The organism is Halanaerocella petrolearia, from assembly GCF_054657875.1.
In genome coordinates this window covers 461,373-519,043 of sequence record NZ_BAAHXW010000002.1, presented here as the reverse complement: position 1 = coordinate 519,043, position 57,671 = coordinate 461,373, and the positions used below count along the sequence as shown (strand labels likewise).

At 33.9% G+C, this 57,671-nt stretch carries 57 protein-coding genes, 2 pseudogenes and 2 riboswitches (2 of these 61 cut by a window edge); of the genes and pseudogenes, 6 read left to right on the top strand and 53 right to left on the bottom strand.

Annotated elements, in window-relative coordinates; translation table 11 throughout:
• From gatA to ligA, 4 genes are all read right to left on the bottom strand, one after another.
• Positions 1 to 676, bottom strand: partial view of an Asp-tRNA(Asn)/Glu-tRNA(Gln) amidotransferase subunit GatA gene (gatA, locus tag ACYQ39_RS09810; protein ID WP_459842566.1) — the beginning only. 779 nt of this gene lie to the left of the window's left edge; 676 of the gene's 1,455 nt are visible here — the first part of the coding sequence; it begins with the start codon at positions 674 to 676; the stop codon falls past the left edge of the window.
• Between the two features lie 177 nt (positions 677 to 853).
• Positions 854 to 1,144, bottom strand: coding sequence for an Asp-tRNA(Asn)/Glu-tRNA(Gln) amidotransferase subunit GatC (gene gatC, locus ACYQ39_RS09805; RefSeq protein WP_459842564.1), 291 nt, complete (start codon positions 1,142 to 1,144; stop codon positions 854 to 856).
• Between the two features lie 172 nt (positions 1,145 to 1,316).
• Entirely contained in the window at positions 1,317 to 1,757 is a 441-nt protein-coding gene (locus ACYQ39_RS09800) for a peptidylprolyl isomerase (protein ID WP_459842562.1), read from the bottom strand.
• 77 nt (positions 1,758 to 1,834) lie between these two features.
• Positions 1,835 to 3,817 (bottom strand): NAD-dependent DNA ligase LigA, encoded by a 1,983-nt coding sequence (ligA, locus tag ACYQ39_RS09795; protein WP_459842560.1) that lies wholly within the window; start codon positions 3,815 to 3,817, stop codon positions 1,835 to 1,837.
• Positions 3,818 to 4,116: 299 nt separating this feature from the next.
• Here ligA and ACYQ39_RS09790 point away from each other — a divergent pair, with 299 nt between their 5' ends.
• The gene (locus ACYQ39_RS09790; RefSeq protein ID WP_459842558.1) at positions 4,117 to 4,794 is read left to right on the top strand and encodes a potassium channel family protein; all 678 of its coding nucleotides are present in this window, start codon (positions 4,117 to 4,119) and stop codon (positions 4,792 to 4,794) included.
• A 41-nt stretch (positions 4,795 to 4,835) separates the two neighbouring features.
• Here the strand turns inward: ACYQ39_RS09790 and ACYQ39_RS09785 are convergent, their stop codons facing one another.
• From ACYQ39_RS09785 to pcrA, 6 genes are all read right to left on the bottom strand, one after another.
• Positions 4,836 to 5,255 carry a ferritin-like domain-containing protein gene (locus ACYQ39_RS09785; protein ID WP_459842556.1) on the bottom strand — a complete coding sequence of 140 codons (420 nt, stop codon included), beginning with the start codon at positions 5,253 to 5,255 and terminating at the stop codon, positions 4,836 to 4,838.
• Positions 5,256 to 5,346: 91 nt separating this feature from the next.
• A complete protein-coding gene (locus ACYQ39_RS09780) occupies positions 5,347 to 5,766 on the bottom strand; it encodes a ferritin-like domain-containing protein (RefSeq protein WP_459842554.1) in 420 nt (139 codons plus the stop codon).
• Positions 5,767 to 5,856: 90 nt separating this feature from the next.
• Complete coding sequence (locus ACYQ39_RS09775) at positions 5,857 to 6,276, bottom strand: ferritin-like domain-containing protein (RefSeq protein ID WP_459842552.1); 420 nt, start codon at positions 6,274 to 6,276, stop codon at positions 5,857 to 5,859.
• A 21-nt stretch (positions 6,277 to 6,297) separates the two neighbouring features.
• Entirely contained in the window at positions 6,298 to 6,672 is a 375-nt protein-coding gene (locus ACYQ39_RS09770; RefSeq protein ID WP_459842551.1) for a hypothetical protein, read from the bottom strand.
• Positions 6,673 to 6,993: 321 nt separating this feature from the next.
• Complete coding sequence (locus ACYQ39_RS09765) at positions 6,994 to 7,917, bottom strand: manganese-dependent inorganic pyrophosphatase (protein WP_459842549.1); 924 nt, start codon at positions 7,915 to 7,917, stop codon at positions 6,994 to 6,996.
• A gap of 345 nt (positions 7,918 to 8,262) precedes the next feature.
• The gene (pcrA, locus tag ACYQ39_RS09760; RefSeq protein WP_459842548.1) at positions 8,263 to 10,371 is read right to left on the bottom strand and encodes a DNA helicase PcrA; all 2,109 of its coding nucleotides are present in this window, start codon (positions 10,369 to 10,371) and stop codon (positions 8,263 to 8,265) included.
• 90 nt (positions 10,372 to 10,461) lie between these two features.
• Between pcrA and ACYQ39_RS09755 the strand changes: the two genes are divergently transcribed.
• Positions 10,462 to 10,998 carry a peroxiredoxin family protein gene (locus tag ACYQ39_RS09755; RefSeq protein ID WP_459842546.1) on the top strand — a complete coding sequence of 179 codons (537 nt, stop codon included), beginning with the start codon at positions 10,462 to 10,464 and terminating at the stop codon, positions 10,996 to 10,998.
• 52 nt (positions 10,999 to 11,050) lie between these two features.
• Here the strand turns inward: ACYQ39_RS09755 and ACYQ39_RS09750 are convergent, their stop codons facing one another.
• From ACYQ39_RS09750 to ACYQ39_RS09700, 11 genes are all read right to left on the bottom strand, one after another.
• Positions 11,051 to 11,311: an AbrB/MazE/SpoVT family DNA-binding domain-containing protein gene (locus ACYQ39_RS09750; protein WP_459844332.1), complete on the bottom strand. Its 261-nt coding sequence runs from the start codon at positions 11,309 to 11,311 to the stop codon at positions 11,051 to 11,053.
• A gap of 153 nt (positions 11,312 to 11,464) precedes the next feature.
• On the bottom strand, positions 11,465 to 12,844 hold the full coding sequence (locus tag ACYQ39_RS09745) for an NAD(P)/FAD-dependent oxidoreductase (protein WP_459842544.1): 1,380 nt from the start codon (positions 12,842 to 12,844) through the stop codon (positions 11,465 to 11,467).
• 134 nt (positions 12,845 to 12,978) lie between these two features.
• On the bottom strand, positions 12,979 to 13,641 hold the full coding sequence (locus ACYQ39_RS09740) for a PrsW family glutamic-type intramembrane protease (protein ID WP_459842542.1): 663 nt from the start codon (positions 13,639 to 13,641) through the stop codon (positions 12,979 to 12,981).
• Between the two features lie 150 nt (positions 13,642 to 13,791).
• Positions 13,792 to 14,760 (bottom strand): hypothetical protein, encoded by a 969-nt coding sequence (locus ACYQ39_RS09735; protein WP_459842540.1) that lies wholly within the window; start codon positions 14,758 to 14,760, stop codon positions 13,792 to 13,794.
• A gap of 307 nt (positions 14,761 to 15,067) precedes the next feature.
• The gene (locus tag ACYQ39_RS09730) at positions 15,068 to 15,880 is read right to left on the bottom strand and encodes a MetQ/NlpA family ABC transporter substrate-binding protein (RefSeq protein ID WP_459842538.1); all 813 of its coding nucleotides are present in this window, start codon (positions 15,878 to 15,880) and stop codon (positions 15,068 to 15,070) included.
• Between the two features lie 206 nt (positions 15,881 to 16,086).
• On the bottom strand, positions 16,087 to 16,758 hold the full coding sequence (locus tag ACYQ39_RS09725; RefSeq protein WP_459842536.1) for a methionine ABC transporter permease: 672 nt from the start codon (positions 16,756 to 16,758) through the stop codon (positions 16,087 to 16,089).
• On the bottom strand, positions 16,730 to 17,782 hold the full coding sequence (locus tag ACYQ39_RS09720) for a methionine ABC transporter ATP-binding protein (RefSeq protein WP_459842534.1): 1,053 nt from the start codon (positions 17,780 to 17,782) through the stop codon (positions 16,730 to 16,732). The genes ACYQ39_RS09725 and ACYQ39_RS09720 overlap by 29 nt, the downstream gene beginning before the upstream one ends.
• A 213-nt stretch (positions 17,783 to 17,995) precedes the next feature.
• Positions 17,996 to 18,105, bottom strand: a riboswitch (SAM riboswitch).
• Positions 18,106 to 18,172: 67 nt separating this feature from the next.
• Complete coding sequence (locus ACYQ39_RS09715; RefSeq protein WP_459842532.1) at positions 18,173 to 18,412, bottom strand: TIGR03905 family TSCPD domain-containing protein; 240 nt, start codon at positions 18,410 to 18,412, stop codon at positions 18,173 to 18,175.
• A gap of 220 nt (positions 18,413 to 18,632) precedes the next feature.
• Complete coding sequence (locus ACYQ39_RS09710) at positions 18,633 to 19,424, bottom strand: ABC transporter ATP-binding protein (RefSeq protein WP_459842531.1); 792 nt, start codon at positions 19,422 to 19,424, stop codon at positions 18,633 to 18,635.
• 247 nt (positions 19,425 to 19,671) lie between these two features.
• Entirely contained in the window at positions 19,672 to 20,724 is a 1,053-nt protein-coding gene (locus ACYQ39_RS09705; RefSeq protein ID WP_459842529.1) for a FecCD family ABC transporter permease, read from the bottom strand.
• Positions 20,724 to 21,686 carry a FecCD family ABC transporter permease gene (locus ACYQ39_RS09700; RefSeq protein WP_459844329.1) on the bottom strand — a complete coding sequence of 321 codons (963 nt, stop codon included), beginning with the start codon at positions 21,684 to 21,686 and terminating at the stop codon, positions 20,724 to 20,726. Before ACYQ39_RS09700 ends, ACYQ39_RS09705 begins: the two co-directional genes overlap by 1 nt.
• Before the next feature lie 220 nt (positions 21,687 to 21,906).
• Between ACYQ39_RS09700 and ACYQ39_RS09695 the strand changes: the two genes are divergently transcribed.
• Both ACYQ39_RS09695 and ACYQ39_RS09690 read left to right on the top strand, forming a co-directional pair.
• Entirely contained in the window at positions 21,907 to 22,875 is a 969-nt protein-coding gene (locus tag ACYQ39_RS09695; RefSeq protein ID WP_459842527.1) for an ABC transporter substrate-binding protein, read from the top strand.
• A gap of 76 nt (positions 22,876 to 22,951) precedes the next feature.
• Complete coding sequence (locus ACYQ39_RS09690) at positions 22,952 to 23,632, top strand: SDR family oxidoreductase (RefSeq protein ID WP_459842525.1); 681 nt, start codon at positions 22,952 to 22,954, stop codon at positions 23,630 to 23,632.
• Positions 23,633 to 23,668: 36 nt separating this feature from the next.
• Here ACYQ39_RS09690 and ACYQ39_RS09685 read toward each other — a convergent pair whose 3' ends face one another.
• The 21 genes and pseudogenes from ACYQ39_RS09685 to groES form a co-directional block, all read right to left on the bottom strand.
• Positions 23,669 to 24,004, bottom strand: coding sequence for a 4Fe-4S dicluster domain-containing protein (locus tag ACYQ39_RS09685; protein ID WP_459842523.1), 336 nt, complete (start codon positions 24,002 to 24,004; stop codon positions 23,669 to 23,671).
• Positions 23,994 to 25,682: an adenylyl-sulfate reductase subunit alpha gene (locus tag ACYQ39_RS09680; protein WP_459842521.1), complete on the bottom strand. Its 1,689-nt coding sequence runs from the start codon at positions 25,680 to 25,682 to the stop codon at positions 23,994 to 23,996. The genes ACYQ39_RS09685 and ACYQ39_RS09680 overlap by 11 nt, the downstream gene beginning before the upstream one ends.
• A gap of 110 nt (positions 25,683 to 25,792) precedes the next feature.
• Positions 25,793 to 27,007, bottom strand: coding sequence for an O-acetylhomoserine aminocarboxypropyltransferase/cysteine synthase family protein (locus tag ACYQ39_RS09675; protein ID WP_459842520.1), 1,215 nt, complete (start codon positions 27,005 to 27,007; stop codon positions 25,793 to 25,795).
• Between the two features lie 223 nt (positions 27,008 to 27,230).
• Entirely contained in the window at positions 27,231 to 29,564 is a 2,334-nt protein-coding gene (locus ACYQ39_RS09670; RefSeq protein WP_459842518.1) for a sulfurtransferase TusA family protein, read from the bottom strand.
• An 18-nt stretch (positions 29,565 to 29,582) separates the two neighbouring features.
• Positions 29,583 to 29,993 (bottom strand): M67 family metallopeptidase, encoded by a 411-nt coding sequence (locus ACYQ39_RS09665; RefSeq protein WP_459844327.1) that lies wholly within the window; start codon positions 29,991 to 29,993, stop codon positions 29,583 to 29,585.
• A complete protein-coding gene (locus ACYQ39_RS09660) occupies positions 29,993 to 30,793 on the bottom strand; it encodes a HesA/MoeB/ThiF family protein (RefSeq protein ID WP_459842516.1) in 801 nt (266 codons plus the stop codon). The genes ACYQ39_RS09665 and ACYQ39_RS09660 overlap by 1 nt, the downstream gene beginning before the upstream one ends.
• On the bottom strand, positions 30,786 to 30,998 hold the full coding sequence (thiS, locus tag ACYQ39_RS09655) for a sulfur carrier protein ThiS (RefSeq protein WP_459842514.1): 213 nt from the start codon (positions 30,996 to 30,998) through the stop codon (positions 30,786 to 30,788). The genes ACYQ39_RS09660 and thiS overlap by 8 nt, the downstream gene beginning before the upstream one ends.
• 210 nt (positions 30,999 to 31,208) lie before the next feature.
• Positions 31,209 to 32,132: a cysteine synthase A gene (cysK, locus tag ACYQ39_RS09650; protein WP_459842512.1), complete on the bottom strand. Its 924-nt coding sequence runs from the start codon at positions 32,130 to 32,132 to the stop codon at positions 31,209 to 31,211.
• Positions 32,133 to 32,227: 95 nt separating this feature from the next.
• Entirely contained in the window at positions 32,228 to 33,454 is a 1,227-nt protein-coding gene (locus ACYQ39_RS09645) for a TIGR00341 family protein (RefSeq protein ID WP_459842510.1), read from the bottom strand.
• Between the two features lie 117 nt (positions 33,455 to 33,571).
• Entirely contained in the window at positions 33,572 to 34,513 is a 942-nt protein-coding gene (locus ACYQ39_RS09640; RefSeq protein WP_459842508.1) for a DUF4380 domain-containing protein, read from the bottom strand.
• Positions 34,506 to 34,811, bottom strand: coding sequence for a YerC/YecD family TrpR-related protein (locus ACYQ39_RS09635; RefSeq protein WP_459842506.1), 306 nt, complete (start codon positions 34,809 to 34,811; stop codon positions 34,506 to 34,508). The genes ACYQ39_RS09640 and ACYQ39_RS09635 overlap by 8 nt, the downstream gene beginning before the upstream one ends.
• Before the next feature lie 211 nt (positions 34,812 to 35,022).
• Positions 35,023 to 36,330: an NCS2 family permease gene (locus tag ACYQ39_RS09630; protein WP_459842504.1), complete on the bottom strand. Its 1,308-nt coding sequence runs from the start codon at positions 36,328 to 36,330 to the stop codon at positions 35,023 to 35,025.
• A gap of 414 nt (positions 36,331 to 36,744) precedes the next feature.
• The gene (locus ACYQ39_RS09625; protein ID WP_459842502.1) at positions 36,745 to 37,425 is read right to left on the bottom strand and encodes a nitrite/sulfite reductase domain-containing protein; all 681 of its coding nucleotides are present in this window, start codon (positions 37,423 to 37,425) and stop codon (positions 36,745 to 36,747) included.
• A gap of 121 nt (positions 37,426 to 37,546) precedes the next feature.
• The gene (locus ACYQ39_RS09620) at positions 37,547 to 38,854 is read right to left on the bottom strand and encodes an NCS2 family permease (RefSeq protein WP_459842500.1); all 1,308 of its coding nucleotides are present in this window, start codon (positions 38,852 to 38,854) and stop codon (positions 37,547 to 37,549) included.
• A gap of 58 nt (positions 38,855 to 38,912) precedes the next feature.
• On the bottom strand, positions 38,913 to 40,463 hold the full coding sequence (gene guaA, locus ACYQ39_RS09615) for a glutamine-hydrolyzing GMP synthase (RefSeq protein WP_459842498.1): 1,551 nt from the start codon (positions 40,461 to 40,463) through the stop codon (positions 38,913 to 38,915).
• A 109-nt stretch (positions 40,464 to 40,572) separates the two neighbouring features.
• A riboswitch (purine riboswitch) is annotated at positions 40,573 to 40,674 on the bottom strand.
• Between the two features lie 84 nt (positions 40,675 to 40,758).
• A pseudogene (gene larC / locus ACYQ39_RS09610) lies at positions 40,759 to 41,960 on the bottom strand (nickel pincer cofactor biosynthesis protein LarC).
• 256 nt (positions 41,961 to 42,216) lie between these two features.
• Positions 42,217 to 42,984 carry a nickel pincer cofactor biosynthesis protein LarB gene (gene larB, locus ACYQ39_RS09605; protein ID WP_459842496.1) on the bottom strand — a complete coding sequence of 256 codons (768 nt, stop codon included), beginning with the start codon at positions 42,982 to 42,984 and terminating at the stop codon, positions 42,217 to 42,219.
• A 352-nt stretch (positions 42,985 to 43,336) separates the two neighbouring features.
• Positions 43,337 to 44,146 carry an ATP-dependent sacrificial sulfur transferase LarE gene (gene larE / locus ACYQ39_RS09600; RefSeq protein WP_459842494.1) on the bottom strand — a complete coding sequence of 270 codons (810 nt, stop codon included), beginning with the start codon at positions 44,144 to 44,146 and terminating at the stop codon, positions 43,337 to 43,339.
• 133 nt (positions 44,147 to 44,279) lie between these two features.
• Entirely contained in the window at positions 44,280 to 44,690 is a 411-nt protein-coding gene (gene nikR, locus ACYQ39_RS09595) for a nickel-responsive transcriptional regulator NikR (RefSeq protein WP_459842493.1), read from the bottom strand.
• A 415-nt stretch (positions 44,691 to 45,105) separates the two neighbouring features.
• A complete protein-coding gene (gene groL, locus ACYQ39_RS09590; protein WP_459842491.1) occupies positions 45,106 to 46,764 on the bottom strand; it encodes a chaperonin GroEL in 1,659 nt (552 codons plus the stop codon).
• 171 nt (positions 46,765 to 46,935) lie between these two features.
• Complete coding sequence (gene groES, locus ACYQ39_RS09585) at positions 46,936 to 47,226, bottom strand: co-chaperone GroES (RefSeq protein WP_459842489.1); 291 nt, start codon at positions 47,224 to 47,226, stop codon at positions 46,936 to 46,938.
• Between the two features lie 402 nt (positions 47,227 to 47,628).
• Here groES and ACYQ39_RS09580 point away from each other — a divergent pair, with 402 nt between their 5' ends.
• Both ACYQ39_RS09580 and ACYQ39_RS09575 read left to right on the top strand, forming a co-directional pair.
• Positions 47,629 to 47,919 carry an ACT domain-containing protein gene (locus ACYQ39_RS09580; protein ID WP_459842487.1) on the top strand — a complete coding sequence of 97 codons (291 nt, stop codon included), beginning with the start codon at positions 47,629 to 47,631 and terminating at the stop codon, positions 47,917 to 47,919.
• A gap of 12 nt (positions 47,920 to 47,931) precedes the next feature.
• Positions 47,932 to 49,293, top strand: a complete 1,362-nt coding sequence (locus tag ACYQ39_RS09575) for a PFL family protein (protein WP_459842485.1) — start codon at positions 47,932 to 47,934, stop codon at positions 49,291 to 49,293.
• Positions 49,294 to 49,345: 52 nt separating this feature from the next.
• Here ACYQ39_RS09575 and ACYQ39_RS09570 read toward each other — a convergent pair whose 3' ends face one another.
• From ACYQ39_RS09570 to ACYQ39_RS09520, 11 genes and pseudogenes are all read right to left on the bottom strand, one after another.
• Positions 49,346 to 50,275 (bottom strand): L-lactate dehydrogenase, encoded by a 930-nt coding sequence (locus ACYQ39_RS09570; protein ID WP_459842483.1) that lies wholly within the window; start codon positions 50,273 to 50,275, stop codon positions 49,346 to 49,348.
• A 54-nt stretch (positions 50,276 to 50,329) separates the two neighbouring features.
• A complete protein-coding gene (locus ACYQ39_RS09565) occupies positions 50,330 to 51,685 on the bottom strand; it encodes a radical SAM protein (RefSeq protein WP_459842481.1) in 1,356 nt (451 codons plus the stop codon).
• Positions 51,686 to 51,789: 104 nt separating this feature from the next.
• A complete protein-coding gene (locus tag ACYQ39_RS09560; RefSeq protein WP_459842479.1) occupies positions 51,790 to 52,416 on the bottom strand; it encodes a cyclase family protein in 627 nt (208 codons plus the stop codon).
• 124 nt (positions 52,417 to 52,540) lie between these two features.
• Positions 52,541 to 53,434, bottom strand: coding sequence for an ROK family protein (locus tag ACYQ39_RS09555; RefSeq protein WP_459842477.1), 894 nt, complete (start codon positions 53,432 to 53,434; stop codon positions 52,541 to 52,543).
• 155 nt (positions 53,435 to 53,589) lie between these two features.
• On the bottom strand, positions 53,590 to 53,739 hold the full coding sequence (locus ACYQ39_RS09550) for a hypothetical protein (RefSeq protein WP_459842475.1): 150 nt from the start codon (positions 53,737 to 53,739) through the stop codon (positions 53,590 to 53,592).
• A 40-nt stretch (positions 53,740 to 53,779) separates the two neighbouring features.
• Positions 53,780 to 54,028: pseudogene (locus tag ACYQ39_RS09545) on the bottom strand (family 4 glycosyl hydrolase); the annotation flags it as partial.
• 17 nt (positions 54,029 to 54,045) lie between these two features.
• Complete coding sequence (locus tag ACYQ39_RS09540; RefSeq protein WP_459842474.1) at positions 54,046 to 55,449, bottom strand: glycoside hydrolase family 1 protein; 1,404 nt, start codon at positions 55,447 to 55,449, stop codon at positions 54,046 to 54,048.
• A 100-nt stretch (positions 55,450 to 55,549) separates the two neighbouring features.
• Positions 55,550 to 55,687: a hypothetical protein gene (locus ACYQ39_RS09535; RefSeq protein ID WP_459842472.1), complete on the bottom strand. Its 138-nt coding sequence runs from the start codon at positions 55,685 to 55,687 to the stop codon at positions 55,550 to 55,552.
• Positions 55,688 to 55,718: 31 nt separating this feature from the next.
• Positions 55,719 to 57,011, bottom strand: a complete 1,293-nt coding sequence (locus ACYQ39_RS09530; protein ID WP_459842470.1) for a PTS sugar transporter subunit IIC — start codon at positions 57,009 to 57,011, stop codon at positions 55,719 to 55,721.
• Between the two features lie 207 nt (positions 57,012 to 57,218).
• Complete coding sequence (locus ACYQ39_RS09525; RefSeq protein ID WP_459842469.1) at positions 57,219 to 57,521, bottom strand: PTS sugar transporter subunit IIB; 303 nt, start codon at positions 57,519 to 57,521, stop codon at positions 57,219 to 57,221.
• A gap of 12 nt (positions 57,522 to 57,533) precedes the next feature.
• Positions 57,534 to 57,671 carry the end of a GntR family transcriptional regulator gene (locus ACYQ39_RS09520; protein WP_459842467.1) on the bottom strand. Its footprint extends 600 nt past the window's final position, so the window shows 138 of its 738 coding nt (coding positions 601-738); its start codon lies beyond the right edge, outside the window; it ends in the stop codon at positions 57,534 to 57,536.

Genomic DNA, 57,671 nt, shown 5'->3' with positions numbered 1-57,671 from the left:
CTAAAGCACAGTCAGTTACATCTTTAGAAATTGGGCCAATCTGATCTAAAGATGAAGCAAAAGCAACCAATCCAAATCTAGATACTAGACCATAAGTCGGTTTCATACCTACTACTCCACAGAAAGAAGCCGGCTGTCTAATAGAACCACCTGTATCAGAACCAAGTGCTATTGTAGCTTCTCCTGCAGCAACAGCAGCAGCAGATCCACCACTAGAACCACCAGGTACTCGCTCTAAATCCCATGGGTTTTTAGTAACTTGCACACCTGAATTTTCTGTTGAAGATCCCATAGCAAACTCATCCATATTGACTTTACCTGTCATTACCGCATCTTCAGCAAATAACTTCTCTACTACTGTAGCATCATATGGCGGTTCATAATTATGTAAAATTTCAGAAGCGCAAGTTGTCTTTACTTCAGCAGTAGAAATATTATCCTTAATTGCAACAGGAATTCCAGCTAAAGGACTGATCTCTTCACCATTAGATAACTTTTCGTCAACTTCTTTAGCTCTTTTTAGAGCATCTTCTTTAGTTAAAGTTACATAAGCTTGTACATCTGATTCAACCTCATCAATTCGATTATAAGATGATTCGACAATCTCCTGGGCACTAACTTCCCCAGCTTTTAACTTCTCATGTAATTCATGAGCTGTTAACTGATAAAGTTTCATTATTTTCCCTCCTTTTTTATTTAGTGTCAGTCATCAGTGCCAGTGTAAGACAACAGATTGATTATTTAATTAATTCTGCTCACACTCATTACTCACACCTATTACTGACATTATACTTAATTGCGATCTCCCTCCAGGTTTTGAAAACTCCTTCATAAAGACTAAAAAATATATACTTTAGTCTTCTACAATCTGTGGCACCTTAAACATACCTTGTTCTTTTTCTGGAGCATTAGCTAAAGCTTCTTCTCTATCAAGTGACTCTCTAACTTCATCATCACGTAAAACATTATTAACTGGTAGTACATGAGCCATTGGCTCTACATCTTCTGTATCAAGTTCATTCAACTTTTCAGCATGACCTAAAATATCACTTAGCTGCTCAGTAAACTCTTCAACCTCTTCCTCAGTCAGTTCCAATCTAGCTAAATGTGCTACTCGCTCGACTGTCTCCTTATCTAACTTCATACTTTCACCACCCCTTCTTAATAGTTGATAATTTATAATTTGTTATAGTCGTGTGCGTTGATAACTGTGACACAAAAGTGACACTTCACATAATTATACAGACTAATATCGACTAACTAATTAATCATTATAACACAAGGTTAACAACTCCGCAATTTTTAGATCTGATGGATTATTCTTCTTCCTGAATAATTACTTCTTCAATTACATCTCCAGCTTTGATATCATCAATTACTTCTAGTCCTTCTACGACTTTTCCAAAGCAAGTATGCTTTCTATCCAAGTGAGAAGTTCTCTCTCTATTATGACAGATGAAGAATTGAGAACCCCCTGTATCTTTTCCGCTATGAGCCATAGATAATACTCCTCGTTCATGATACTGCTTATCACCATCTAGCTCACAATCAATAGTATATCCTGGTCCGCCAGTTCCATCTCCTTTAGGACAGCCACCTTGAATTACAAAGTCAGGAATTACTCGATGGAAAGTTAGACCGTCATAAAAACCTTCTTCAGCTAAACTACAGAAGTTATCTACTGTATTTGGCGCATCCTCCTCATAAAATTCAATCTTCATTGTGCCTTTTTCAGTCTTCATCTCTGCTATTCTCATAAAAATCCTCCCTTAGTAAATATTATATCTTTAATTGTAATTGCCCTTTTAGTAATTGTCAATTGATTCTTTATTTTTTAATTCTCAATTTTTTCTTTAAACTCTTCTTCAGTCAAGATAGTCGTTCCTAGCTTTTGAGCTTGGTCATATTTAGAACCAGGATTCTCTCCTACGATTAGATAGTCAGTAGCTCCACTTACTGAGCTAGTTACTCGACCACCTAAATCAGTAATAGTTTCTTTAGCTTCTTGTCTTGTAAAGTCTTTTAACCTACCAGTTAAAACAAATTTCTTTCCTTCTAATTTCTGCTCCACCTCTTCTACTTGCGAGTTGAAGTTGACTCCAGTTTCTTTAAGCTTAGCAATGATCCCTAAATTCTGTTCTTGGCTAAAGTATGTTACAATACTCTGAGCTATCTTAGGGCCAACCTCAGGAATCTTTTCTAAATCTTCCTTATTAGCCTCTATGATCTCATCTATATTAGAAAAATTCTGGGCCAACACTTGAGCTACTCTACTACCTACATATTTAATCCCTAAACCATAAAGTACCTGCTGTAGAGTATTATCTTTGCTATTTTCTAGAGCAGTAAGTACATTTTGGCTTGATTTGTCGCCCATTCTATCTAATTCAACTAATTCTTCCTTTTCTAAATAGTATAGATCAGCTATATCTGTAACTAAATTATTATCTAATAACTGCTCTACTAAAGCTGGGCCAACTCCTTCAATATTCATTGCATCTCGCTGGACAAAGTGTAAAATCTCTTCTCGTAATTTAGCTGGACAGGCACCACCAATACACTGAGTTGCTGCTTCTCCTTCTAAACGTACTGCCTGGGCACCACAGACAGGACAAGTATCAGGTAGACTATACTTTTCTTCTTCTCCAGTTCGCTTGTCCTTTAAAACTTCTACTACTTGAGGGATAATATCTCCAGCTTTCTCTACAATAACATGATCGCCAATTCTAATATCCTTCCGTTCTAATTCATCTTGGTTATGTAAGTTGGCCCTACTAACTACTGAACCATCTAAAAAGATAGGTTCCAAAACAGCAGTCGGTGTCAAAGCTCCAGTTCTACCTACTGTTACTTCAATATCCTTGATGCTAGTCTCCTTCTGCTGAGCTGGAAACTTATAAGCTATAGCCCACCGTGGATGTTTAGCTGTAGTCCCTAGTTCTTCTTGTAACTGAAGTTGATTGACTTTGATTACTATTCCATCAATTCCATAGTTTAATTCCTCTCTCTCTTCAGTCCACTTTGTGCAGTATTCAATAACCTGCTCAATATTATTACATACCTGTCGCTGATCATTAACTTTAAAGCCTAATTCCTCTAGATAATCTAACTTTTCTTGATGAGTATTAAACTCTACTTCATCAATATAAGCACTATCATAGATGAAGATATCCAAAGGACGATTAGCTGCAACTTGAGGATCTAATTGACGTAAAGAACCAGCTGCAGCATTTCGTGGATTAGCAAAAGAATCTTCTCCTGCCTCTTCTTGTTCTTTATTCAATCTTAAAAATTGATCCTGAGGCATAAAGACTTCGCCACGAACTTCTAAGTTAATCTCCTGCTCTAACTTAAGAGGAATACTTCTAATTGTCTTAAGGTTATGAGTTACATCTTCACCAACTTGTCCATTACCTCTAGTGGCCCCTTGCCTAAAGACTCCATCTTCATAATGTAAAGAAGCAGATAATCCATCAATCTTTAACTCTACTATATAATCTATATCTTTATCTACTTCTTTCTGAACTCGATTATCAAACTCTCGTAACTCATCTGCCGAAAATGATTTATCCAAACTTAATAAAGGTACTTCATGCTCTATCTTATTAAACTCATTAATTGGTTCTCCACCGACTCGTTGAGTAGGAGAGTCTAGTGTTACTAATTCTGGCTCTTCACTTTCTAATTCAACCAACTCTTGCATTAACTGGTCATACTTTTGATCACTAATCTGTGGATCATCTAATACAAAATAATAATAGTTATGTTCCCTTATCTTTCTTCTTAGCTCTTCTATTCTATCTTTTATATCTGACATCTCTTTCACCCCACAATAACACAATTTTATTATACCTAAATTATCCAACAATCATGTAATCACATCTATTAATTTTCAATTTATTAAAGCAAACTCCTTCTTTATAAACCAAATGTTAAAACTTGGATAATTCTTTGCAATTACATTTTTTGTTTAGTATAATAGATAAGTGTGGGTTGATAATCTCAATTAAACTGCTTGAAATTCAAAAATTTTGAATTGGCTCAAGACTCATAACGATTAGATCACTAAAAATGTCATTTAATAAGGCATGTTAGTTAATAAAAGGGGGATTCTAGATGAAGATTATCATCGTTGGTGGCGGTAAAAAAGGGTTTCAGCTGGCTAAATACTGCCACAAATTCGGACACGAAGTAACTGTTATTGAATCTAATAAAGAAAAAATAAATAAATTACAAAATAATCTAGAAGTCACAGTCATGTTAGGTGATGGAACTAAACGAGACTGTTTAGAGGAAGCTGGTGCAGAAGAAGCAGATATTATTGTAGCAGCTACTAGCAATGACCAAGATAATCTTGTTATCTGTCAATTAGCTGAAAGACAGTTTGATATTGAGAGAACTTTGGCTTTAGTTAATAATCCAGGTAACGAAAAATTATTTGAATGGTTAGGAGTTAACCAAGTTGTCAGTTCTACTTCATTAATGCTAGGCTTAATTGAAGACGAGGTAGAATGGAAAGAGACTTCAAACTTATGGGCTGATAGCATCAATCAACTTAAGATGCATTATATCCAAGTAGATGAAGACTCACTAAGTAGTAATAAGAAGATCAAAGATATTACTATTCCAGATGAAGCTATCTTGATTACTATTTTAAGAGGCGATCAAGCAATTGTTCCTCGTGGTAATACTACTATTAAAGCTAAAGATACAGTAATTGCTTTAGCAGATCCCAAAGTAAAAGAGAAATTACTTTCTTTAATGCAGAATGATGAAGACAAAAAAGCAATCTAAATAGATTAGGCGTTGGGAAGATCCCCAACGCCTTTAGTAATTTAACCAAAGTATCTATCTAGTAATCCTTTTAACATCTTTGCATGGCGTGCTTCATCTTTAGCTGACTCATCAAAGAAGTCATGGGCTGGATCAATTCCTGCTTCTTTAGCATCTACTGCTGCTTGTCGCTTAGCCTTATTAGCTCCTTGTTCTCCTTGTAGCATCTTCTCTATATCTTCCTTAACTGAACCACTAATCTTACCATTTAACTCTGCAAAACGAGCTGCATGTTCTGCCTCTTCCCAAGCAATTCTCTTTAGTACCTCTGCTACTTCTGGATAGCCTTCCCTTTGAGCTTGACGAGCCATTGCTAAATACTGCCCTACCTCATTTGTCTCTCCTTGAAATTGGCCCTTTACTATCTTCTCTAAATCTGTCCCTTTAGTTACACCTAACTTAGTTTCTACTACAAAATCCATTTTATCTTCCTCCTTATATAAGTTATTTATGTATTCTTAAAATAAGGGTAAGCGTTTAAGCTCACCCTATATAATTTAGTACTATGAATTCTTAACCAAAGTATCTATCTAATATACCTTTTAACATCTTTGCATGGCGTGCTTCATCTTTAGCTGACTCATCAAAGAAGTCATGGGCTGGATCAATTCCTGCTTCTTTAGCATCTACTGCTGCTTGTCGCTTAGTCTTATTAGCTCCTTGCTCTCCTTGTAGCATCTTCTCTATATCTTCCTTAACTGAACCACTAATCTTACCATTTAACTCTGCAAAACGAGCTGCATGAGCTGCTTCTTCTTTAGCAATTCTCTTTAGTACCTCTGCTACTTCTGGGTAACCTTCTCTCTGAGCTTGACGAGCCATTGCTAAATACTGTCCTACCTCATTTGTCTCTCCTTGAAATTGGCCCTTTACTGTCTTCTCTAAATCTGTTCCTTTAGTTACACCTAACTTAGTTTCTACTGCAAAATCCATTATACCCGCCTCCTTGTTAATTAATAGTAAAATCATTCAATAAGTAAAATATCCAGATTCAATTACCTTTATACAATAAGTTTCTTTTTCCTACTCAAAATATCTATCTAGCAAACCTTTTAACATACAAGCATGACGTGCTTCATCTTTAGCTGACTCATCAAAAAAGTCATGGGCTGGATCAATTCCTGCTTCTTTAGCATCTACTGCTGCTTGTCGCTTAGCCTTATTGGCTCCCTGCTCTCCTTGTAACATCTTCTCAATATCTTTCTTAACAGAATCACTAATCTTACCATTTAACTCTGCAAAACGGGCTGCATGAGCTGCTTCTTCTTTAGCAATTCTCTTTAGTACCTCTGCTACTTCTGGATAACCTTCTCTCTGAGCCTGACGAGCCATTGCTAAATATAATCCTGTCTCATTAGTCTCACCACCAAAATTCATCTCTACTGCCTCTTCTAGATCAGTATCCTCTGTTACACCTAACTTAGTTTCTACTACAAAATCCATCCTTATACCTCCTTAAAATATTTATTTATCTTTAAATTCAAATCCATCCCAAGGAATTACCTCACTATATAATAAGATTTGTAAGGCTTCTCTAGTATTATTTAAAAAACACTTTTCAGTATGATAGACACCACAATGTTGACAACAGTCATGTACTTTTTCATAAATTTCTTCTAATTGATCTCGATTATAACCTTTATTATCTTCTTGATCAAAAGTTTCCTTTACAAACTTTTCATCCAATCTATCTTGGTGTTTACTATAATCCAATAAATTACTTTTAGCTTTATGTAATAAACAATTGTCACGTTGTTTATAATGATTATCACAATCTAAGCAAGCATCATTAGTCTGATTATAAGCTGCTAACACCTTATACTTAGGAATATCATACATTATTATTCCCTCCAAACTCTTATTATCTTATTCTCACTGACTTATCAGTAATTATTACTATTAATAGTATAACTCTTAAAGAATAATTTGTCAAGGGAAATAACTAATTTATTAGTAACTATTACTGTTAAAGGAATAATTATTATCTGAAAGTTGTTGATTAAGAGTCTTTAACTAATATAGAGTCACCAAGCTGGAGCTTGGTGACTAGTAAGTTATTAGGTCTTGTACTGACACTAATTCCTCACACTGACACTATATATCAACAAAAAAATAAAAAGAGCCTAGCTATAGCTAGACTCTCATAAATACTTATTAAAATTATTCTACTAAGTAATCAGATAAAACAGGAATAACCTGTTTCTTACGTGATAAGACTCCATCTAGATAGACTTCAGTCCCCTCTGTATCTACATTAAAAGCATCAGCAATAGTCTCCTCTGCCTCAGCTGGGAACATTAACAAACTCCCTTCAGCTAAAATATCAGTAACCATAAGTACTAAAAACTTATAATCTCGCTCCTGAATTAATTCCTCAATACCAGTTAAAATATTATCTTTAATATCATCCACTTCATTAACATCCATAATCTCAATTTGGCCCACACCAATTGTTTCTCCAGCAAATTCATATTCTTTATAGTCATTAGTAATTAATTCTTTAGGCTCTAATTGATTGACTACTGATCCAGCCTTAAACATTTCTTTGCCATACTCTTCAATCTCCACATCTAACTGTTCAGCTAAATCTGTAGCAATTCGTTTATCTGTCGCAGTACAAGTTGGTGAACGGAAGATAACTGTATCAGATAAAATAGCAGATAATAATAATCCTGCTGTTTGATTATCAAGCTCCACTCCTTCTTCTTGATAAAGCTTAGCTACAATAGTGGCAGTAGATCCAACTGGTTCATTTCTAAAATAGATTGGATTTCCTGTCTCGATATCACCAATCCGGTGGTGGTCTATAATAGCCTTGATTTCAGCTTTATCTAAGCCAGCTATTGCTTGGCTCTTTTCATTATGATCGACAATAACAACTTCTCTTCCTTCATCTAATTCATTAACTAACTGAGGTGCATCTACCTCAAATCTGTCTAAAATAAATTCTGTCTCTGCATTTACCTTTCCTGCTCTAATTGGCTCTACATCTTCTCCTAACTGCTGCTTTAAATTAGCATAAGCAATCGCAGCACAGATAGAATCAGTATCTGGATTCTGGTGTCCTACAACATAAGTAGTCATTTTTTATCCACTCCTTATATAAATATATAATTAATTTATAATTTGTAAATAATCAACTTTAAAGTATAACTTAATTGATATAAAGTGGCACTATCGTGCCACAGCTATCTGTCGTCTGCTGCGTGTAGATGGTCTTTATCACGAAGAGTTTCTAGGAAACTCGTAGGGTGAGCCAAATCAAGTTCAAAACCATAATCAAATCCTTAGATTACAGCAATTATAAAGGTTTAGTTTTTGAATTTTAAGGTTTTGAATTAGCTGATAGCACATAACAGATAGCTCACAACTGTGTCACTAAAAGTGACACATTATATCATAAAATAAAGCGATTTTAATTGTACATTGTCAATTAACTTTATCTAACTGCGCATACTCTGTTGCTAACTGCTTAACTCCTTCTTGAGGAAAGGAGACTGTTAGCCGCTCTAAACCACTACTAGTATCTACTTCAACTACTGTTCCTTGGCCCCAACGTTGATGGGCTACTTTATCTCCTGCAGTAAAGCTAGTCTCTTCTTCCTCTGCAGCAGCCACTTCTTTATTATTTTGAGTAAATAAATGATCAGGAATATGATCGATAAAACGAGAAGGATCTTTAAATTTAGTTCGACCATATATCTTACGATGATTAGCATGGGTCAAATATAATTTTTCTTCAGCTCTAGTAATACCCACATAACAGAGCCTACGCTCTTCAGCTAATTCTTGTTCATTATCTAAAGACCTACTATGAGGCAACAAACCTTCTTCCATACCTGCTAAGAAAACTACTGGAAACTCTAAACCTTTAGCACTATGTAAAGTCATTAAAACTACAGCATTTGGATCTTCTTCAAGATTATCAATATCAGATAATAAAGCTACCTCTTCTAAAAATTCACTGAGACCACTAGCTGGATTATCTTCTGTAAACTGTTCCATATGAGTTAATAATTCACGAATGTTATTGATTCTATCTTCAGCTTTATCTGTATTCTTACCCTTTAATTCAGCTAAATAACCTGTTTCTTTTAATAATTCTTCTGTTAAGTCAAAGATAGAGACTTCTTCTTTACGACTTCTAAGATAATCAATCAATTCTCCAAACTGTTTTAGGTTATTACTGAAACGACTACTAATAGTATCTATTTTGTCTACTTGGTCAATTGCTTCTAGTATACTTAACCCCTTATTTTGAGCATAATCCTGTAAACGACCAAAGGTTGTAGACCCAATTCCTCTCCGTGGTACATTAATGATCCGGGCCAAGCTCACATCATCATCTGGATTATAAAGTAGTCGCAAGTAGGCTAAGATATCCTTTATCTCTTTTCTTTCATAAAATTTGACGCCACCTACTATCCGATAAGGAATATCTTCTTTTATTAGAATCTGCTCTAAAATTCTAGATTGAGCATTAGTCCGGTATAAAATAGCAAAATCTTGATAATCCTTATCTTCTTCTCTACTCAACCTATTGATCTCACTAGTTATATAATTTGCTTCATCTCGACCACTTCCTGCTTGGTATAACTCTAAAGGAGCTCCAGCATCATTTTCAGTCCATAACTTCTTTTCTTTTCGATATGAGTTATGGGCTACAACTTGATATGCTGCCTCTAGAATCTTACCTGTAGAACGATAGTTCTGTTCTAACTTAACTACTTTAGTAGTTGGATAATCTTCTTCAAAGCTTAAGATATTGCTAATATCTGCTCCTCTAAAACCATAGATCCCCTGATCATCATCACCAACTACACAAATATTATTATACTTAGCAGACAATAAGTAAAGTAATTTATATTGGGCTTGGTTAACATCTTGATACTCATCTACTAAAATATATTTAAATTGCTCTTGGTAATAGTCTAAAGTCTTCTTATCCTCTTGAAATAATTCAACTGTCTTCATAATTAAATCGCCAAAATCCAGCGCATTATTCTCTAATAATCGCTCTTGATAGACAGGATAGACTCTAGCTACTACTCTATCAAGATAACTATTCTTTTCATACTCTCCAGGAGCAATCAATTCATTCTTAGCACTACTGATTGCTCTTAACACAGAATCTGTATATTTTTTAGTATCAAAGTCTAATTCTTTTAGAATATCTCTAATTAAACTTCGCTGATCAGTAGTATCAAAGATAACAAAGTTAGCGTCATAACCTAACCTACTGATTTCTCGTCGTAAAATTTTAACGCAAATAGAATGAAAAGTTCCCATCCAGGGCAAGCTTCTATCTCTATTCAATAACTTCTGAGCTCGATTCTTCATTTCCTCAGCTGCTTTATTAGTAAAGGTTACAGTAAGAATATTAGCCGGATTAACATCATAATGATGAATTAGATAAGCAATGCGATGGGTTAAAACACGAGTCTTACCACTGCCTGCTCCAGCTAAAATCAATAATGGACCTTGTTTATGTTCTACTGCTTTCTTTTGTTCAGGATTCAGTCCTGCTAAAATTTCCATCGTATTCCTCCTAAATTTAGTTTCTTTATTATTATATCTTAGAATTACTTTTTTGTCTAATTCTGAAATATATATTAAGGAGAGATAAATATGAAAAAAATAATTACTTTTTTAATCATCTTTTTTCTGATTATTAGTTTCTTAATTGGAGGGGGTATTAAATTAGCACTTGATCACTTTTCTAAAGATAAAGCAGTTAAATCAGAAGAAGCATACTCTCTACCTAAGATTACTTTACAAACTATAACTGGCGGCAAAGTTAAATTCAATAAGATCCAAGAACCAACTATTTTATTTTTCTGGTTACCAGAATCAAAAGGATGCCAATTACAATTAAAGGTTCTATCTAAAATTAGAGATCAATTTAATTCTAAACTTAGAATTTTGGCTATTGGAATTGGAAATCTAGATCAGGAAAGGATTAAGAAAATAGCTGATAAAAAGGAGCTTGAATTTCCTATTTTGATTGATACTAAAACAGAGTTAACTAAAAAGTTAAAGGTAACTGCTATTCCTACTCTAATATTTTATCAACCTCATAAAAAACCAACTATCGAAGCTGGATTAAAAGATGAAAGAGAACTAATTAAATTAATTAATAGTCACCTAGTAATTAAATCTAAATAAAATAATAAAAAGGTAGTAAGTCTAAAACAGACTTACTACCTTAAAATGATACTTAAGCAGACTTTTCTTCTGAACCTGTTAGCTCTTCTAAACATTCAGGACAGATCAATTTACCTTTAAAGTCAACTACATTTCCAGCATTACCACAGAATATGCAAGCTGGTTCATACTTCTTTAAGATTACTTTAGATCCATCAACGTAGATTTCTAATGGATCCTTAGTATCTATTCCTAAAGTTCTTCTCAACTCAATAGGAATTACAATCCGACCCAAACTATCTACTTTTCTAACAATACCTGTTGATTTCATAATTAACACTCCTTGTTACATTTTTCGACATAATACAACAAAGATTATATCAGTCATACCAACTTATGTCAATAAAAAAAGTCCCAGCTATAAACTGGAACCCTTTATAATATATTAGCTTGAGTCTAAGCCTGAGTTTAAGTAAATTCATTAAACTTATAAATTATTTAAAATATCCTGAGCAATTACAACTCCTGAAGCTGAAGCCTGCATTAAACCACGCGTTACTCCTGCTCCATCACCAGCAGCATATAAATTATCAACTTTAGTCTCTAAATTATCCTTTAAGCTTAACCTAGAAGAGTAGAACTTAACCTCTACTCCATATAATAATGTATGTCGAGAATATACTCCAGGACAGACCTTATCTAAAGCCTGTAACATTTCATCTATAGCAGTTAAATGACGATAAGGCAAGACTAAACTTAAATCACCAGGAGTAGCATCTTTAAGAGTTGGTTCAACTATACTACGTTCAATTCGCTCTGGAGTCGAACGACGACCATCTAAAAAATCACCTAATCTCTGTACTAAGACTCTACCACCTAATAAATTAGCCAGTTTGGCAATATCCTGACCATAGGTAATTGGTTCCTTAAAAGGTTCAGTAAAGGTCTTACTGACCAATAAAGCGAAATTAGTATTATCAGTCTTTTTAGTAGCATGGCTATGTCCATTAACTGTAATTAAGCCATTATTATTTTCATTAACTACTTCTCCATTAGGACACATACAGAAAGTTCTAACTTTATCATCAAAGGTTGGTGAATGATAAATAAACTTTGATTCATAGACAACATCAGTTAAATCTTCCATTACTGCTGCTGGCAGTTCTACTCTAACTCCAATATCAACAGGATTAATATCCGTCTCAATCCCTAACCTTTCTGCCTCTGAAGTCAACCATTGAGCATTTTCACGACCTGGAGCAACTACTACTTTATCACTAGTTATTTCTGTTCCATACTCTGTTTTAACTCCAGTTACTATTTCTTCTTCAGTTAAAATTTCAGTAACCTTAGCACCTGTCTTAATCTTTACTCCCTTATCTAATAGATACTCCTTCATCTTAGTTAGAACTGTCTTACTATAACCTGTTCCTAAATGTCTAATATCAGAAGGAATAAAATTCAATTCAGCTAAAGCTGATTGATTACTAATTTCCTCTTTTACATCATCACTTGGCCCATAAACCTTATCTGGTGCACCAAAATCACAATAAACTTCATCTATATAATCAAGTAGTTCATCTAATTGATCCTCTCCAATATACTTATCTAAGTTACCGCCAATCTCACTAGATTGAGTCAACTTACCATCACTATAGGCGCCTGCTCCACCCCAACCACAAACTACGGAGCAATTATTACACTCTACACAATTGATATTTTGTTCTTTCATAGGACAGCTACGACTTTTAATATCTCTTCCTTTTTCTATAATTAAAACATCTAAATCACTCTCTTTAACCAACTCTAAAGCAGCAAATATTCCAGCCGGACCTGCACCTACAATTGTTACATTATAGTCTGCCATCGAATCATCCCTTTCATATATGGTTAAATGTTCGCCTTTTTCTTAAACACCAGTAATGATATTAACAAAAGAAAGGGAAACAGTCAATATAAAACTAATCATTTTTTATTCCAGAAGTATATTATTCGTGTTTGTTACTTAAAAGGAGAAGATTCGACAGCAGAATTAATTAATCGAGCTAAATATAGATATAATATAACTACCATGCCATACACAAAATAGTTAGGAATTAATCCCCCTAAGAGTAAAAAATCATAAATACCATGTAATAATATTACTTGAACTAATCCTTGCAAAATCAAACTAGAGTTTTCTTCACATTTGGCTCGACCTAAATAATAACCCATAATCCCTGAAAAAGAAGCATGTACCAAACTAGTAACTACTGCTCTAGCTAATCCTACTTGAAAACCAAATACTATAGTATATAATAAATTCTCTACAGCAGCAAAACCTAAAGCAGCAGAAATAGAATAGATGATCCCATCCATAACTTCATTAAATTCTTCTGAATCATAAATAGTATATCTAATTACAGCAAACTTAGCTACTTCCTCTACAACTCCAATTACTCCAACTGATAACATAAATAATATTAATAAGTTAGGTGGATTAGCAATTAAATTAGAAAAAGGATATTCAATTATTCCTACAGGAATGATTACTAATGCCCCATATAAGAAGGCTAATAAAACTAATCTAGTTGGTTCAGGTTCATATTTATCTTTACGGTAAAAAAAGTAGACCCATAATAACCCAGGTAATAATGATAGCACTAACAACCAAAATAAACTCATAGTTTACCTCCTTAATTATTAATATTATACCTTCTTAAAGAGGTAATTATTCTTAAACAGTATCAGTTTAAAGTTTCACTAAATAGATACAAAAATAAAAAAGCAGTGTATAATTAAATACACTACTTAAACTTGATTATAGAAAATAATTTAGATTAAAATGAAGGCTCCAATTAATACTAAAATAATAATTCCTAATACCCCAAATAATAATAGTATTTCCTGATCTAAATCAAAGGATATATCAGATTCAGGTTGTGACTGATCAACTTTATTTTTGTTATTTGACAATGTTTTTAATTTTACTTCCCGACCAACAACTAATTTGCCATAAATATTTCCTTTAAATTTAAGCATTACTTGGTAGCGATCTAATTCTTGATTATGCATGACTCCTTCAACAGCCCCGACTACTTTTCCTTCCTGCTGCTGTAATAATTCAGCAATATCCTGACCAATATTTCTATCATCTATAACCTCAACTACCAATTTCTCTCCTACCTGAATGTTAGTAACTCGTTTACCTTGTACTGCAGATACAATTGGAGAACACTTTAGTTCTAATTTAGTATCTGACATTTCTAGACCACTAGTATTTTCTTCTGATTCATCTTCAGAAGTACTATCTTCTTCTACCTCTTCTGTAAATAACTCAGGATAGGTCTCTTCTAATTGTGAAATAGTAAGTGGCTCTATTTTTACTTCCAACTTAATCGATTCTTGAATTATCTCTTCTATCTCTTCCTTAAATACCTCATTTACCCCTTCAGTGTCATCTTCAGTCATTGCTATTAACAAATCTTCTCTTTTTGAATTTTCAATCTTTTCAATTAAATCTCTTTTTCTTTTTCTACTTCTATAACCTACTTTTAAATCACTAATAATTGTCGCAAACTGACTTAAATCATCTTCTAGTCCTATATCTAATCCTTCATCTGTTATAACTAAGTCCAGCTTAAGTAATTGATTATTTTCTATATTAAAAACAGCATTTATTAAACCATAAGTTTTATTTCTCCCACCATAACTAAACTTCCCTTTAGTCCAGAAATACTCTTTAGCCTCATCAAACTGACCATCTGTTTCTATTTCCTCCTGATTTAAATTTTGATCTGCCATAAATATCACCTTTATAGACTGTTTTTGGACTTCTATTATTGTAATTATATACTCGCTGTCCTTTTACCTCTTTAAGCATTATAAATTATCAAACTTTTTTATTTATTAGATATATTGTGTCACTTAAAGTGACACAGCTGTCTGCTGTGTGCTATGTGCTATCAGCCAATTCAAAAAAACAAGACCTTTCGTAATAGAAACCATTTGCTGATAACTGTGGCACAAAGTGCCACTTTATATCAATCAAGCTTCATTTAAAAATACTTAAATTAAAAATAGACATGCCCAAATGGACATGCCTGTTAAACTAAAATACTGATACTATAGCTCCATCATATTCTTTTTTAATATATTCTTTTACTTCTTGTGAAGTAAGAGCTGCTTTTAACTTCTTCAATAGTTTATTATCCTTATCTTTAGTTCTTACTGCTAAGACATTAGCGTAAGGAGAATCACTACCTTCAATAATGATAGCATCTTTAGTAGGAACTAGATCTGCTTCTAGTGCATAATTAGTATTAATAACTGCTGCAGATACATCTTTTAATACCCTAGGCAACTGAGCTGCTGACAGCTCATCAAATTTTAAGTTCTTAGGGTTCTTAGCAATATCAACTGGAGTAGCTTTCAATCCAGCATCATCACTTAGCTTAATTAAACCAGCAGACTCTAACAATAATAATGCTCTTCCTTCATTAGTTGCATCATTAGGGATAGCAATTGTTGATCCCGACTTCAACTCTTCTAATTTATTAATCGTTTTAGAATAAAGTCCCATTGGCTCTAAATGTATCTTAGCAATATAAGTTAAATCTAATCCTCTATCTTTCTTAAAGTTATTTAAGTAAGGAACATGCTGAAAATAGTTAGCATCAATACTACCATCTGATAAAGCCAGGTTAGGAGTTACATAATCAGTGAATTCTTTAACCTCTAAAGTAATACCTTCTTTAGCCAATTCAGGCTTAACTACATTCTTTAAAATTTCAGCATGAGGAACTGGAGTAGCTCCTACTACTAACTTCTGTTTTTTCTTTGCTGTTTCTTGATTACTACCACATCCTACTGCCAATGCCACTACCAATAATAAAACTACTGATAAAAATAATCTCTTCTTCATCTTCTCTCCTCCTCAGTTTTATATAATTTACAGTTTACGGTTAACAGTGTACAGTTAAAATTCAAAGTACAGTCAAACTACTAAATAAATCAAAATTAAACTCCTTATATATTAGAGATAAAAACATTGCTATTTTTGAAATATAAAAAGTATAGTTTATTAATCATTCTAACTGTAAATTGTAAACTGTTAACTGTAAACTACTTTTAACTATGATCCAATCTAGCTGCCAACCAATTACCAAAACTCTGGACTGACTGGACAAGAATGATTAATAGAATTACTGTCTTAACCATAATTCCCGTCTGAAAACGATGATATCCATATCTAACTGCAATGTCACCTAAACCTCCAGCCCCAATTGCTCCTGCAATAGCTGAGAAACCAATTAAAGTAATTGCTGTAATAGTCATTCCTAGAACTAAAGAAGGCAGAGCCTCAGGTAATAAAACTTTCTTAATAATCTGCCATGGAGTAGCTCCCATACTTTGAGCAGCTTCTATTACTCCCTTATCTACTTCTTTTAAAGAGCTTTCTACTATTCTACCTATGAAAGGAATAGCTGCTGTAGTTAATGGCACAATAGCAGCTGTAGTTCCAACTGAAGTTCCTACAATAACTCTAGTAATAGGAATCAAAGATACCATTAGAACAATAAAAGGAATAGAACGAGTAATATTAATAATAGTACTAAATAATAAATTCAAATACTTATTTTCTAAAATATTCTCTTGAGCTGTAACTACTACTCCTACTCCTAAAGGAACTCCAAATAACATAGCTACTAACATTGAAATCCCAACCATATAAAGAGTCTCTTGAATACCAGTTAGCAATAAACTATTATGCTTAGTTAGAAATACTAGTAGATTCTGCACCTTCAATCACCTCAATTCTTACTCCAGAATTATTCTTAAGATCTTTAATACTAGATTCAATATTATCTCGTTCTCCTGTTAATTCAATAACTAAAGTTCCAAAAGAAGTCCCTTGAATCTTATCAATATTTCCATATAAGATATTAGCTTCAACCTGGTGAGTATGAATAAAATCAGAGACAATTGGTTCTCCAGCTGAATCACCAGTAAAGCTTAATTTTATTAACCGACCTTGGTCAGGATTATTGACTGTAACACGTGATAGTAATTCAGATGGTACATTAGCATTAATTACCCGTTGTAAGAATTTCTTAGTTACTGGCTGTTTAGGAGCTGTAAAGATATCAAGTACATCTCCCTGTTCAGCAATTCCTCCTTCTGCTATAACAGCTACTTGAGTACAAATTTCCTTAATAACTTCCATTTCATGTGTAATAAGCACAACAGTAATTCCTAATTGTTGATTAATATCCTTTAGTAATTCTAAAATAGAATGAGTTGTTTCAGGGTCTAAAGAGGAAGTCGCTTCATCACACAGTAGAACTTTAGGATCATTAGCTAATGCTCGAGCAATTCCTACTCGTTGCTGTTGTCCTCCACTTAACTGACTAGGATAATTATCAGCTTTATCTTCTAAATCAACTAACCTAAGTAATTTATCAACTTTAGGTTCTATTTCAGCTTTCTTCTTGCCAGCAAGTTCTAAAGAAAAAGCTACATTCTCTGCTACTGTACGAGATTGTAATAGATTAAAGTTTTGAAAGATCATTCCTATATCTTTTCGTGCAGCACGTAATTGAGAAGTACTTAATTGAGTTAAATCTTTGCCATCTATAATTATTTGCCCTTTAGTAGGACGTTCTAATAAATTCAGACATCGAATAAAGGTACTTTTTCCTGCACCACTCGGGCCAATAATCCCAAAAATCTCGCCTTCATCAATCTCTAGATCAATTCCTTCTAATGCTGTGACTGGTCCTTCTTCACTTTGGTAGGTCTTGGTTAAATCCTTAATTTCAATCATTACTACATCTACCCCTTCTAATCTATTAGGTTTGAGTCAGCTTATATTTCAATCGATAGTTATTACAAGAGACTTACTAGCTGCTTTTGATTGATATATGGTGTCAGTAACTAGTGAATTTATTACGAAAAGTCTGACTGACACTAATTCCTCACACTCATAGCTTGAAATAAAAAATCCTCTTCCCAATAAGAGAAGAGGTTATAGTCTCTTCTCTTATCTCTCAGCTCATGCACTGCAGGAGTTAGCACCGGGTACTTATAAAAGTAAGTACTGGTTGCTGGGTTTCAACGGGCCAGTCCCTCCACCTCTCTAGATAAGAGTATGCGTTATTTAGTTAAGTTACAGATATAATAACAACTCTAATTAAACTTGTCAAGAGATTTTTTCTTAAGCCATCTCCTTTAAAGCCTTACTAAGCTGATCAGGACAAGAAGTCTCGTTACGACAAGTAATTCCTTCCAATTTATCTGCTACTTCTTCTATCTTAGACCCTTCTACTAAGGCAGCTATCCCAGATAAGTTACCATTACATCCTCCTACAAACTCTACTTCTTCAATTACTCCTTCATCATTTACATCAAATTTAATCTCTCTAGCACAAACACCTGTTGTTTCAAATGACTCCATCTTTATTGCCTCCCATATTAACTTTTTTTCTCTAGTATATTGGATTTATTAATAACAATCAAACTTAATTGATATAATATAACATTACATTATATCAATAGTTGACAGTTTACAATTTACAATTGACAGTTAAAACCTAAAGTCAAAAACTTATAAACCATTAAAATATAAAATAATTTTTTAATCCTAAATTTACTGACACTCATTCCTCACACTGAAGTTATTTAACATGCTTACTGAAAGGAATACACATTGGAGTCTCATATAATGGATCTTCAATAATCTTAGCCTGCATATCAAAGACAGATTCAACTAATTTAGCCGTCATAACCTCTTGAGGTGTCCCCTGAGCAACAACTTCTTTGTTATTTAAAGCCACTATATGATCAGCATAGCGACAAGCTAAATTCAAGTCATGCAGTACCATTATAATAGTACAGTCTTGAGCTTGATTCAACTCAAAAAGTAGATCAAGGACTTCTATCTGATGGGCCATATCTAAATAAGTAGTTGGTTCATCTAATAGGATAGTATCTGTACCTTGGGCCAATACCATAGCTATCCATGCTCTCTGACGCTGACCACCTGATAGAGAGTTGACTGGTTTGTCAGCCAGTTTAGTCAATTGGGTATCTGCTAACGCCTTATTAACCATTCTTTCATCTTCTTTAGACCATTGTTGTAACCAATTTTGATGAGGATATCGCCCCTGCTTAACTAGCTGTAATACAGTTAATTCTTCTGGGGCAGTTGGCCCTTGAGGCAGAATGGCCATCTTTTTAGCCAATTCTTTAGTAGATAACTTACTGATATCAGACTTATCCAAGATTATTGAACCAGTTTTAGGCTTTAGTAATCTAGCTAAAGAACGAAGTAAAGTAGACTTTCCGGCTCCATTTCCACCTACAAATACTGTGATTTCACCTTTAGGTAGCTGTAAATCAAGTTCATCAATGATTATTTCCTCTCCATAGCCTAATGTTAAATCTTCAGTCTCTAATACATGTTTCATAATTCTCTACTCTCCTTAAAATAATTTATATCCTACTTGTTAAAGTATTTGTCACTTTCAGTGACATAGCTATCTGCTGTCTGCTGTCTGCTATGTGCTATGTGCTATGTGCTATGTGCTATGTGCCAAATTCAAAACCTCTGCAATCAAGATCTAAATTATATAACTTCTTTAGTTTTAAAAGATTTGAATTATTTTATGGTTTTGACTTTGAATTAGCTAACGACTCATAGCTCACAGCTAATAGCTATTTATTAGTCTTATATAATAAGTAAATAAAATAAGGGGCACCAATAGCTGCTGTAAAAATACCTGCTGGTAGATCAAGAGGTAGAAAAGCTACCCTAGCAATCAGGTCAGCCAATAGTAAAATCAGACCTCCTAATAAAGCCGATGTTGGCAATAAGACTTCAAAAGTTGGGCCAACTAATTTTCTTGCTATATGAGGCGCCATCAGACCTACAAAACTAATACCACCTGCTACTGATACAGATGAAGCAGCTAAGCCAACACTAATCAACAATAAAATTAACCTCTTCTTCTCTACTGCACTCCCAACTCCTTGAGCAATCTCATCTCCTAAAATCTGCACATTCATATCTTTAGCATACATAAAAGCAATAGGCAACAGTCCCACTAACCAAGGAAGTAGAGTCAAAACATCACTCCATGTTGTAGCATAAACACTTCCTGTCAACCAGACATAAGCTTGACTAGCTAAATAAATAGGACTGAGTATGATTAACATCGTTGTTAAAGCCTGCATAGTAGCACTCAATCCAATTCCTATCAATACTAGACGTACTGGAGAAACTCCATCTTTCCATGCTAAAGTATAAACTAAGATTGCTATCAAACCTGCTCCTAAGAAAGCTGCAACAGGCAACCACTTAATACTGACTGTCAAAGAATTATTTACATCTGAAGAAGTAAAGTAAGACAAAAACAGAACTGCTCCTGCAGATGCTCCTCCTGTAATACCAATAATATTTGGTGAAGCTAAAGGATTTCTAATTATCCCTTGCAAAATAACTCCTGCTACAGCTAGTGCTGAACCAGCAAGTAAAGCAGTAATAACTCGTGGCAATCTAAAAGAACGAATAACAAGAATTTTAGCCTCTGTACCAGATCCAAATAAAGCTTTCACTACTTGAACAGGAGAAATATACATATCACCTACTCCGACACTAAAAATTACTCCTACTACAGTAAGTAATAGTAAACTGGCTAATATGTATAATGCTTTTTTATTAACTAGAAAGGATAGATTTCTAAATCGAAAACTTCTATACTGTTTCATCAGTTACCAATCCTCCTACGAGCAATATAAATAAAGAATGGAGTCCCTATAAAGGCAGTCATTACACCAACTGGAACCTCCTGTGGCATAATAATATACCTAGCTCCAATATCTGCTAACAATAATAGTATAGCTCCTAATAAAGCAGAGTAAGGAAGTAACCACCTATAGTCTCTACCTACTAAAAAACGAGCTAGATGAGGAATAATAATTCCTATAAAACCAATTGGCCCTGCTACTGCCACTGAGCTACCTGCTAATAAAACAATAATAACTCCAGCCATTAATTTAACTAGAGCAGTCTTCTGACCTAATCCTTTTGCTATATCTTCACCCATAACTAAAATATTTATAGCCTTAGCAATAACAAAAGCTGCTATCCAACCTACTAAAATATAAGGCAATACTGATAGTAATAAGTTTAAATCTCGACCTGCCACTGATCCTGTCAACCAGAACAAGACTGAATCTAAAGCCTTTTCATTTAAGACCAACATTCCTTGAGTAAAGGAAGAAAATAAAGCTGTTATTGCTGCTCCTGCTAAAGTAAGTTTTAGTGGCGTTAAGCCATCTCTACCTACTGAACCAAGTGCATAAACTATTCCAGCACTAATAGCAGCTCCTAAAAAGGCTAAAATAGAAAGTTGGCCCAATGAACTAACAGATAGAAAAGAAATACCTAATACTACAAAAAAACTAGCTCCAGCATTAACTCCAAAGATTCCAGGAGAAGCTAAAGGATTCTTAGTCAAAGCCTGCATCAATGCTCCTGCAATAGCCAAACTCCCTCCTACAAAAGTAGCAATTAATGCTCTAGGAACTCGAGTAGTCTTAATAATAATCTCTTTATTAGATCCAGTAAAGTCTGTATAAGCCTTAATAACTGTCTTTAAACTTATATCAGTAACTCCAAAAATTACACTAGCTATTATACAAGATATCAATAATAATAAAGTAATCATTAACCCTATAACTTTATTCTGTTTAGTTCTTAATTTTAATAAGTCCACTAGTCTTCACTCCTAACTAGATAAAAATTAATAATCATTATCACTAATCAAGTGTAACAGATACAGAATTAGTTGTCAATGATTTTGAAAGTACTTATCATTGACTTATTATAAATTCTATGGTAAAATAATCAGGGAATGATATTCATTATCAATCAAGGAGGAGAAACTATTGACTTATACTACATATGGCAACAAAAAGATAATTATGGCTATTTCTCTTATGTTAATAACTATGATGGCACTTGTTGGTTGTACTTCAAGTCAGAAAACAAGTCAAGACAATAAAAAATCTAATAGTAAAACTAGAACTGTTAAACATGCAATGGGAACGACTAAGATCAAAGGAACTCCTAAAAAAGTGGTTGTTTTAACTAATGGTGCATCTGATATTGCTCTTGCTTTAGGTGTTAAGCCAGTAGGAGCAGTAGAACATTGGTTAGGAGATCCTTGGTATGATTATCTAGAAGATGACCTAAAAGGCGTTACTGTTGTTGGAAAAGAAACTCAACCTAATTTAGAAAAGATTGCCTCTTTAAATCCAGATTTAATTATTGGTAGTAAAATCAGACACGAAAAGATATATAATCAACTATCAGCTATTGCACCAACTGTTTTCTCTGAAACAGTAGGTACAGTCTGGAAAGAAAATACTAAACTTTATGCTAAAGCCTTAAATAAAGAAGAAAAAGGACAAGAGTTAATTGATAATTGGAATCAACGAGTAACAACATTTAAAGAAAAGATGGGTAATAGGTTAGATACTACAGTTTCTATTGTCCGTTTCTTACCAGGACAAGTAAGAATCTACCATAAAGGATTTCCAGGTTCAATTATCAAGGAAGTTGGACTAACAAGACCTAAAACCCAACGTAAAGATACAGTCATTGAAAAGATTTCTAAGGAACAGATGCCTAGATTAGATGCTGATGTCTTATTCTACCTAACTTATGATACTGGAAACGGTAAAGGTGTCTCTGTAGAAAAAGAATGGTTAAATGATCCTCTATGGCAGAATCTTGAGGTAGTTAAGAATGATCGAGCTTATAAAGTAAATGATGTCTTCTGGAATACTGCTGGAGGAATTCAATCAGCTAATAAAATGTTAGATGACTTATATGAAATCTTTTTAAATGAATAATAGTTCTTAGCAACTATCCATTAATTTGGATAGTTGTTTTTATTCTTGATAAACTATTATAGAGGAGGAATTACATATGAAGAATAAAAAAATAGTAATCACTGGCGCTGGTAGCGGTCTAGGCCGTTCATTGGCTCAGCAAGCATCAAAAAAGGGAGCAAAGGTCTATCTATTAGGTAGAACTAAAGAAAAGTTAGAGCAAGTGGCAGAGACGCTAGATAACCCTGTTGGAATTCACACTTTAGATGTTAGAAAGACAGATGAAGTAGATCAGGTATTCTCTGAAGTTGGCCCTATTGATATCTTAGTTAATAATGCTGGAGTAGGTAGCTTTGCTCAAGCTGAAGAATTATCTGAAATAGAAATAGATAAGATGATAGATACTAATCTAAAAGGAACTATTTTCTGTAGTCAAGCAGCCTTACCTAAGATGAAAGAAGAAGATAAAGGTCTAATTGTTAATATTATCTCTACAGCTGGTAAGAGAGGTAAGGCTACGGAATCGGTCTATTGTGCTAGTAAATTCGGAGTACGAGGCTTTACAGAAAGTCTGGCTGTTGAATTAGAAGATACTCCTTTAAAAGTAGTTGGTGTCTATATGGGAGGTATGCGTACTAACTTCTGGGAAGGAATCTTTGATGAAGAAAAACTCAAGCAGTTAATGGATCCTGATGATATTGCAGAAATCATCTTATCCAATATTAAATCACGCCCTAACCTTAATGTAGAAGAGATTGTAATTGAAAATAAAAAGTAACTAAAAAACCACTCAGATTAGTTCTGAGTGGTTTTTCTATAAGTTAGAATTTAACAATAACTTATTCTGTATCTCAAATTCTTCCTTACTACCATCTGCTTTTTGCAAAGTCCAGATTATCTCTTCACCTAAGTTTTTAGCCTTCAGAGTAGACCCTCTACCCCCTACTTCAGCTGGTAGATACATCTCAATAGCCTGATTAGGACATTCTTTAACACACGCACCACAATCCCAACACTCTCGCTCATCTCTTATCTTAGCTTTATTATTCTCAGTTTTATATAATAAATTACCAGGGCAGATTCTCATACAACGTGATTCTTTACATTTTCCACAGCCATTACATAATTCTTTATTAATCTTAACTGCCATCTAACTCACCTACCCCTATATGCTCTCGTTCAATAATTTTGATTTCATCTTCATCGGTATCATATCTAGAATTAACAAATTTAAACCAATTCTCGTCATCACGTTCTGGATAATCAACTCTTTCTTGATAACCTTTCCAACGTGTCTCTTCTCTATATAATAGATGTTCTACAAGAACTTGAGAGACATCTACTCGATCAACTACTTCATGCAGTCTCATTAATTGATGTAAATTATCAGCTTGACCTTTAACTAAGTCTCTTTTCAGTTGTTTAAGTAACTTTCTAGCCTTTAATAATTTCTCTTCCTGTAATTGATAATCAGTACTTAATCCTCCAGCATACTCATCCATCAACTTTTGTAGTCTTTCTTCAAGCTCTAGAGGAGCAAAACCACCTTTTCTTTCTAAAGGAGCAAAAACTCGATTAAACTCTTTATCTATTAACTGTTGAGAGACTTCCCCTAAATCAGTATCTTCAATATACTCTAAAGCACTTACAGCTGCTATCTCCCCTTCTACCATACATCCTGTAGCATACTTCTTAGGGGCTCCTCCAACAACATCACCAGCAGCATATAAGCCATTAACTGTTGTTTTACGATTACTATCAACCCAATATCCTGATTGAGAATGACCACCAACTACATAAGGTTCAGTACCATAAATCTCTATCGGCTCTTCATTTGGTTCCACTTCTTGGTTGGCCCACTGCAGAAGAATTCCTGGTGACATATTCAAGTAGGTACGCTTCAACCTTTCACTAGTTTCATTATCTAGATGAGTAACATCTAGGAAACATGGCCCTCTTCCTGCTTGGTTTTCTTTGATAGTAGCATGTAATCTAAGAGGAGTTGAATTCTTTTCATAATTATTCTGATACTCTTTTCCTTGAATATTGACCTGTTTAGCGTTAAATCCTTGGGCCAACGTTCCAGTAGGAGAGATTACATCCTTAACTCGAAGAGCAATAAATCTCATCTCAAAAGTAGTCATCTCTGCTCCAGCCCTAATTCCCATAGCATAACCTGCTCCAGTATTAAATGGAGAATACCACATCTTATGACGAGCTTGACCTGGGTTATTAGGTTTATAAAGACCAGCCGCACCACCTGTAGCACAGATAACTGCTTTAGCCTGTATCACATAAAATTTATTCTCTCGTACAGAGAAACCAAAAGCACCTTTTACTTGACCATCATCTACCAAATAATTGGTAATATTAACTCTATTTAAGACCTCAACTCCACTATTTAAAGTTGCCTCGGCTAAAATAGGCTTAATCTGTTCTCCTTTAATCTTAACACTACGAGTTCCTTTGGCTACATAATTACCTTGTTCATCCTTTAAAAAGGGTAGCCCCCATTCTTCAAGATTATTAGCTACTTCATTGACTCCTTGGGCTATAGAATAGACTAAATCATCTCTTACCAAATCTTCTGAATCATTCTTTACATAGTCTAAAAAATCCTTAGGTGTTACCCCAGGATTTAGATAAGCATTAAGAGCATTAATTCCTGCTGCTAAACAACCGCTTCTTTCTATTTGAGCCTTTTCGGCAATTAAAACATCTACATCTGCATCTTCTTCTTTGATTGTGATTCCAGCATAACAACCTGCAGCTCCACCACCAATAATCAAAACATCTGTCTCTAGCTGGACAACTTCTACTTGCTCCATTATTATCACCTTATTTTTTTATTATGTTATGAGTTATGAGCAGTAAGCTATGAACTAAAATCAAATCGGTTTTTGACTTTAGCCCACAACACATAGCTCATGACTCATACCTACAACTCTAATGCTTGAGCAAAGTCCTCCTTAAGATCGTCAATATCTTCAATACCTACACTAACTCTAAGTAAGTCATCATAAACACCTAACTCCTGACACTCTTTAGCTGAATTATTAGCATAGATTGTTGAAGCTGGATGAATAATCAATGACTTGACATCACCAATGTTGGCTAAATTATAAAAATAATCTAAATTATTTATAACCTGAAAAGCCTTTTCTTTACTCCCTACTCGTAGAGTCAACATTCCTCCAAAACCATCTACAAAGAGATTTTTGGCCCGATTATAATAATCATTGTCTTCTAGTCCTGGATAAGTTACTTCATCTACCTCAGGATGGTCTGACAGAAACTTAGCTAATTCTAAAGCATTATCACAGTGCCTTTCCATTCTCAATGATAGAGTAGGAATTCCTAATTCATTTAAAAAAGAGTTCATTGGAGACGCAGTTGGTCCGTGATTTCTAAAGGTTTCACCTCTAGCTTTAGCAGAAAAAGCTAACTTACCATGCATTTTATAATCTAAAAAGTTATCAAACTCAGTCCAGTCAAAATTTCCACCATCAACAATTACCCCACCTATAGCATTAGCTGTTCCATTAATATATTTAGAGGTAGAATTGATTACAATGTTGGCCCCTAAATCAAGAGGATTAATTAAAGCAGGGGTAGCCATTGTATTATCTACTATTAAAGCAACATCATACTCTCTACAGACCTCAGCAATTCCTGGGATATCAGGTATATCCAACTTAGGATTACCTAACGTCTCTAAAAAGACAAATTTAGTTTTATCAGTAATTAAATCTACTATATCTTTCTTCTCTACTCCTGTAGTAAATTGTGGTTTGATTCCATAATCTTTATAGCCCTTAAATAAGTTATAAGTTCCACCAAATAAGGAGCTCGTAGCAATAAATTCATCGCCTGCTTCTAAAATAGTCATAGTAGTAGTGGCAATAGCTGCCATACCTGATGAACATAAGATAGCTGCCTTACCATTCTCTATATCAGCTAACTTTTGTTCAACATTACGGATAGACGGATTATTCACGCGAGTATAAACATATCCAGGAGCTCTATTATTAAATATTTTCTCTAAATCTTCAGCCTGTTGATGCTCAAAAGAATTGGTTAAATATACAGGAGTATTAGTTGCTCCGTATCTATCATTAGTATCTAAATTAACTAACTTAGTATTAAATTTCACTTCTCTACTCCTCTCCTTTAATAGTCATGAGTCATGTGTCGTCAGCAATGAGTAAATTCAAAACCTTTATAGCCAAAATCTGAACCTCATAAAAACCTGAGTTCTAATAGTTTGAACTATCATTTACAGTTCTAATTTTGAATTAGCTCACCCTACGAGTTTCATAGAATCTCTTCGTGATATAAAGACCATCTGCTCACAGCTTATAGCTCATGACACACAACTACTGCTTTCTAACCCGTAAAATATAATGGCCTTCTTCAGACTGCTCTTTAGATAAAATCTCATGCCCTTCTTTGGCTAAACTTTGTGGTACATTAGCTATTGGTTCTCCTTCGTCTAAATAGATCTTTAATACTTCTCCCTGCTCTAAAGGACTGATTGCTACCTTAGCTTTTACAAAATTCATTGGACATTTAACACCTTTTAAGTCTGCTACTTCTTCTTGGTCATTATCTTGAACTTGCTTCTCTTCTTCATTTTCAACTTCTTCTAAATCAAACTCTAATTTAGCATTTAAAGAGTCATATAATTCTTCAACCCGAGAGATCAAATCTGCTACCTGTTCTTGATACTGTAATAGGTCATCAATATCTCCTAATTTATAATCTATAGCAGCATCTAATAACTCTGCATAACTATCCTCTACTAAACCACTATCGATAAACTCAGATTTAAACTCTTTTAAAATAACTCGATCTTTATCTGTATCTACTCCTTTAACAATTAATAAAGCACGAGCAGCATTAATTATTGCCTGATAAAATTGGTCGCTATCACTTTCTTCAGTAGCATCTTTATAATCAGACTTAGCAGTATCTATATCTAACTGAATAATATCCATTACTCCAGCACCACATTCACCTGGCCCTCTACCTGCTAAAGAAAAGTCTTCTTCTTGGCCCCAATCTTTATAAATATCAGAATCTTCTTCATAATTAGGTACTGTAGTATACTTATTAGCTAGATTAATTATTTCTTCTTGTCCACCATTCTCTAAATATTGATTAAACCTATTCTTACTATATGATGAATCTTTGGCTAAAATTCCTGCTAAATCTTCTAAAAAGGCTGGAATTCTCTTAGCTGGAATATCTATAGTTCTATTTGCATACTGACTATTATCCTGCTCTATATTACCACCTAGGAATAATGAGTAATGGGGTACTAACTTATCATTAAACCTTTTTGCTTTTCCTTCAAAACCTAATTTACCTATTAAGTGCTGACCACAGACATTTGGACATCCACTAATATAAATCTGAGGTAGAACATTCTGTAATTCATCTGATAAAGCACTTAGTTTGTCTTTAATTTCTTGGGCCAAATTAGGTGAAACACATAAACCTAATTTACAAGTAGAAGCTCCTTTACAAGATACTGGTACTGTAGCTCTATTAGCAATCAGTAATTCAGAATTAATATTATTGATTCCATCAATTAAATCTATTACTTCTCCATTCTTTACTCCTCTAATCAATAATCCCTGTTTTAGAGTAGTTCTTAGAGAAATTTGATCTTCAGTTAATAGATCTAATAACTGTTTTACATCTTCATAGTTAAGATCTCCATTAGTTGGTCTTAACTCTAAAGAATAATATCCATCTTTCTCTTCAGGGTAAATATAATCAGCATCTAATTCTAAATCTGATACTTCTACTTCACTTCTTGATTCTTGGTAGTAATTTATCTCTTCAACAGCTAAATCTTCCTCTAATACTTCAGATAAATATTCTCGATACTTAGTGACAAACTCTTCATCTCCTAACCTCTTTCTTACAAAACGTAATCTAGCTTGATGCTTATTACTCCGATCACCATAATCGTCAAAAAAGCGTTTGATGGCTTCTGCTATATAAAATATTTTATCCTCAGTTACAAACTCTTCTAACAACAAACCAACTTCTGGTGCATTACCCATTCCACCAGCAGCATAGACTTTAAATCCTCTTTCTCCGTCAACTTTATGAGCAATAAAACCTAAATCATTAATTGTGGCTAAAGCGTTATCCTCTGAGGTAGGAGAAAAAGCGATCTTATACTTTCGTGGTAGATTAAAAGAAGACCTAGTCTTAATTAAGTATTCCGTCAAAGCTAAGGAATGAGGTGTAGTATCAAAAGCTTGGTTAGGATTAACACCTGCCCGAGGAGCATTTAAGATATTTCTAACAGTATTTCCTCCTCCCCCCCGAGGACTCAAGCCAACCTCTAATAACTTAAATAAAACCTGCGGTGTATCTTCTATCTTTACTTGATGAATCTGGATATCCTGCCTAGTAGTAACATGTAAATATCCACTACCATATTCTCTGCTTAATTCGTTTAATCTCTTAAGTTGCTCTTTAGTTAATACTCCACCAGGAACTCTAACTCGCACCATATATCTCTCTTCACCTGGCTGATAACCTCGTTGACTATAGACACCCTTTGGTACTCTACGCCCCTTAAATCTAACTGGATCAAGATCACCAGCTAAGAATCGTTCCACTTCTTTTTCATACTCTTTAGTATCTTCTTTAACTGTCTTAGGAATATTAAATACAGGCCTATTAGCCATTGATCATCACCATCCTTTCTAAATTAATTCAATCTCTATTTGATTTACATCTTGTTGTTCTTTAATACTAAAGGCCTTCAAAGCCGGCTCTTCTCCTGCTAAAGACAAGATAAAATAAATAGCCTCCTGATCATAAGCCAATCTTTTATCTTCTTGGGAAGGACGCGAAGGAGTAAAGGGATGAGAATGATAGTTACCTATCATTTCATAATCTAACTCTCTTACTTCTTTAACAACTTTAAACTGTTCTTTAGGATCCATAGAAAAATGCTCAGCCGAATCATCTAGATTAGTCATTGGAAATACTTCTTTGACTTCTAACTTCTCATCACTAACTAACCCTGCTACTAGTCCACAACATTCCTTAGGAAACTCTTCTTGAGCATGGTCTACTAACTTTTCATATAGTTTAGTTGGTAATTCGATTATCATAGTTCACAAGCTCCCTGTTCATAATCTATTAATTCAGTAATCTCTGGATCATCACTACAGATATCACACTTATCTCGCTTGCTAATCTGTTGCTTATTAAATTCCATCTTTAAAGCATCATACGTTAATAAAGTACCAGTCAATAACTCACCTTTATCAAGTAAATACTTAATAGCCTCAGTAGCTTGAATAGTACCAATTACTCCGCCCATAACTCCTAAAACTCCAGCTTCTTTACAAGATGGAACAGCTCCTGGCTTAGGCGGTTGAGGAAAACCACATCTATAACATGGAGAATCTTCTTCAGGGACTACTGTCATTGTCTGACCAGAAAATCTAATTATTCCAGCATGAGAAAGTGGTTTATTCTCCATTATACAGGCATCATTAATTAAAAATTTAGCTGGGAAATTGTCAGTACCATCAATTACAAAGTCATAGTCTCGAATAACTTCTTTAATATTTCCAGAGTGTAAGTAGTAAGAATATGTTTCAACCTCTACATCAGGATTCATATCATTGATAGTCTCCTTAGCTGATTCAACCTTTGGTTTACCTACATCTGGAGTATGATGTAATACTTGTCGTTGCAAATTAGATAATTCTACTTGATCTGCATCTACTAAACCAATCTTACCTACTCCTGCAGCAGCTAAAAATTGAGCTGCTGGTGTTCCTAATCCACCAGTTCCAATAATCAATACTGAAGAATTAAGTAACTTCTGTTGACCTTCAACTCCTACATCCCCTAAGATAATATGGCGTGAATACCTTTCTAATTGATCTTCACTAAACAAGAGCTCCACCACCCATAAAGTATAGAAATTCTACTTCATCTTCATCTGTAACTACTATATCTTCAAAATCATCTCTATCTAAAATTTCACCATTTAATTGTACTGAAACCATATCTGGCATATCAACATCTTCTTTCTCTAATAATTCTGTTACCGTTAGTTCTCGCTCTAATTCTACCTGCTCACCATTAATTTTAATTTCCATTTTTTATCCTCCTATTTAAAACCTAGTATTCTTATATGTTTTTCTGATTTTAGTTGTTACTATAGAAAGTATCATATTATTAGTAGTATGTCAATAAATTTACTTGGTTTTTATTAAAATTATATTTTCTCTTATAATTTGAAACTATATAACAATTATTGTTAGTAATAAAGAAGAGTAACCCAATTGGGTTACCCTAATAATAAAGAATTATTTTTCTTTAAACAATGGAGTGCTTAAATATCTCTCCCCAGTATCAGGAGCAAGTGTTACTACCTGTTTATCAGAACCTAATTTCTCAGCTACTTTAATAGCTGCTGCTACTGCTGCTCCAGAGGAAATACCAACTAAAATACCTTCTTCTTGGGCCAACTTTCGAGCCGTTTCCATAGCTTCTTCATTTTCTATCTTAACTACATCATCTAATAACTCTACTTCCAATACTTCAGGAATAAAGCCGGCTCCAATTCCTTGGATTTTATGTGGTCCAGGTCCTTCACCACTGATTACAGCTGAACCAGTAGGTTCAATAGCAATAATCTCCACTCCATCAACTTCTTCTTTCAACACTTCACCTGTACCAGTGATTGTTCCACCAGTTCCTACTCCTGCCACAAAGGCATCTAACTCACCTTGAGTTGCCTCTATAATTTCTTGAGCAGTTGTTTGACGATGAACTTCAGGATTTGCCGGATTTTCAAACTGCTGTGGCATAAAGTAATTATCGTTATTTTCTACTAACTCTTTTGCTTTATCAATAGCTCCAGGCATCCCATCTTCTCCAGGAGTCAAGACCAATTCTGCTCCATAAGCCTTAAGTAACTTTCGTCGTTCAATACTCATTGTATCAGGCATTGTTAAAACTACATCATAACCTTTAGCTACTCCAATCCAAGCTAATCCAATTCCTGTATTACCACTTGTTGGCTCTACAATAGTTCCTCCAGCTTTAAGCTCTCCATCCTTCTCAGCTTGCTCAATCATATTTAAAGCAATTCTATCCTTTACACTCTTACCTGGATTAGCTGACTCTAACTTAACTAATACCTCTGCTGCTTCTTTAGGTACAATTTTATTTAATCTAACCATTGGTGTTTGACCAACCAATTGAGTAATATTATCTACTATCTTCATTTTTATCCTCCTCACTGATAAAACCAAGTAAGTTTATATGTTTTTCTGGTATTATTATTGTACCAGAATTTGAACTAATTGTCAAGATTACTGAATTAAGGGTTTAAAACTTTCGTTGGAATTATCTCAAAAGAGACAACATAATCTGCTCCTAACTCTTTTCTTATTTCTGTAGCCAACTCAGCAAATGTAGATTTATCTAACTCATCTGGTGCATATAAAACCAAAGTTGCTGCTTTATTCTCAGCATTTACTGTTATCGATTCTAATCTAGCTTCTAATTCATCACCAAAGTAATCTCGATAGATTTTTCGAACAGTATCAGATGGCTTTTCTTTAATCATCTGATTATAAGTAATTAATGATAAAGGAATAGTTAAAACAATTACTGCAATAATTAAAAAGACCAAACTTTTTTTAATCATCTTCTTAGCTGTAGATTTATACCACCATTGTGGTTTCAATCCCTTACTATAAAAGACGACTATAATAGCTAATAACAGACTAAATAAGTTACCAAGTAGTAATAAACTAGCTCCTAAAACCATTGATAAATTCCAGAGAGCAACCCCAATTCCTAAAGTAGCCATTACTGGTATTAAAGCAGCAGCAATTACTACCCCTACTAATTGCTGAGATTTAACATTCATAATTAAAGAATAAGCTCCTGCTCCTCCAGCTGCAAAAGCAATTAATAGATCAGCAATAGTAGGAAACATCCTAACTTGGATAGCTTGATTAACTGATACATTAGGAATAATCAAACCAAAAATACCACCAATAGCAATAGCAATCGTAATTACTATTCCTTCAGCTGACAGTCCTTTACTAAATAAATTCCAATCACCTAATACAATTCCAATTGCCATAGCAGCAATTGGGCCAAAAACAGGAGCAATAATCATTGAACCTACTATTACAGGTGTGTTATTTAGAATTAATCCTAATGAGGCAATCAATGAAGCAACTATGGCTAAAATAGTAAATTCAGGATTAACTTCACTACTTTCCTTAGCATAAGTAATTATTGTCTCTCTAGTTGCTCTGGATTGTTGCTTTTCTACCTTCTCTTTATTACGAGGAATTACTGTATCAGGCGAAAAAATAATCAGACTCCTATTCTCATTATGAGAAAAATTAAACTTACTTTTTAACCTATCTATTAGCTTATCAGCATGTCCATATAATAGATTAATAATCAATAGATCGCCTGTCTGTGACTGAACTAGTTTATAATCTTCAATATCTACCCCTAAATCTGATAATAACTTTACTGCCTTCTCACCTTCACCTGGTTCAAAAGTGGCATGAACAATCTGCATACTTAGCTCCTTTCTGATTATAACTAATTTCTAGTGTGCCACTTTTAGAATGAAAATATAAGAGACCTACAAAAATTGTAGGTCTTTTAATTGCAATTATATCGATTATATATAACCTTATGCTAACTCCTTAATCACTTCTTCTAGCTTAATATCCTGATCCCAATTATAAATCTCCCATTCTTCACTAAAGCTAGTATTCTCTTCTTGACCCAAATTAGTCATTGGCCCATGCACTTCAACTTCAAAATAATCAAATTTATATGTATCAAAAACTTCAACAGCACAACCATGTCCAAATTCAGCCTCAGAAAAAGTAGGAAACCGCTTTAAATAACCTATTCTTCCTTCAGGAACATCTACAAGAGATAATAACCAACCAGCAGAAAAATAAGTTCCTAATTTAAACTCTACTTGCCCAGAACAATCAATTACAGCATATTGATTACCTTCTATTTTTAAAGTAGTCACAAATTCCTTTCCATCAGTCTCCTTTAGATTTTCTAATTCATATTCAGAAGATATAGGAAGAACTACTTGCCCTTCTCCTGCTACCTGAGTCACATCCCATAAGCCATACTTTTTATCTGCTAAGCCCCAATTCTTCATCTCTTGGTCAACTACTAGCCTTTTACTATCCTTTGTCAAAGCAACTTTTCTTACTAACTGCATTCCAGTTTCACGACAGATTGGACTGACCAACTTAAATTCTATTTCTTCATCAGTTTGGTGATAATCTATCTGATATTTTCCTACAGCTAAATCTAAATAAGGAGGCCAATGCCACTTAGACTGAGGGGCCAACCAAGTCTTATAGCCTCCAATAGGTAGATAATCAATCTGTCGTCGATAGTCTTTAATATCTTCTATCTCTTCTAAAGCAAAAGTTTCCCCTTTCATTTTAGGCATAGTATAAAGTAATTCCTGTCCAGAGTTGACTAAACTAATAATTCTACCTCCAACCTGAGGTAGTACTACTATACTTAAATGCTTATTCTCCAACTTATAAGCCTGCCAACCTTGATAGTCAACTTGTTCTAATCTTAATTCTTTACTCATCTTGACCCACCTCTTCATCCATTCTATCTAAAATTAATTGATAACCATCAGCACCATAATTTAGATAACGCTTTACTCGACTAATAGTAGCAGTACTAGCTCCAGTCTGCTCAGCAATCTCATCATAAGTAGCTCCTTCTTTCAACATCCTAGCTACTTCTAATCTTTGGGCCATAGACTTAACTTCTTTAATAGTACATATATCTTCAAAAAATTTATAACATTCCTCTTTATCTTCTAATAATAAAATAGCTTCAAATAAACTCTCTGTTAACTCATCTTTTAATTTATCATTCATCTCTATCTCCTCCTAAAAATTACCTATTACTTTATAATATATTTTAACACATTAAAGATATAAAATCATTGTTTAAAATAATATTTAGGAGATAAATAATTTTACTTACTTTTCAACCTAACTATTCGGTAATTTCAACTTTATTTCCATGATGGATATAATTTATAAAATAAAAAGAACCTCTCAGTTGAGAGGTTCTAAAATAACAAATTTATAAATAAATATATTTTACGATAAATAGTCCCCCAAAGATATAAACAATCCAATCTACCTGCCTACCTTCACCATATAAAAACTTAATAATCGGATAGAAGATAAAACCTAAAGAGATACCTGTTGAAATAGAGTAAGTGAAAGGCATAGCAATAATCGTAATAAAAGCCGGAATAGATTCTGTTACTTTATCCCACTCAATATGAAGAGCATTCTGCATCATCATAGAACCAACAATAATTAAGGCTGGTGCTGTAGCAGCAGCTGGTACAATAGCAATTACTGGACTAAAAAAGATTGATAAGACAAAACAAAGAGCTACTACAACTCCTGTCAATCCTGTCCTTCCTCCTTGGGCTACACCTGTTGCCGATTCAACATAAGTTGTAACTGTTGGCGTACCCATCATTGAACCAGCTATAGTTCCAATTGAGTCAGCAAATAATGCATTGTCTACCTTAGGTAAGTTTCCATCTTCATCAAGAAAACCACCTTGCTGACTAACACCAATTAAAGCACCTGCTGTATCAAACATATCAACAAATAAGAAAGAAAAGATAACAGTAAATAAACCTACATCTAAGGCCCCACCAATATCAGCTTGAAACATTACTGGTTTCCAATCAGCTAAAGCTGGAACCTTTATTAATGCTTCTGGAGCCTCTACTACTCCAAAAGGAATTCCTAATGCTGTAGTTATTACAATTCCAATCAAGATACTACCTTTAAATTCTTTAGCCATCAGTAAAACAGTAATTATGATTCCTACAATAGCTAATAAAGTAGCCGGAGTCGTCAAATCACCTAAAGTAACTAAAGTGGCCTTACTATTGACAACAATACCTGCATTCTCCATACCTAGTAGAGCAATAAATAAACCCATTCCAGCACTAATAGCCGATTTCAAGTTAGTAGGCATAGCATTAATAATTCTCTTTCTCACTTTAGTTAAGGTTAATACAATAAATATTAATCCTGAAATAAAGACTGCTCCTAAAGCTTCTTGCCAACTAAGACCCATACCTAACACAACTGTATAGGTAAAATAAGCATTAATTCCCATTCCTGGAGCCAAAGCAAAAGGATAGTTAGCTAAAAATGCCATACATAATGTTGCAAAAGCAGAAGACATAGCTGTAGCAATCATTACTGCTTCGATAGGCATTCCTGTTTTGGAGACAATACTTGGGTTAACAAAAATAATATAAGCCATTGTCATAAAAGTAGTAATTCCAGCCATAACCTCTGTTCTAACATCTGTATTATGCTCTTCTAAATTGAATAACGAATCAAGTAAACTTAACATTTATATTCCCTCCATCTATTTAATCTTCGTTTAAAATCAACTTTATTATTCAAACCAGTATTAATATTAGCATATAAATCGACTATAGTCAATGAATAAACTAACTTTTTTTATTAAGATTATGTTTTTGTTCGTATTATTCTGAGATTTCTAACATAAGCAACTGAATCAATAACTAAATCTTTATTACAACAATCTTACTGACTATCGGATTTTAATTATACAAGTATAGCTTGCTTAGTATATTATGTCATGAGCCATGAGCTATGAGTCAACTCAAGCCTACAAATATAAATAAAGATTTAATTTCAGATTTTTGAATTGACTAATAACTCATAGCAGACAACTCACAGCAATACCATCAATATAAACCTAGTCAATAATTTAATTATTCAATAAGAAGTAAGATTCGACTTACAACATAACTCTATCTTTAAATTTATTAAATCCTATCCGATCAATAAAAGATCCTAATCTTTCTCTTTTATTACCATTATTCTTAAAATAATTGATTACATTATCAATTATCTCTAATGAATCATCTGAAGTTTGATTATGAACCAATAAATCTCCTAATCTTGCCTCACGCCCTCCATGCCCTCCAACATAAATACTAAATCCTTTAGCAGTACCCATTAATCCGATATCTCTAAATTCAGTATCCATACACTTATTTGCACAACCACTGACTCCCATCTTAAACTTACCAGGCAGAGTTACTCCATGATACCTTTTATCTAATTCTGTACCTAAAGATACAGAATCCTGTTGTCCTCGTTTACAGAAGGTAGTCCCTGGACAGAACTTTATACTTCTCACACAGATACCTATTGCATACCCAGGATCCATCCCTAAATCAGCCCATACATTGTCTATGTCTTCTTCTTGTAATCCTACAATAGCAATCCGTTGTGAACTAGTTGCTTTTACCACAGCTGCACCATATTTTTTAGCTACCTCACCTATTTTAATCAATTCTTCAGGTTGAAGAATGCCACCTGGACTATGGGGCGCAATAGCATAAGTACCATCTCGCTGTAAGACGGCCCCTTTTTCTAATAGATCTTTTTTAGTTCCTTGTTCTGTTTCATCCATAATATTCCTCCTTTTTTATTTCTTAGTCAAAAATTAGTATCTGAATTAAATAATAAAACTATACATACTCAAAAAATAAAAAAGAACCTCTCTAGTAAAGAGAGGTTCAAAGTCAACTTTATTATAAATACATGTATTTGACAATGAACAGAGCTCCTAATAGATAAATAATCCAGTGTACTTCATCACCTTCACCATGGAAGAACTTCATAATTGGATATAAAATAAATCCTAAAGAAATTCCTGTTGCAATAGAATAAGTGAAAGGCATAGCAATAATTGTTACAAAAGCTGGTAGATACTCAGCAATATTCTCCCAGTCCACTTCTGTTACATTCTCTAACATAATAGAACCAACAATAATTAAGGCTGGAGCTGTAGCAGCTGCCGGTACAATCTTAATTACTGGTGTAAAGAAGATAGACAGTAAGAAACAGATAGCTACTGTTACACCAGTTAACCCTGTTCTTCCACCTTGGGCCACACCAGAAGCCGACTCAACATAAGTTGTTACTGTAGGTGTTCCCATCATTGAACCAGTAATTGTTCCTACTGAATCAGCCAATAGAGCACGATCTGCTTTTGGTAAATTACCATCTTCATCTAAAAATCCAGCTTGATGGCTGACTCCTATCAAAGTACCAGCCGTATCAAATAAATCAACAAATAAAAAAGCAAAAATAATAGTTAGAATCCCTTCATCTAAAGCTCCCATAATATCAGCCTTAAAGACTACTGGAGCCCAATCAGAAAAACTAGGAACCTTAATAATACCTGCTGGTAGATCAGTTACTCCCATAGGTAATCCCAATAAAGTAGTTAAAATAATTCCAATTAAGATACTCCCTCTAACTCCTTTAGCCATTAATAACCCAGTAATAATTAATCCAATAATAGCTAAAATAGCACTAGGATCTGCTAGATTACCTAAAGTAACTAATGTAGCATCACTATTGGTAACTACTCCTGCATTCTGCATCCCAATAAAGGCAATAAATAAACCAATTCCTGCACTTACTGCTGATTTTAGAGTTTGAGGCATAGCATTAATAATTGTCTGTCTAACTTTAGTTACTGTTAATAGTAAGAAGATTAGACCTGAAATAAAGACTGCTCCTAATGCTTCCTGCCAACTGAGTCCCATTCCTAACACAACTGTATAGGTAAAATAAGCATTTAGTCCCATTCCTGGAGCCAAAGCAAAAGGATAATTAGCTAAAAATGCCATAGATAATGTTGCAAAAGCAGCCGACATTGCAGTAGCAATCATGACTGCTTCAAAAGGCATTCCAGCTTCTGCTACAATACCTGGATTAACAAAGATAATATAAGCCATTGTCATAAAAGTAGTAAGTCCAGCCATAACTTCTGTTTTAATATCAGTACCATGTTCTTCTAAGTTGAATAATGACTTTACTAAACTAGACATCTATAATTCCTCCTTATTATTTTAGAACATTTAACTACTAAATTTAAATTATTATAGTTTATTCCCACTCGATAGTAGCCGGTGGTTTAGAAGTAATATCATAAACAACTCTATTTACTTCCGGAACTTTATTAGTAATTTTACGAGAAATTTCTTCTAATACCTCATAAGGAATTCTAGCCCAGTCAGCTGTCATAGCATCTTTACTCTTAACGGCTCGTAAAGCAATTGTATAAGTGTAAGTTCGCTCATCTCCCATCACACCTACACTCTTAATTGGAGGTAAAACAGCAAAGTACTGCCAAATCTCTCGTTCTAATCCTGCCTCTTTAATCTCTTCTCTAAAGACAGAATCTGCTTCTTTAAGAATTTCTAGTTTATCTTCTGTTACCTCACCTAAAACTCTAATCCCTAAACCTGGACCTGGAAATGGCTGGCGCCAGACAATATCTTCTGGTAAACCTAATTCTTCTCCTACTTCTCGAACTTCATCTTTAAATAATTCACGTAATGGCTCAACTAACTTAAAAGTCATATCTTCAGGTAAGCCACCTACATTATGATGACTCTTAATCGTTGAAGAAGCATCACTACCTCCACTTTCAATTACGTCAGAATAGATTGTTCCCTGAACTAAATACTTAGCGTCTCCAACTTTGACTGCTTCCTCTTCAAAAAGTCTAATAAACTCATTACCAATTATCTTACGCTTATCTTCTGGATCTTTTACTCCAGCTAATTTATCTAAAAATCTCTCTTGCGCTTCAACATAAACTAAATTCATATCAAATTCTTGACCAAAAGTCTCTTCTACTTCAGCCCCTTCATCCTTTCTTAGTAGGCCATGATCAACAAAAATACAAGTTAACTGGTCTCCAATTGCCTCATGGACTAAAGCTGCAGCTACAGAAGAATCAACTCCACCTGATAAACCACAGATTACTTGTTTATTTCCAACTTTGGCCTTAATTTCTACAACTGTCTCTTCAATAAAGTTAGAAGTGGTCCAATCTCCACTGGCATCACAAACTTTATATAAAAAGTTATTAATAATTTCTGTTCCACGTGGCGTGTGTACTACCTCTGGATGAAATTGGACTCCATAAAACCCTCTCTTCTGATCTCCAATAGCAGCTACTGGAGAATTAGGAGTCTGTCCTATAATCTCAAAACCAGCTGGTAACTCTGTTACTCTATCACCATGGCTCATCCAACATTCCAACTCTTCTTCAATATCATCTAATAAATCTAATCCCTGCTTAACTTCTAGCATTGCTCGACCATATTCTCGTTCCTCTGCTGGTTCTACCTTACCTCCAGCCAAAGTATGACTCATTAATTGCATACCATAACAGATTCCTAAAATAGGAATCCCTAACTCAAATATTTCTTGCTCAATATAAGGAGCCTCTTCACTATATACACTAGCTGGACCACCTGAAAATATAATTCCTATTGGATCTAAGTTCTTAATTTTTTCTACAGAAATGTCATAAGGTACTACTTCAGAATAAACATTACCTTCCCTTACTCTACGAGCTATTAGCTTACTGTATTGACCTCCAAAATCCAAAACTAAAATTAGTTCGTGATCTTTTCTTTGTGCCATTTTGTCCCTCCTAGGTTTATTATAAACAAAAAACCCCAAGTTATAATCCTAAAATAGGACCAAACCTGGGGAAATAGAAGTATCTAAGGGCCAACTAAATTTAGTTCACCCTCAAAAACTGCTATTCCGTAGTCAGCTAGTTTGCGGCTAGCCGGTAGAGACTTACGGGCCCTATTCCCGAAGATATACGAAATAATGATATATAATATTAAATTTCATATTCTGATAAAATCTATAAAAGACATTAACTTATGTGAGTAGTATAAATTAAAAACCGATTGTTGTCAAGAAAATTCTAATTATCATTCAGTCTTTCTTCAGCTTCAGCTAGTACTCGATTATATACAGTCTTCACTGGTATATCTAGTTCTTCAGCCACTTCTTTACACTCATCATATTCTGGAGCATACTTAATTATTTCTTCCTGCTGATAAGCTACTTTAACAGTCATTTCTCCAAACTCAGTCTCTAATTGATAGAACTTACGTTCTAATGCTTTACGTTCTACTTCATACTTTCGGATACCTAAAGTTGTTGTCTCCCTAAATAGAATCTCTTCTAATTGAGAAGTATCTTCTGGTCGACATAAAACATTAACTTTAGTCCCTGGTCGATTCTTCTTCATCATAACATTGGTTAGATAAACATCTAAAGCTTCTTCTTCAAATAACTTAGGAAACAAATATGAATAAATCTCTGGATTCATATCATCAATATTTGTCTCCAACATCATTAGCTTAGTATTGTCTCTTTTTTTTTACCTAAAACTACTCGTAACAGATTACTTATTTCTAAGTCTTTATCTCCTAAACCATAACCTGTCTCTTCTACTACCATATTAGGTAATGGTCTAAAGTCATCTGCTAAAGTCTTAACTATAGCTGCCCCAGTAGGAGTAACTAATTCACTTTCCACTCCCTTAGAATAGACTGGTACTTCATCTAAAATCTCTAGGGTAGCTGGAGCTGGAACAGGAATATTACCATGAGCACAGTGAACAAATCCAGTTCCTATATGTAAAGGAGAAAGATAAATTTTATCTATATCCAACTGCTCAATACAAATAGCAGCTCCTACAATGTCAACAATAGAGTCTATTGCACCTACCTCATGAAAATGAATCCGATCTAAAGGCTTGTCATGCACTTTAGCCTCAGCTTCCGCTACTTGCCTAAATATATCTTTACTCAACTCTTTAACTTGGATGCCCAACTGACTTGATTCAATAATCTCTTCTATATCAGCTAAATTCCTATGTGGATGGTGATCTTCTCCATCATGGTGGTGATGATGACTATGTTCTAATACTACCTTAAAATCAGTACCAGTAATTCCTTTCTCCTGACCCTTTTCTATTTTTAATTCATAACCATCAATATCTAATTTAGCCAATTCATCTATAAATACTTCTTTATCAACTCCTAAATCAAGCAGAGCACCAATTGTCATATCTCCACTAACACCTGCTAAACAATCAAAGTATAGAATTTTATCCATCTTGTCACCCCTTATCTATTTATGTAAATTTAAGAGTTAATTGATAAAAGTATTACTTCCGTGATACAGTTATAAGTTATGTGCTTTGAGTTAATACTTTTATTACAAAAGGTCTTGTCTTTTAGACCTAAAGGATGAGCTAAATCAAAAACTTTAAATTCAAAACCTAAACTTCTATAGCCTCTATATTTTAGATGAAAGGCTAACTTTATAATTTTGATTCTGAATTGGCTAACGACTCAAAGCTCACGACTCACTATTCACTTCTAGCCTGCTCGATCTGGCGATTAATTGTACTAGCTAGATAGCCTGCACCAAAGCCATTATCTATATTGACTACTCCTAGACCACTAGCACAACTATTTAGCATAGATAATAAAGATGCTACTCCATCAAAGTGAGCACCATAACCTACACTAGTAGGTACAGCAATAACTGGCTTATCAACTAAACCACTGACTACACTGGCTAAGGCCCCTTCCATACCTGCTACTACTATAATGATATTAGCTTCCTTTAACTTATCTTGATTACCTAATAATCTATGAATACCTGCTACTCCCACATCATAGAGGGTCTTTACAGTATTACCTAACATATCAGCTGTTATAGCTGCCTCTTGGGCTACTGGAATATCAGAAGTTCCACCAGTTACTACTAAGATTTCACTTTCAGTCTCTCCTACCTCTTCCTGCTGAATAACTATTATATTAGACCTTTCATGATATTCTATCCCATCTGTTAAGTTTTGTAGAGCATGATAAACTTCTTCCTCTGCTCTAGTAGCAAGTATATTATTACCTCGCTCTAACATATTAGTAACTATTCCTTTAATCTCTTCAATAGACTTACCTTCACAGTAAATGACTTCCGGATAACCATTTCTTAAACTACGATGATGATCTACTTTAGCATAACCTAGATCTGAGAAAGGTAGATCTTTTAGTTGATCCATTGCTTGGTCAACCTCTACATTTCCTGATTGTACTTCTTTTAATAATTGCTTTATCTCACTGTTTTTCAACTTTGGCCCTCCCTATCAAATTTATAATATACGATTAATAATTAATTCTAAAGTGACGTAATATTGATATAACAGCAAATAATTTCTATTACGAAAGGTCTTGTTTTTTAGACCTAAAGGATGTACTATGAGTCGTGAGCCAGTTCAAAACCTTGAAATTCAAGACTAATTCCTTACAATTTCTATGTTCTAAGAGAAGTTTTTCTATTACTTTGAATTTGATTTCCTATCAGTCCTATGAACTCTCCGTGAAAATCTGCTCACCATACGAGTTTCATAGAACATCTTTGTGATGAAAACTATCTACACACAGTATATAACAGATAGCTCATAACACACGACTCATAGCTCATTACTTATCTATCGCTTCATTCATGCTTCCAGTTCTATAGCCTGCTAAATCTAAAGCTACATAATTAAATCCTATCTCTTTCAGTTTCTGAGATACTTCATCCATTAACCCTAGTTCAAAAAATTTCTTTCTCTCTTCTGGAGTTACCTCAATTCTAGCCATTTCACCATCATGGTATCTAACTCTTAACTGTTCAAAACCAAATTCATCCATTAAATATAATTCTGCTTCCTCTGCTCTTTCAATTTTCTCTCTTGTTATCTTCTCTCCATAAGGAAATCTAGTAGCTAGACAAGTAAAAGATGGATCATCCCAAGTAGATAAGCCTAGCTTTTTAGATAATTTTCTAATTTCATCTTTATTCAACTGAGCTTCTTTTAAAGGACTTCTGACCTCTAACTCCTTAATAGCCTTCATACCTGGTCTATAATCATCTAAATCATCTACATTAGTTCCATCAACTACTTGTTGTTCAGTATTAGCCAATTCTTTAACTTGAGAAAAGATTTTAGATTTGCAAAGATAACATCTATCTGAGGGATTATCTGTTACCCTGTCCATTAATTCAGCATCAATCTCAGCTACTTTATGATTAATCCCAATCTCTTTAGCTACTTTTTTAGCCTGTTTAATCTCTCTGATAGAATAGATAGGTGCTTTAGCAGTTACTGCCAAAGCTTTATCACCTAGTAGATCATAACTAACCTTAGATAAAAGTGTACTATCTACTCCACCAGAAAAGCCAATTATCACATTTCCTAATTCCTTAATGATTCTCTGTAACTCTTCATATTTTTCTTCTAAATTCAACATTAACCCTCCTTAAAATTATTAATAGTCGTGAGCTATGAGCTATCAGTCATGAGCTAATTCAAAACCTGATTTTTTAAAGAAAGGATTAAGTTTTGGATTTTGAACCTACTCACCACTCATGACTCACGACTCACAACTCATTAACAGTAGTAACAGTTAATTTACTATGTTTAACTCCTCTTAAGCCACCTAATTTCTGAGCTACCTTCTGAATCTTCTCAGTTGGCCCTTGCATAACAGTTACTTCTAAACAATGTCTACAGTCTAAGTATAAATGAAGATTAGACTTAAAAAGACAATTATAATTATGTTCAATTTCTACTAACTTCTCTGGTAATTGGCGTTGCTGATGATCATAAACCAAAGTCAATGAACCAATAACTTCTTGTTTCTTCTTTTTAGCCTCTTCTTCAATAATCTTATTACGAATTAAATCCCTAATTGCTTCAGAGCGATTTGTATACTTGCCTGCAATCATTTTATCAAATTTTTCTAATAACTCTTTATCAACTGATACCCCAAATCGCTTTAAATCAGACATAACTCTACTCCTTATATAATTATTAGTAACACATAACTTAAATTCGTGTTACTAACCTTGAATTTCTAGAAATGCCCTTAAACTCCTTCATTAAATAGAAATAGTGGCAGTAAAAAATAACTTTTATTACAGAAGTGAAACTTAGTTGATATATTGTGTCACTGGAAGTGACACAGCTATCAGCTGTCTGCTGTGTGCTATCAGTCAATTCAAAACCTTCAAATTCAAAACCTAAATCATCACAATCACTATATTCTAGAGATTTGAAATATGTCTTTGATTTTGAATTTGACTTGGCTGACGACAGATGTTTGATAACTGATAACCATGGCACAAAGTGCCACTTAATATCGATTAGATACAAAAAAAGAAAAGGACCCCTATTATAGGGGTCCTTTTCTCTTTCAGACAGATGTTACATCATTCCTGGCATTCCGCCCATTCCACCTGGCATTCCACCTGGCATTCCGCCACCTGCTGGTGCTCCACCATCACTATCATCATCTGAATTATCTGCAATAGCAGTTTCAGTAGTTAATAGTGTAGCAGCAGCACTAGCAGCATTCTGTAAAGCAGTTCGAGTTACTTTAGCTGGGTCAACAATTCCATCTTCGATCATATCTACAAATTCACCAGCATAAGCATCGAATCCAACTCCAGTATCCTTAGCTTTAACTTTCTCAGCAATTACTGCTCCTTCAAATCCAGCATTATCAGCAATTAATCTCACTGGAGCTTCTAATGCTCTCTTAACAATCTCAGCACCAGTAGCTTCATCAGCTTCTAATCCTAGATCATCTAAGGCAGTTAAAGCATCAAGTAAGATTGTTCCACCACCAGCAACAATACCTTCTTCAACTGCAGCTCGAGTAGCATTTAAAGCGTCTTCCATTCTTAGTTTCTTCTCTTCTAGTTCAGTCTCTGTAGCAGCACCTACTTTAACTACTGCTACTCCACCGGCTAATTTAGCTAATCGCTCTTCTAACTTTTCTCGGTCAAAGTCAGAAGTAGCATTTTCAATCTGACGACGTAACTTAGTTACACGCTGTTCAATATTCTTCTTATCTCCAGCACCATCAACAAATGTAGTCTGGTCTTGAGTAACTGTCACACTTCTTGCTTGACCTAACATACTCTTATTAGCATTCTCTAAAGATAATCCTTTATCTTCAGTAATTACTTCTCCACCAGTTAAGATAGCAAGGTCTTCTAACATCTGCTGTCTTCTGTCACCAAATCCAGGTGCTTTAACAGCTACGCAATCAAATGTTCCTCGCATTTTATTAACAACCAATGTAGCTAATGCTTCTCCCTCTACTCCATCAGCAACAATTAATAGAGGCTTATTCTCTTGCGCTACTTGCTCTAATAGAGGTAAGATATTCTGAATTGAACTGATTTCTTCATCAGTTAATAAAATATATGGATCTTCTAAATTAGCAACCATTTGTTCTTCATCAGTTACCATATATGGGGATAAGTATCCTTTATCGAACTGCATACCTTCTACGACTTCTAAGTCAGTTCCCATTGACTTAGATTCTTCAACTGAGATAACTCCATCCTGTCCTACTTTATCCATAGCATCTGCAATTAATTCTCCTACTTCATCATCATTACCAGCAGAAATAGAAGCTACCTGAGCAATTTCATTTTTACCTTCAACAGGTGTGCTCATATCTCTAATCTCTTTAACTGCAGCTTCAGCAGCTTTATGAATTCCTCGACGTAGTCCCATTGGATTAGCACCAGCTGCTACATTCTTCATTCCTTCGTTAACAATTGCCTGAGCTAATACAGTAGCAGTTGTTGTACCGTCACCAGCTACATCATTAGTATTAGTAGCAACCTCTTTAACAGTTTGAGCTCCCATATCCTCATATGCATCTTCTAATTCAATTTCTTTAGCAATTGTCACACCATCATTAGTAATTAGTGGTGCTCCAAATCCTTGTTCTAATACAACATTACGACCTTTTGGCCCTAATGTTACTTTGACTGCTTCAGCTAAAGAGTTAACTCCATCTTCTAATTTATGCCGCGCTTCTTCACCAAACTTTAGTTCTTTTGCCATATATACTCAACCTCCTTGATTTCTTAAGTATTTTCAAGTTTTAAATCTATGTAACAATAAATGATTTATCAACTTCATAAAATCCTTATCCTATTGAGTTTTACAAACCAAAACTCGCTGTGAATAACAGATAATCTATCTTTCAATAAATATACAATTATAGATTATCTGTTATTCTACAATAGCTAAAATATCTTTCTCACTAACAATTAAGTATTCTTCACCATTATGTTCAATCTCATCACCAGCATATTTAGCATAAACTACAACATCCCCAATATTAACTGCTGGCTCAACTAAATCACCATTATCTAACCTTCTACCTTCACCTACTGCTACAACTTCACCTTCTTGTGGTTCTTCCTTTGCACTATCAGGAATCACAATTCCAGCTTCAGTAGTTTCTTCTTCCTGTTCAACATCTTTGATTACTACTCTGTTACCTAAAGGCTTAATCTCCATAATAAACCCTCCTCTATAAATTGATCTTATTATTAGCACCCGCTAACGGCGAGTGATAATTACTACACGAATAATAATAATTGAAAATGGGAATAAAATCAAACTGTTAATCTATATATTATCTTTTGTTAATCATAATTATATCAGATTAGAGCTATTTAACACTTACATTCTCAGTTAATCTAATTAATTCATATCCTAACATATTTTCACTGATAACATCAATTATATCTTTTTTCTCTACTATTTCATTTTAACCAATTACCTGCCTTTTATACATCAAAAAAATATAAATCCTCCCTAAAATATTATATATTACACTAACACTTATAATTTATTGACAATAATTTAGTGATAAGATATTATTAACTAAACTGAAGCAGGTAGAAGGGAGGAGTAGTCGTGAATCAAGAAACAGAACAAGAACAAGCTGTTATCACTGTTTTAGGTAGTGATAAAGTCGGTATTGTAGCTGAGGTATCTGAAGTTTTAGCTCAACACAATGCTAATATTCTTGATATTAGTCAAACTTTATTAGAAGATTTATTTGCCATGATTATGGTTGTTGAATTAGATGGATTAGATACTGACTTTGAAGACTTAAGTAAACAACTTGAAGAAGAAGGGGAGAAGTTAGGAGTCAAGATTATGATCCAACATGAAAAGGTCTTTCGGTACATGCATCGGATTTAAGGAGGAAGTAAAATGATCTTTAATACTAATGAAATTTTAGAAACAATAAAAATGGTAGAAAAAGAAAACTTCGATATTAGAACTATTACTCTAGGAATTAATTTAAGAGATTGTGCTCACCCAGATATTGAAGTTTTAAACCAACAAATCTATGACAAAATTACTACTACAGCTCAAAACTTAGTAGAAGTTGCTAATAAAATTGAAAATCGCTTTGGAGTTCCTATTGTTAATAAACGAATTTCAGTTACTCCTATCTCAATAGTAGCTAATGCTTGCCAAAGCACAGATTATACAAGCATTGCTCAAACTATGGACAAGGCTGCTAAAGAAGTGGGAGTTGACTTCATAGGTGGTTTTTCTGCTTTAGTCCATAAAGGGTATACCACTGGTGAAAATAATTTAATCAAATCTATCCCTGAAAGTTTAGCTTCTACTGATCGAGTCTGTTCATCAGTAAATGTAGCTTCTACTAAGGCGGGGATTAATATGGATGCCGTACTAGAAATGGGCCAAACTATTAAAAAAGCAGCCAAAGTTACTGCTGCTGATGATGGATTAGGAGCAGCTAAATTAGTTACTTTCTGTAATGTACCTGAAGATAATCCTTTTATGGCTGGAGCTTTTCATGGTACTGGAGAGCCAGAATCTGTACTTAATATTGGAATTAGTGGCCCAGGAGTAGTTAAGAATGTAGTAGATGAAATCCCAGAAGCTGATTTTGATACTCTTGCAGATAAAATTAAACGAACAGCTTTTAAGATTACTAGAGTAGGTGAATTAGTAGGAGAAACTGCTTCTGATATGTTAGATATTCCCTTTGGAATTGTAGATCTTTCTTTAGCTCCTACTCCTGCTGTAGGAGATAGTGTAGCTAATATCTTAGAAAGTATGGGGCTTGAATCCTGCGGAACTCATGGTACAACAGCAGCATTGGCTTTACTTAATGATGCTGTCAAAAAAGGAGGATCTATGGCCTCATCAGCAGTAGGAGGGCTAAGTGGTGCCTTTATCCCTGTTAGTGAAGACCAAGGAATGATTAAAGCAACAGAAATTGGGTGCTTAAGCCTAGAAAAATTAGAAGCTATGACCTGTGTCTGTTCAGTAGGATTAGATATGATTGCCATTCCAGGTAATACATCAGCTGAAACTATTGCAGCTATTATTTCTGATGAAATGGCTATCGGTATGATTAATAAGAAGACAACTGCCGTTCGAATTATCCCTGCTCCTGAAAAAGAAGTAGGAGACAATGTTGAGTTTGGAGGTTTATTAGGAGAAGCACCAATTATGGAGATTAATAAATACAGCTCTAATAAATTTGTCCAGCGTGGTGGTAGAATTCCAGCTCCTATCCAAGCTTTAACTAATTAGATTAATAAGTAGTGAGTAGTGAGTAATATATATTACTCACTACATTCACTATCTACCCTATATGATCTATTGTCTTTTGTAATGATTGAGCAGCTAATTGTAACTTCTCTTTCTCTTTCTTAGCTAATGGAAATTCTAGTACTTTTTCAATTCCTATCTCTCCTATTATACAAGGAACACTTAAAGCAACTCCTTCAATTCCATATTCCCCTTCTAAATATACTGAAACTGGTAATACAGCTTCTTCATCTAAAGAAACCGCTTTAACAATTCTAGCTACTCCAGCAGCAATTCCATGATTGGTATAGCCCTTCTTCTTCCAGATATCAAAACCTATCTGCTGTACCTCTTTAGTTATCTTCTCTTTATCTAATTCTACATCTATATCTCTTATTTGAGCAAATGTTTCAAAATCATAACCACATATTCCTGCTATACTCCAAGGTACAAAAGAAGATTTACCATGTTCTCCTAAAATATATCCAAATATATTTTTAGGATCTAATTGATACTTATTACCTATTATCCTCATCAACCTAGCACTATCAACTATTGTTCCTGTACCAACTACTTTATTCCGATTATAACCTGACTTAACTGTTTCATATGTTACTATATCTACCGGGTTAGTTACTGGAATAATTAAAGCATCAGTAGTATACTCCATAATTTTTTTCAAAATTTCTCTGGTTACTTTTGCATTCTGTAAGGCTAAATCGCGGCGAGATTGACCTTCTTTGACACTTGGCCCAGCAGTTAAAACTATCAAATCGGCACCTTGGCAATCACTATAGTCTCCTACCTCCAAATTCGCACTAGGATTATAATTATAAGAGGTAGTATGAGAGTAATCCATTATTTCGCCTTCGGCCTTATCTCGATTAATATCTACTAATACAATTTCTGATATTGAACCTTGGGCCAACAACCTACCTGTTACTGCACTACCTACCATTCCAGCACCAATTACTACTACTTTCATCTTTTTCCTCCTCACATAACTTATACTCACAACTCACACTAATTCCTTATAAACTTAAACTAATTCTACTTCCATCTCAAACTCATCTTCTAACTGATGATAACTCTCTTCTACTAAATCATACCCAGCAAAATTAAAGGCTATCTCTGGTAATAAAACTAAATCAAAATCACATGATCTCTCTTCATAATTAAGTAGTTCTTGCCTAAAATCATCTACTGTTAACAATCCTGCACTCAAAATAGAACCTCCAAAAAATTTATTTTCAACAGCTGAAATCTCTAACTCTAAACTATTATCTGGTTTCAATAATTCTTCAGCCAATTTTAACCTAGTTTCTGCTAACTGAGAAGTAAGAAGTAATACTCTATCAGTTCGATAACTTCTAATTAAATTCTTAATATTTTCTATTAAATCAGGTGCTAAATCATAACTAAAGACTAGCCCTGGTTTTTGGCCCTGCTCTTTCCTGAGTCTAATTTTCATCTCTTCTCCACTACGATCTAAAACAACAATAGGGTCTTCTTCTTTAATTAATTTATAAAAAGCATCTACTCTAGAAAAGACTGGTTGGTTATTAACTGTTAATACTGTATCATCTCTTTTTACTCCAGCTCTACTAGCTGGTGAATCTAAAATTACCCCTTCTATTGTTGCCTCTAGATCAGTTATTTCAGTTGGCTCCAAAGTAATTGGTACTTGATAATCATCTTTACATTGTCCAATAAATTTCTGCAACTTCTGCCATAAACTAAGATCAAACTTCATATACTCTGGACTAAATTTAGTATAACCAGGTAGAAAGACTCTTATTGTTTCAGCTTCAGTATGATTAAGATAACTGATAGTCTCTTCTAGATTATCCCAACCAACATGATGAGGCATAGCTACAATACTACCATGATATTTAATCTCTAATTCCTGTAACCTTTGAGCAGCTTTTAATACCACTGTTCCCTGTTTGTCTTGCATCAACTTATCTCTACCTTCTAAAGTAGCACTATTTAAAGATAAATTTATCTCTACAGGTTTTAGCTTAGATAATAAATCGAGCTTTTCTTCTGTTAGTCTAGTTCCATTAGTAGTTAGTTTAATCTCTGTATCAGGGAATTTATCTCTTAACAATTCCATTATTTTACTAAATTGAGGATGGGTAGTCGGTTCTCCTTCACAGATTCTAGTAATTGACTCTCCAATTACTATTTTCTGTCTAGAATCTAGCATAGATACTAATTCTTTAACTTCTTCTAACGATCGATGTCCTTTAGAAAAAGTTTCAACCTCAGGGGGATTTCCTTGGTGACTACAGAATAGACAATTTACATTACAGACTGAAGTAATCGGTAGAATATTGTATTTTTGAGCTGATAAAATAGCTAATTGTTGTTCTGAATAGTCGATTTTAAACACTCCTTGTTAATTTATAAATAAAAAAATCGTCCTCTCCTGTCATTATAACCGGAAAGAACGATAAATCAAATTATTCTTTAATTTTTTATCTTTTCTACTGTTAATTATTTTAACAGGATAGCCCGTACAGGAGAGGCCTCTCCTTTCTTTATCTGTAAAGGAGGACAAATTAAAGTATATTCACCTGGAGAGACTTCTGTAAGGTTAATCCCTTCTAGAATCTTTACACCATTAGTTAACAAAACTTTATGAGTCATATGATCAGGCTGATTTCTTTCTATCCCTAAAGCATCAATTCCTACTCCAGACACCTCTTGCTCAACTAGGAAATCAGCTGCTGCCTGATCTAAATAAATAAAATCCTTGGGATTATCCTTTAAAAATTCAGCAGATGAATTTTTAGTCTTAAATAATATAAATGTTTGTGACTTTAACTCATAATCCTTCAAATCAGAAACTGAAATGGAATCTTCAACTTCTGTTAAATCAATTACTTGAGCAGATACTACAAATTCTTCAATTTCAAACTCCGTAATTGAATCTCCATCTTCAACCATATGCAGAGGAGCATCAAGATGAGTTCCAGTATGTAAATTCATCTCTATTTTACTTTCATAAACGCCCCCCTCTTTATGATTACTTAAATTAGTAATCACAGGCCTCTTTTCCTTTCTCCCTTTATACACAGGCATTTCAGATTCAATAGGTATTGAAATATCATAAATTTTCATTTTTATTCCTCCATTTTTAAGTATAAAATAAAGAAATCACCATAAATAATCCTTAAGTAAGTAGATTTAAACACCTTATCATCTTTAAATATAATCTAAATTTAAGCTGTTTTTCCATAATGTTTTATTCTGCATTAATAATAGCCCCTAAAAGATTGGCATCATTATTATACTTACAAGGTCTAACTTCTGTAGTAATAGGACTAGTTGCCGCAAAAAATTCGTCACATGTACTCATAAATTTCTTTCTTACTAACTTAATAAACCATTCTTCTTCTGATATACCTCCACCTATACAGATAACTTCAGGATTATAAAATGTGGTTATAGTTAGTAACTGCACTGATATATTAGTTATCCACTCTTCAATAGCTAACTTAGCTACTTCATCTCCAGCTAAATATTTTTCAGTAACTTCTCCACCATACTGTAAAGGATTTTGTTTACTAACTTTTCTATTATACATTTCAACTAATGCAGTAATAGATGAGTAATCTCCTTGTCTATCTATGGAATTATCCTTTAAATTAATAAATGGTAGATGATGAAATTCACCAGCAAAACCGTCTTTACCATAGATAACATCCCCACTATTACAAATACAGCCACCAGTTCCTGTACCAATAATCAAAAAGGCGGAACTATCATTATTTTTAGCATTTCCTATCTTTAATTCACAAAGTCCTGCCGCCTTAGCATCATTAATTGTAGCAATTTGCTTTCCGGTTCTCTTAAAAATCTCTTGGTTAACATTAGTATCATACATTATTTGTACATTAGGCGCAGCATAAGATTTAACATTAGATTCTTGATCAATCAAACCTGGAGCACTAATTCCAATAATCTCTATTTTATTTATATCTCTAATGTTTGCACATAAATAATCATAAAATTTATCTTTAGTATCAAATTTAACTGCAGACACTTTCCACCTCTTAGCTATATTGTACTTTTCATCTACTAAAGCATACTTAATAAAAGTTCCTCCAATATCAATCCCTAAATTATATTTATTCATTTCTAATAAATCACTCCTATATTAAAAAATAAAGCCAGGAAAATATACCCCCTGGCTGTTTAATTTTACAATAAATATTCTATTTAAACTGTGGTAAATAGTCTTTATTGGCTTCAATTAAGTCATCTAATAGAAGTTAAGGATACCACTCTCAACTAGAGTGGAACTAATAATGCCTGTAGAACAGACTCATAATCACCATTGAACCAGCCTTCTATTGTTAGAGTTTTATGGTTTAATATACCTTTTACTACTTTTCTTCGAGTACCTTCCTCTTTAGCAGCCTCAATCTCTCCTTCTAACATCTTACCTGTTAGATAGTAATATCTATGGTAAGGACAAAGTAGCATTCTTAATTGTTTCTTGTCTATCTAAAATCAAATGAATATTCATATCAACGCCAGCTTCTTCCATCATTTTCTTAGCTAAATCCCCAACTATATCTAACTTCCACTTACCTTCTTTGATATCAACTAGATAAAGATCTTTAACTGGTAATTTATCATAACGTTTAATAAAGCCTTCAATAATCTCAAGTGTATAGCTACTTCCCCCACAAATAGTTGCTACTTTCAATCTTCTCTCAGTTATCATTATTATTTCTCCTCTTATTAATTACCAACACCATTGTTTTTAGCTAACTTTTTAAACCAGTATCCTGACTTCTTAATTCTCCTTTTTAAGTCATCTTCTAAATCCACTTCAACAAGCCCATATCTATTCTTAAAAGCATTCATCCAAGACCAATTATCCATAAAAGTCCACAAATGATATCCATTAACATTACAACCTTCTTCTATTGCTTTGTGTAACCATTTCAAATGATCTTTAATAAAATTTATTCTATAATTATCGTTAATGTATCCTTCATCATTTCTAAACTTTTCCTCACCTTCAACTCCCATACCATTTTCTGAAATAAAAATTGGTAAATTCCCATAATCATCTCTTATATTAATTAATGTATCATAGATTCCTTTTTCATAAATTTCCCAACCTCTATGTTCATTCATCCTTTTACCTGGCATATCATAATTATCAAATAAATGACTAGGTGTAAAAGGAGCTTCAGGATTTACAGCATTTTCTCTTGCTTTTACTCTTCTAGGAAAATAATAATTAAAGCCTAAGAATTCTACTATCCCACTTTTTAACAATTCTTTATCTCCAGCTTTAGTTTCAGGAACCATCCCTCTATCTGCTAATATATTAACTAATTCTTGCGGGTAAGCTCCCTTCACACATGGATCTAAAAAACTCTTATTATAAAATAGATCAGCAATTCTGGCAGCTTTTACATCAGCAGGATGCTGACTTCGAGGGTATGATGGAGTTAAACTTAATACAATACCTATTCTACCATCATCTCTAACTCGACCTGTTGCTCTCATTTCTTTATAAATATTAACTACTTCTGCACTAGAAATTGTAGTATTATAAGCTGCTTGAACCCCTCTTTTAAAATCAACTACATTTGGATAGTGAAAATCGGATATATATCCCCCTTCAATTGGAACAATAGGTTCATTATGAGTAATCCAATGTTTAACTTTATCTCCAAATAACTCAAAACATTTTTGAGCATAATTTTTATAATGCTTAACTACTTCTCTACTTTCCCAACCACCTAAATCCATCATTGACATTGGCATATCAAAATGAAACAGACAGATAACAGGTTCAATATCATTTGCTATTAATTCATCAATTACATTATTATAAAAGTTAACAGCTTCTTGATTTACCTCTCCAAATCCTTCTGGAAATAATCTAGCCCAAGAAATTGAAGTTCTAAATGAATTAAAGTTTAACTCTTTCATCATAGCTATATCTTCTTCATATCTACTATAAAAATCACATGTTGTTTCAGGGCCAACTCCATCAAAAAATCTATTAGGCTCTAATTCATACCATTTATCCCAAGTAGTCTTTCCTCTTTTATCAGAAGCTCCTTCAAATTGAATAGCTGCTGAACCTGCTCCCCACCAAAAATCTTCTGGAAACTCATATTTCATTTTATTTCCTCCTATACTCATTAATAAAATTGGTGTGAGAGGCTTATAAAGTTATATGGCCTATATGGTTATGCTCACACCTTTACCATAAGAATTAATTTTATTTAAGACTATTAATCTCTTTTTGCCTTCCAATCATATCTTCAACCAAATCTTTAGTTAATGTAGCAGTTGCTAAGTGATCTTGAGCATTTCCGGTTTCAGTGATAATCGTAAAAATGGTCTCTTCAGAAGTCATTATTTTTCCTCTTAATTTTAATTTGATTGTTTTAAACCACAGCAACTTCTTCTTCTTCAAATTCTTGAACTTCGGATTCTTTTTCTTCTTCTTTATATTTCTGCTGATCCCAATATTTCAAAAATGGATAATAAATAATTCCTGCTACAGTCATAGTAACTAGCTGTAAAACAATTGCTCTCCAATCACCAGTAGTAAGAAATCCACTTAAAAAGACTGGAGTAGTCCAGGGAATTATAGCATATGGTCTAGCTACTAATTGTAATTGCATAGCTATATAGGTAATAGTTCCAGCAGATAATGGAGCTAAAATAAATGGAACCATCATAATTGGATTCATTACTATCGGCATACCAAAGATAATTGGTTCATTGATATTAAACAACCCTGGCCCAATTGCCGTCTTACCTAATGTTTTCAATTGTTTAGATTTAGTAGCAAAGATCATCAATAAAGCTAAAGTGAATGTAGACCCCGAACCTCCCATATTAACAAAAAAGTCTATAAAGGGTTGGCTAACAATATTAGGTAATACCTCTGCTCCTTGAGATAGTGCCTCAGCATTCTGTTCAGCTAAAGGAATCATTACTGAACCTAAAGTCCCCATAACTAGTGCAGCACCATGAACACCAACTATCCAAAATATACTTATAGCTAAAATTGCTGCTAAAGCCCCAGGTAATGTTCCCCCTATATACATTAATGGAGTAGCAACTACTTGATTTATTAACTCTGGTACAGAATAACTAGTAATAGTGATTGCAAGTTGATTAACCCCCCAACTTAAAACAACAATTGCAAAAGTTGGAATTAAAGCTATAAATGATTTAGTTACAGCTGGTGGTACTCCTGCCGGCATCTTTATAACTAAATCTCTCTTAACTATCATTCTTTGCATTTCAACTGATAACAGGGAAAGAATGATAGCTACAAATAATCCATTAGATCCTATCCACTTTCCTGTTATATTACCATCAGTAAAGGGAGTAACTACTAAAAAAGCCACCATACTTAAAATACCTGCTGATAACTGATCTAAGTCATAAGCATCAGCTAACGAATATGCTATTGTAAAAGAAGCTGCTAAAGCCATAATTCCAAAAGTAGCTGCTTGCATTTCTAGTATTTTTCCTACATATGGCTTAACCAATTCTGCTAAAAAGGATATTGGTGGGAAAGCAACAATTAAAGCAAAAGAACCAACAATTAACAAGGGTAAAATAGCAACTAAACCATCTCGAACTGCTTGTAAATGTCTTTGTTCACCTAGTTTGCCTGCAACAGGAAGAACCTTTTGTTCTAAAAATCTGATTAATTTCTGCATCTTAATTTAATCCCCTTCCTTCTCTTTAAATTTTAAATTATTTATTTAAAAAGCTTGCCAACTAACCTCTTATTTTATAAAATAAAAAAGTATCTAGGGACATTCACACGCATTCTTGTAGTGTGCTTTATAGTTGGTAGCTTTATCTCACACCAAAATGCTGTGGATGTCTCCTCCTTTTTATAATAAACTTTAAATCTTTTTTAGTTATTTTACAAGCTCTAATGCTTGGTCTAAAACTTTATCTCCATCTACCATTCCATAAGCTGCTGAATCAATTACTGCTACTGGAATATCATACTCACTAGCAATTCCTTCAAACTCAGCCTTCTTGTATCTAACTTGAGGACCTAATAATACAACATCATACTCTTCTACTATATCTTCAAATTTATCAATTGGTTCTGCTTCTATTACTGACTCTAAATCTCTCTCTTTTGCCGCTACTTTCATCTTCTCAACCATTAAGCTAGTGCTCATTCCAGCGGCACAAGTCAATAAGATTTTCATAAAATCACTCCTTTAACTTGATGTAGATTTACTAATTATGCTATATCTGTCTCCAGGATAAAAGTTAAAACTAAATTCTACTCTCTTATCTTGAGCAAAAGTTACACTATTTCTCTTTAAAACAGGCTTACCAATTTCCATCTCTAAAAG

What these genes read in the sequence shown, in the direction of transcription:
- guaA (WP_459842498.1), bottom strand. Translation starts at nt 40,463, where the DNA reads ATGGCACAAAGAAAAGATCACGAACTAATTTTAGTTTTGGATTTTGGA.
- ACYQ39_RS09535 (WP_459842472.1), bottom strand. Translation starts at nt 55,687, where the DNA reads ATGACTTCTGAAGAGACCATTTTTACGATTATCACTGAAACCGGAAAT.
- ACYQ39_RS09625 (WP_459842502.1), bottom strand. Translation starts at nt 37,425, where the DNA reads ATGGATGAAACAGAACAAGGAACTAAAAAAGATCTATTAGAAAAAGGG.
- ACYQ39_RS09555 (WP_459842477.1), bottom strand. Translation starts at nt 53,434, where the DNA reads ATGAATAAATATAATTTAGGGATTGATATTGGAGGAACTTTTATTAAG.
- nikR (WP_459842493.1), bottom strand. Translation starts at nt 44,690, where the DNA reads ATGTCTGATTTAAAGCGATTTGGGGTATCAGTTGATAAAGAGTTATTA.
- ACYQ39_RS09560 (WP_459842479.1), bottom strand. Translation starts at nt 52,416, where the DNA reads ATGAAAATTTATGATATTTCAATACCTATTGAATCTGAAATGCCTGTG.
- ACYQ39_RS09730 (WP_459842538.1), bottom strand. Translation starts at nt 15,880, where the DNA reads ATGAAGAAGAGATTATTTTTATCAGTAGTTTTATTATTGGTAGTGGCA.
- groES (WP_459842489.1), bottom strand. Translation starts at nt 47,226, where the DNA reads ATGGAGATTAAGCCTTTAGGTAACAGAGTAGTAATCAAAGATGTTGAA.
- ACYQ39_RS09550 (WP_459842475.1), bottom strand. Translation starts at nt 53,739, where the DNA reads ATGTTAGAAGGAGAGATTGAGGCTGCTAAAGAGGAAGGTACTCGAAGA.
- ACYQ39_RS09700 (WP_459844329.1), bottom strand. Translation starts at nt 21,686, where the DNA reads ATGATTACTTTATTATTATTGATATCTTGTATAATAGCTAGTGTAATT.
- ACYQ39_RS09755 (WP_459842546.1), top strand. Translation starts at nt 10,462, where the DNA reads ATGAAAAAAATAATTACTTTTTTAATCATCTTTTTTCTGATTATTAGT.
- ACYQ39_RS09575 (WP_459842485.1), top strand. Translation starts at nt 47,932, where the DNA reads ATGATCTTTAATACTAATGAAATTTTAGAAACAATAAAAATGGTAGAA.
- cysK (WP_459842512.1), bottom strand. Translation starts at nt 32,132, where the DNA reads ATGAAGATAGTAGATAATATTACTCAATTGGTTGGTCAAACACCAATG.
- ACYQ39_RS09540 (WP_459842474.1), bottom strand. Translation starts at nt 55,449, where the DNA reads ATGAAATATGAGTTTCCAGAAGATTTTTGGTGGGGAGCAGGTTCAGCA.
- ACYQ39_RS09635 (WP_459842506.1), bottom strand. Translation starts at nt 34,811, where the DNA reads ATGAATGATAAATTAAAAGATGAGTTAACAGAGAGTTTATTTGAAGCT.
- ACYQ39_RS09645 (WP_459842510.1), bottom strand. Translation starts at nt 33,454, where the DNA reads ATGCAGATTGTTCATGCCACTTTTGAACCAGGTGAAGGTGAGAAGGCA.
- ACYQ39_RS09680 (WP_459842521.1), bottom strand. Translation starts at nt 25,682, where the DNA reads ATGGAGCAAGTAGAAGTTGTCCAGCTAGAGACAGATGTTTTGATTATT.
- thiS (WP_459842514.1), bottom strand. Translation starts at nt 30,998, where the DNA reads ATGGAAATTAAAATTAATGGTGAGCAGGTAGAATTAGAGCGAGAACTA.
- ACYQ39_RS09690 (WP_459842525.1), top strand. Translation starts at nt 22,952, where the DNA reads ATGAAGAATAAAAAAATAGTAATCACTGGCGCTGGTAGCGGTCTAGGC.
- gatC (WP_459842564.1), bottom strand. Translation starts at nt 1,144, where the DNA reads ATGAAGTTAGATAAGGAGACAGTCGAGCGAGTAGCACATTTAGCTAGA.
- ACYQ39_RS09630 (WP_459842504.1), bottom strand. Translation starts at nt 36,330, where the DNA reads ATGTTAAGTTTACTTGATTCGTTATTCAATTTAGAAGAGCATAATACA.
- ACYQ39_RS09800 (WP_459842562.1), bottom strand. Translation starts at nt 1,757, where the DNA reads ATGAGAATAGCAGAGATGAAGACTGAAAAAGGCACAATGAAGATTGAA.
- ACYQ39_RS09765 (WP_459842549.1), bottom strand. Translation starts at nt 7,917, where the DNA reads ATGACTACTTATGTTGTAGGACACCAGAATCCAGATACTGATTCTATC.
- ACYQ39_RS09640 (WP_459842508.1), bottom strand. Translation starts at nt 34,513, where the DNA reads ATGAGTAAAGAATTAAGATTAGAACAAGTTGACTATCAAGGTTGGCAG.
- ACYQ39_RS09685 (WP_459842523.1), bottom strand. Translation starts at nt 24,004, where the DNA reads ATGGCAGTTAAGATTAATAAAGAATTATGTAATGGCTGTGGAAAATGT.
- ACYQ39_RS09620 (WP_459842500.1), bottom strand. Translation starts at nt 38,854, where the DNA reads ATGTCTAGTTTAGTAAAGTCATTATTCAACTTAGAAGAACATGGTACT.
- groL (WP_459842491.1), bottom strand. Translation starts at nt 46,764, where the DNA reads ATGGCAAAAGAACTAAAGTTTGGTGAAGAAGCGCGGCATAAATTAGAA.
- ACYQ39_RS09735 (WP_459842540.1), bottom strand. Translation starts at nt 14,760, where the DNA reads ATGGCAGATCAAAATTTAAATCAGGAGGAAATAGAAACAGATGGTCAG.
- ACYQ39_RS09570 (WP_459842483.1), bottom strand. Translation starts at nt 50,275, where the DNA reads ATGAAAGTAGTAGTAATTGGTGCTGGAATGGTAGGTAGTGCAGTAACA.
- pcrA (WP_459842548.1), bottom strand. Translation starts at nt 10,371, where the DNA reads ATGGAAATTTTAGCAGGACTGAATCCTGAACAAAAGAAAGCAGTAGAA.
- ACYQ39_RS09790 (WP_459842558.1), top strand. Translation starts at nt 4,117, where the DNA reads ATGAAGATTATCATCGTTGGTGGCGGTAAAAAAGGGTTTCAGCTGGCT.
- ACYQ39_RS09670 (WP_459842518.1), bottom strand. Translation starts at nt 29,564, where the DNA reads ATGGCTAATAGGCCTGTATTTAATATTCCTAAGACAGTTAAAGAAGAT.
- ligA (WP_459842560.1), bottom strand. Translation starts at nt 3,817, where the DNA reads ATGTCAGATATAAAAGATAGAATAGAAGAGCTAAGAAGAAAGATAAGG.
- ACYQ39_RS09745 (WP_459842544.1), bottom strand. Translation starts at nt 12,844, where the DNA reads ATGGCAGACTATAATGTAACAATTGTAGGTGCAGGTCCGGCTGGAATA.
- ACYQ39_RS09530 (WP_459842470.1), bottom strand. Translation starts at nt 57,011, where the DNA reads ATGCAGAAATTAATCAGATTTTTAGAACAAAAGGTTCTTCCTGTTGCA.
- ACYQ39_RS09785 (WP_459842556.1), bottom strand. Translation starts at nt 5,255, where the DNA reads ATGGATTTTGTAGTAGAAACTAAGTTAGGTGTAACTAAAGGGACAGAT.
- ACYQ39_RS09710 (WP_459842531.1), bottom strand. Translation starts at nt 19,424, where the DNA reads ATGAAACATGTATTAGAGACTGAAGATTTAACATTAGGCTATGGAGAG.
- ACYQ39_RS09715 (WP_459842532.1), bottom strand. Translation starts at nt 18,412, where the DNA reads ATGGAGTCATTTGAAACAACAGGTGTTTGTGCTAGAGAGATTAAATTT.
- ACYQ39_RS09770 (WP_459842551.1), bottom strand. Translation starts at nt 6,672, where the DNA reads ATGTATGATATTCCTAAGTATAAGGTGTTAGCAGCTTATAATCAGACT.
- ACYQ39_RS09525 (WP_459842469.1), bottom strand. Translation starts at nt 57,521, where the DNA reads ATGAAAATCTTATTGACTTGTGCCGCTGGAATGAGCACTAGCTTAATG.
- ACYQ39_RS09775 (WP_459842552.1), bottom strand. Translation starts at nt 6,276, where the DNA reads ATGGATTTTGTAGTAGAAACTAAGTTAGGTGTAACAGAGGATACTGAT.
- ACYQ39_RS09720 (WP_459842534.1), bottom strand. Translation starts at nt 17,782, where the DNA reads ATGATTGAAATTAAGGATTTAACCAAGACCTACCAAAGTGAAGAAGGA.
- ACYQ39_RS09780 (WP_459842554.1), bottom strand. Translation starts at nt 5,766, where the DNA reads ATGGATTTTGCAGTAGAAACTAAGTTAGGTGTAACTAAAGGAACAGAT.
- ACYQ39_RS09740 (WP_459842542.1), bottom strand. Translation starts at nt 13,641, where the DNA reads ATGAGTTTATTTTGGTTGTTAGTGCTATCATTATTACCTGGGTTATTA.
- ACYQ39_RS09705 (WP_459842529.1), bottom strand. Translation starts at nt 20,724, where the DNA reads ATGAAACAGTATAGAAGTTTTCGATTTAGAAATCTATCCTTTCTAGTT.